Source organism: Candidatus Electrothrix sp., assembly GCF_052785085.1.
The window spans coordinates 1-57,671 of record NZ_JALAAI010000002.1 but is presented as its reverse complement, the minus strand read 5'-3'; the positions used below and the strand labels follow the sequence as shown (position 1 = coordinate 57,671).

Below are 57,671 nucleotides of genomic sequence, written 5' to 3'. Positions count from 1 at the left end.
TGAAAAATACGCTGGATGCACAACAGCTCTATCAGCAGTCGGAAATTGATGCCTTTGCCCGTGTCTACTTCAGGCCGACCAGTAACATAACCGCCCAAGTACAGAAAGAGCTGAACGCCTTTCTTGATCCGGCGGTTGACCGCTTTAACGCCCTTGCAACCTTGGAAGAGCAGGACGCATTCAAGAAAGGACTGCGCACCTGGACCAATCTGTATGCCTTTCTGGCCCAGATTATGCCCTTGCCTGACCCGGATCTGGAAAAATTCTTTGCCTATACCAGGTTACTGCACAGTAAATTACCCAGGACTGACATTGCAGACCAGCTGCGGGTGACCGATGAAGTGGCTCTGGAATACTACCGGTTGCAGAAGATGAAAGAGGGGGCCATTGCCCTGGAAAAAAACCGGGACGGCGAGCTTGACGGCATAAGCGAGGCCGGGATAAAAAGGCCCAAGGATGAAGAGGCGGCCCTGTCTGAAATCATTGATCTGCTCAACGAGCGTTTTGGCACAGAGTTTGAGCAGGCAGATAAGCTCTTTTTTGATCAGATAGCAACCGAGCTGATGGAAGATCAGACCTTACAGAACCAGGCAAGAGTCAATAGCCTGGACACCTTCAAGTTTCCCTTTGAAGAGCTTTTTATGAACAAGCTGATTGAGCGCATGGAGCAGAACCAGGATATCTTTGAACGGATTGTGGAAAACAAAGAGAACTTTGGTTCAGTGGTCATGGCCTTGATGATGAAAAGCGTTTATGAGCAGCTGAATGAAACAAGGATGCCCTGAAGTTGCCAGTCCATCATAAAAAAACCAGTTAAACGAAAGACGTTTAACTGGTTGATTGTATGTAATGTCGAGCTGGATTCTTCTGAGGTCATGAGCAGGAGGCAGCTCGTTGTCTACGATTTCCTTAAGGACACCAGTTGTTGCTTCAAGTCATCCAGATACATTAAGTTTGTTTGATAAAGATAATTGTTTTTTTCCTGATAGGCATCGCATGCAGATTTAGCATAATTGATCTTTTTTAATAATTCGTAGATACGATTCTGCATGTGAGGTTTGCTGGCGGTTGCTGTAGTTTTCATAATATACTCCTGTAGTCAGAGGGGTAAAAGCAGGCGGCCCGGCTATCTCCTTTTGGGAGACCCGCAGCTTTCCGACACCGCCTCACGACGGCTGTGGCTTTATCAACTTTCTAGCTTGCTAACTCCAGAAAGTGGGTTCTGTACCAGAACCTTCTATGAAAATATAGAAATAAAATAACTTATTCTTAATTATTTATATCACCCTGAAAAGGAAGGTGTCAATAACTTTTCAGGGTATTTTTGAAGGGATTATGGAAGACAAGGCCTTTGGTTTTTTGGGCATGGTGCGAGGGTGAAAAATCATGGCTGGATGAACTGGAAAGCGGCCCTGTGCAGGAGGATAACGACCCGAAAGTGTTTGACATAAATACCGTGAAGGACGTTTCAGGAACTTCCTACAGGGAACCGCACTGTATACCCTCTCCGGTTAGACAGGTGGAGAAGGAGTTTTGAAACCGGCAGCTTTTCTTGAACTTGCTGAACAGGTCGGGGTGTCCCTCTGTATCGGTTCGGCAGGTACGATCAAGGCAAAGGGTGAATCAGCCCTGCTTCAGGCCGCCTTGGGATCAACCTATGATGAAACAGCAGTCACTGAAGAGAACGGCGAAGAGGTGCGACGGGTAACAAAAAATAAGGTGATACCGGCGAATGTGGCGGCGGCTAAATACTGGCTGAACAACCGGAACCCGGAACGCTGGCAGGACAGCCCGGAGCCTTCGGATAACGACCGTGCAGGAGTTGAAATGTTTGCCGAGATGATACGGGAGATGCGGCAGGAGAAAGACCGAGAAATCAGCGACAAGTGCATGAAGGATATTGAAGACGCACCGAATCCGCAGGCCGCTTTTGTTCGGGCGGCTATTGACATTCAGCCGGGATAAGCCGATAACTATGGATTAAATTTTCCCCGGAGGAAATCGCGGAAGAATATTTGATTGCTGATAAAGGGCAGGAGGAAAGGGAAACAGGTTGAAGCCGTGGGTATGCGGTGGTAAGGTTCAGCATCTTGTTACTCTTACCATGAGCATGGATCAATGGCAAAGAAAGTATTATCTCACTATTCCCCCGTTCTTGCCAATAAATATTGGGCCGATGAGAAAGGTTATCTTTCATATTTTTATTGCCCTTATAAAAAACAGGTAAAAACGGATTTTAAAGGCAGGAAACAATGGGGGAGAAAAAAAGGGCTTTATTCACTGACTGTAGAGGATTCTTTGAGCAAAGACCTTGAAACTAAAGTTAGCCCAATATATGAAAAGATCATTTCGTTTAACGAAATTTCAACAGAAGAACGAATGATTTTTTCTCAGTTTCTTATGTCACAACTGATGCGAACTCCCACCTTTATGAGATATGAAGATGCTGTTCGCAATATATTGAATATAAAAGGAAGTCCATTAAATGAACGAGCAGGATGTACCAGCTGTGCAGATGTGTACTATTTTGCCAAGAGAGATTGGTTTTATTTATTAGCGCATGATGATGACTACTTTGTGAGGTCTGACAATCCTGTGCTTCTATCTGGATTTATCGAAAGAAACGAAACATGTTTATATTACCCATTGACCCCGCATATATGTTTTGTAGCCTGTTCAATGCCTGAAGATTGGTGCCCTTTTTGCGATGTTCCAAAAGAGACTGTCGGCTACTGCCTTGAAAAAGGAGATGCACAATTTATCAATTTTCATTTAGCTCGAACTGCATCAGAGTCTCTAATAATAAAACCAAGTCACGACAGTGAACGAGTAGATGCCATTATTACGGATATGTTAGGTCGGTACCCTCAACCGCCATTTTCCTTATTGCCCTTACACTTTCATTCTACTTCAATATCAGAAAAGTATATATCAGAAATCGGCATTTCATACGAAAACGTAAGAAAAATTATGGAATCAGTTGATGGGGTTATTTATCCTTCTTGGACTCCTTTTGAGTTAGAGCCATTTTATAGGGACAAATAAAATGAACATTTTTAGAAAGATATTTTGGTAAAGAGGGGGTAAAGAGGGAATCCAGCTTCCGGTTTCTCAAATCGAAAACATATCCAACGAATTTAAAAAAAACTTGAGCGATGAAGTATTATAGACCTGATATTACCCAAGCATTGATTCATCTAACTGGTGATCGAACGGCCTCAAATGGCTGTAGTGCAGAACAGGCATTGCAAAATATCTTAAAGGAAGGCAAGATTCGGGGAAGCAATTCAACAGGTTTTATAAAAGGGCCTAATAGAGCAACATGTTTTACCGAAATGCCACTTTCTTCAGTTAAATATTTTATAAAGGATCATTATGCTCAACATAAATACGAGAATTACGGAATCGCTATGCACAAATCACATGCTTGGAATCAAGGTGCGAGACCAGTAATTTATTTACCAGATAACGAGGGTGGCTGGATTCCTGATGAAGAAAAATGGCGGCTTGTTAGATTTGAATATGGTGATGTTGATTTCACACATGAAAGAGAGTGGCGTTGTAAAGGGGACGTTAATATGGCAGGAGGAGGAATCTATATAATTGTCCCGGACAATGCGGCAGAAAATAGGTTGCGGTCAAGTGAACAACATAGCTCTCTTTCAATAACCAGTTTTTTGCACATGGATTATCTAAACGAGCTAATGTAGATAAGTTAAAGATCGTAACACACGCAAACAGGACAACTCCTTTAATTTATATTCAATTAGCCGGATGTTATGTTACCGACAACTGACAACACACCATTACAATAGCCAACAGCGATGCAGGACGTTCCGGGAACGCCTCGTTATGAGGGGTTAATTCTCATTCCCTGAAGGTCAGAAGGTCAAAAAACATCAACCGGGTTCTGTCTTCAGCAACTTCAGGCCGAATGTCAAGAAACTGAAAGCCGTTCCGCTTGTAAAATTCCAGCGTCCTTTCATTATTTGCCGCGTCCACAATAATGAAACGGCAGCCTGTTTTATTGCCTTCCGTGAACCACACCTTGATAAGATCAAGAATCCGGGTTCCTATTCCCTGACTCTGAAAATCGGAATTCGTTGCAAGCCGCCCGATTTTCACCGCTGGCATATTTGCATATCTCTTGGCTGCCGGAATGCCGGAGCGTATCTTTTTGAATCTTGAGCGCATGGTATCTTCCGCCCGTATGGAGTCGTTGGAGACACAGAAAAAGGCGACTGTCGAACCGTTCATTTCCACGGCATAGGTCACGGCCACAAGCTCCCTGTCCGCCACCTTTGAATCTTTATGAAAGAATTCATTCAGGTCGTGACTGCCGCAACAAAAAAGGGGCCGATCTTCATCGGCCCCCATTCGTCTGAATATAATCTCTGAACTACCCACAGGGCGAACAGACTACTTTAAAATTTTTGTATGCCTCTTTTGCCCGGTCATAATCGGCTTTCGGCACCTTCTTCTGTTCATTTTCCCGGATAGTTTTAAGGAAACGGCGGGCCGCTTCTCCCTTCAGAACAGGAGTTTCTTTGATTGCTGTTGCCATAATGTTTCCTCCGTATACGTTCCTTTTTCTTCCCATACCTTCTTATACTTTAATTATATTGCCGGATAAAATCAACGATTATCCGCTTTGCTGATAAGATGCCGCATCCCCTGTTTCTTGCCCGTGGGGGCAGATTTTCACAAACCACAGGTAAAGCCACACCCTTGCAACCTCCCTGAGCAACCGGAAAGACAGAAAGAAATGCAGGTGCCGTGAAGACCTGCATGAAGGACAACCCCTTGAAAGTGTTTAAAATGAATACCGTGAACACCTTTGCATTAACTTCTATAGGGGAACTCGCTCTATATCCACTCGGTTTTCAGGTTTGAAGCGAGAGGGAATCATTCTGCAATGGCGGGTACTTTTGCGGCTCACCGGTGAGCAACAAAACTATTTGCAGATAACGAAAGGTCGTTTGATGATCCACAATCGTTTTTGTGGCTCATCTATGATACGCTATAGAACCGCCCGACCCTCTGCGATGTTGATGAGTTTAGTGAAGGCATAAACAGCCGGGCGGCCCTATCCAGTTCGGCACTTTCCGGTATTCTCCGGGGGCTTTGCCGTGGCCTCGAACTCCATGCAACAGAATGCTGTGTGTTGCTTTTAGCACACGCTGACCACATGGCCTCCCGATAATTCAGCACCTCGTTTATATCGGCTTTTCTGGCCTGTAAAATGTCCTTTGTTTCCCCTTCGGCCTCAAATTCAAGAACCTCCCCTATTGTTGCCTGAGTCCCTTCTATACGTGAAGAAAGAACAGCTTCCTGTGTAGTCAACGGCGACAGAAGAACAGAAGCATTCGGGATAGCTGCAAGCGTTCCGTCATATCGGGCAAGCGCGGCATTGGCCGGGCCGATCAAAGGAACAAGGCGCATCCAGTCTATATTTTTCGGTGGGAACTTGCCGTAATGGTATTGAACCGGTAAACTCATTCTGTTCTGTCAGTAAAAATTACAGGCTCAATTCGGCAGGGTGTTTTTTTGCCCCCATAACCGAAAAAGTGGGGGCAGCGTGGGGGCTAGATCAAAAGGTAATAAAAAAAGAGGTTAGCTTAAAAGTGAGCTAACCTCTTGCATATACTTGGTACGCCCGGAGGGATTCGAACCCCCGACCCTCGGATTCGAAGTCCGATGCTCTATCCAGCTGAGCTACGGGCGCATGGGATAGTCGCTGGCAAGATACATCATTTTGTTCAAAGAGGAAAGAATTTTTTAGCAAAGGAGAAAAACTATGCAATGCAATCAATGCGGTGCTGATATCCCTGTATATAAAAATCCGACCCCAACTGTGGATATTATTATTGAAGTGGAACAAGGAATAGTCCTTATTGAACGGAAAAATCCACCCTTGGGCTGGGCCTTGCCAGGTGGTTTTGTTGACTATGGAGAAAGCTTTGAAGAGGCTGCTGTCCGTGAGGCAAAAGAGGAAACCGGCTTAGACGTAACTTTGGTTCGCCAGTTTCATACCTATTCCCATCCTGACCGGGATAAACGACAGCATACTGCTTCAACAGTATTTATTGCCACAGCCTCTGGCATTCCTGTGGGGGCAGATGATGCCAGGCAGGCCCGGATCTTTACACGGGATACACTGCCAGAGCTGGCCTTTGATCATGCTCTTATTTTGCATGATTATTTTGAAAAAATATACTGATTGTCCCGCCATGCACACCTTTCCTCTCTTTTTTTTTCTTCAATAGTTATTGCCTGTTCGTTTTACCTGAGACTTTTATTCTGAAATCTACCCCGAATGTGGTCAATATGGTATAAGGTGGCGTATACTATAATCGTATTTGCTACATCAACAAGGGAGCAAGAATGAGTGAACTCGGTAAAGTAAAGTGGCTGAAGGTAGGCCTGGAATGTCCTGAAATTACCCTGGAGGCAGTAGTGGATCTGGTCGGTGTGTTGAGTGGTTCCGGGGTGGAGCAGGCACCGGTTAAGAACGGTCAGAGTGTGATACATGGCTTTTTTCGCCTTGAAGGTGAGAATATTGAAGCAGAACAGCAAACGGCTCTGCAACGGCTTGAGCAGGAGTTGGCAGATCTGTTTGGGCTTTACGGGCTTACTCCGCCGCAACCAGAGTACTCACTCATGGCAGATGAGGATTGGGCAACCTCGTGGCAGCATTTTTTCACGCCCTTTGCCATTATCCCCGGCTTGGTGATTAAGCCCTCCTGGGAGGAGTATACCCCGGCAGAAGATGAACAGGTGATTGAGATGGACCCTGGTATGGCCTTTGGCACCGGCCAACATGCCTCCACTCAACTGGCTCTCGGTCTTATTCGTTCCTGCTTTGACGGTGGGATACTGACAAGGGTATTGGATGTGGGCACAGGAACCGGTATTTTGGCTATGAGTGCGGCCCTTTTCGGAGCAGAACAGATTGTTGCTCTTGATAATGATCCTGAAGCGGTCCGGGTGGCGCAAGAAAATATAGCTCATAATCAGCTTGCTGACAAAATTACGGTTTCTGGTGATGACCTGCTCCGGATCAGCGGCCAATATGATCTTATCTGCGCCAATATTATCCATGATGTGCTGGTGGATATGGCCTCGAATATGGTTCAGCTCCTTGCTGATAAGGGGTCTGTGGTGCTGGCCGGTATCCTGCAAGGAGAACAGGAAGAGAATATTATTCGCATCTATCAGGAGTTGGGGCTTAAGATGGGACAAACCCTGTATGAAGATGAATGGGTTTCTTTGCTTTTGACAACATGATTTTGTCTTTTTTGAGAAAATAATTTTTTGAACAGATTGTGTTCATGAGGAACTCTGTGGTATATAGAGATTCAGGAGAACAAAAGGCAAAGAATGTAAACCTCTGAGCCCTTTTTACAAAAACTTTCCGTTTAATGCCAAACCGGGAGAAAATTGATGGAAAATTACCAGGAAATTTTTGACAAAAGTCTTGCCGCGCCCGAAGAATTTTGGGCGGAAGCCGCCGAGTCCATTGACTGGTACAAGAAATGGGATGCCGTGCTGGATAGCTCGAATCCGCCGTTTTACCGCTGGTTTCAGGGTGGTGAGATGAACACCTGTTATAATGCTGTGGATCGGCATGTGGAACAAGGACGAGGTGAGCAGAACGCTATTATTTATGACTCTCCGGTGACCGATACGGTGCGTAAGATTTCCTGGGCAGAGTTGCAGGAGCAGGTTGCAAAGCTGGCTGGAGCATTGAAGGCACAGGGTGCAGAAAAAGGCGACACCATTATTATTTATATGCCTATGATCCCAGAGGCCCTGGTCGCCATGCTGGCCTGCGCACGCTTAGGTGTGATTCATTCAGTGGTATTTGGCGGTTTTGCAGCCAATGAGCTGGCGATTCGTATTGATCATGCCCAGCCTAAGATGATTATCTGTGCTTCCGGGGCCATTGAGGGCAAGAAACAGCTGGCGTACAAACCTCTTGTTGAAGCAGCTATTGAGCAATCTGAGCATAAACCGGAAAAGACCATTGTTTTTCAGCGGGATTTTCTCCAGGCCGACCTGGGGCAACCCGGTGATCTGGATTGGGAGAAGATTGTTAAGGATGCCGAGCCTGCTGATTGTGTTCCCGTAGCAGCCACTGATCCCCTCTATATTCTTTATACCTCTGGCACAACAGGCATGCCCAAGGGCGTTATGCGGGATAACGGAGGTCATGCCGTGGCCCTGCACTGGTCTATGAAAAATATTTATGCTATGGAACCAGGTGATGTTTTTTGGGCAGCCTCAGATGTGGGGTGGGTTGTTGGCCATTCGTACATTGTCTATGGCCCGCTTTTGTACGGTTGCACCACTGTGGTGTATGAAGGCAAACCTATTGGCACACCTGATGCCGGGGCTTTTTGGCGAGTCATTTCAGAGCATAAGGTCAAGGCTCTGTTTACCGCGCCAACCGCCTTTCGGGCGATCAAGAAGGAAGATCCAACGGGCTCATATTTACAACAATACGATCTTTCGGCATACAAGACCTTATTCCTGGCTGGCGAACGGTTGGACCCGGATACCTATCATTGGGCAAAAGATCTGTTAAATGTACCTGTGATTGATCATTGGTGGCAGACTGAAACAGGCTGGGCCATTGTGGCTGATCCCATGGGCATTGAGCAGTTCCCGGTCAAACCTGGCTCTGCAACCAAAGCGGTTCCAGGGTATGATGTACAGATCCTTGACGCTGAGGGCAATGAGCTTGGGCCAGGCGAAGAAGGCAATATCGTGGTTAAGCTTCCTCTGCCCCCAGGTACCCTGGCAAACCTGTGGCGCAATGAAGAACGATTTATTTCTTCGTATATGTCCAGATATCCTGGCTATTATGAAACCGGTGATGGTGGCTATATTGATGAAGACGGGTATGTGTTCGTCATGGGCCGGATTGACGATGTCATTAATATTGCCGGTCATCGTTTGTCCACCGGAGCTATGGAAGAGATTGTTGCCAGTCATTCCCAGGTAGCAGAATGCGCTGTTATCGGGCTTAATGATTCCCTGAAAGGACAGAAGCCTCTGGGCTTAGTGGTGCTAAAAGCAGGGGCGGATTCTGATGAAGAGGCGTTGAAAAACGAACTCACTCAGATGGTACGCAACGGCATCGGCCCCATTGCCTGTTATCGGGAAACCGTGGTGGTCAGCCGTCTGCCCAAGACCCGTTCCGGCAAGATTCTGCGCGGTACCATGCGTGCCATTGCTGATGGCAAGGAATATCGAATGCCGTCCACCATTGATGATCCCACCTGTTTGGAGGAAATTTCTTCAGCGTTACAGGAAGTGGGGTATCCTGTGAAATAGGCGTAATAAGTGAGCAAGGTACTGCTCAATAAGGGAAAAAAACAAGATATTTCTTTTACTGCCTTGAGTATTTCCCTTCTTGAGTACCACTATGCGCCTCCTTTGCATGGAGAAAAGCAACCCCTGATAGAATTCGATCTACTCAATAGATCAATCTCAACAATAAACCGCGAGTGATTCAGGTGAAATAGAAATATCCAGATCTTCTGATGGATATACTTCACCGTCTATAACATAGTTCCTTGGAGGCTCGACTGTTATCTGGACGTGCTGCGCCCGCACATGATTGACAGAGGGACCGGGATTGACACTCAGCATCCCGGCAATTGACAGCTCCAACAGGCCCATGATCCCGCCTCCTGACTCTGTATTAATCCATGTTATATCAAGGAGTCCATCAAGAAAATCAGGTTCTCCATTTCCCTGTGCAAGTATTGTGGTTAAAGGAGCCGCGTTTGCCACGACCAGACTCGTGGTCTCCAGGGTAAAAGGCTTCCCTCCATCAACAGTAATGGTCATTTTCAGGAGTTCATTCTGCTGCACTGCCTGCCAAAGCCCCATCAAATAGGCAAGCTGTCCATACTCGTTTTTTTCCTGGCGTCCAGCTGATGATATCATTTTCTGCTCAAATCCTAACCCGACAAGCAAGAGTACCAAACGGCCATTGCATTCTGCCGTGTCAATCACCCGTGTATGCCCGGCAGTGATATAGGAACATGCTACCTCAACAGGAAGAAACTTGACCTTTATCCCCATAAGTACATGGCAGAGCGCATTGGTTGTCCCCAGAGGAATGATGCCCAGTTTGTTATCCGTATTAACCACGGCGGCAGCAACCTCAGAGACCGTACCATCTCCGCCACAGGCAATGATAGTACCCGGATCAGCAGCCACTGCTTCCTCAGCAAGACTTGTAGCAGATTCCGTCTCGGACGATTCTTTAATGGTCAGCAGATAATGCGAGGAGAGTTCTTCAATAATCTGCTCCTTGTACTCGCGCCATTTACCTTTTCCTGCGACAGGATTGGCAATAATCCATGCCTTGGGTAATGCAGAGAACTGCTCGTGCTTAATCACTTTCATCAGCAATTTTCGTTGCCGTTTATTAAGCCGTATGGTTTTCCTCAAAATCTTTAAGTGCTCAAGGACATCTGTTACGTCGTTATTCCTTGTTTGGCTGAGAAGAAAAGCCGCAATGACCAGTGCTGAACGACCGCGACCAAGTGCGCAGTTGACCAGTACTGGTCCCTTATAGGTCTGTTGATTTTTGATCCAGATAATTGACTGAATAAGCTCTTCTTCACTGGGGATGGCGTGGTCAAGAACAGGGATATTGAGATAGGAGATGTTTTCAAATGAGGCAGCCCAGTTCAGTGGTTCAAACTCAGCAGTAACATCCAGCATCGCTAGAATCTTTTTTTCTCTCAGAACCGGGGCATCGCTTGGTGTGACCCTGTCACCAATAAACAGGTTATCGCTGATGCGCTGAATAGAGGGCACTTTATCAAGGTCACGAGCTATTTTGTTATAGCTATGAATTATGAGAAGAAAAGGTATAAATGCAAATTTAATACAAAAGGGTATCCTGCCATTGCTTTTTTTTCTGAATATTCCTGGATTGTTAGTGAAATAGGCAATACTCACACAGAGCAGAGACAAGGCCGTCCAGAGGCACAGGACAGAGCACAATCCTGGCCAAAAGGAATAGGCTGAGAGAATCGCAAGGATTCCTGTCAAAAAATAAATAATACCAAATTTCATAAGCGTACCAAGAAAAAATCCCGGCCTAAGGGGCGGGTATTGCTTAAACAAGATTGTGGTTATATTTCAACTTGCCATTATAGCATATTTCTGAAGAGAAGTGATTTCCTACTGATTTTTTTTGCGTGTGATTATTTTTTTGAGATATGGCTTCAGTTCCTTGAGTATTTTATTTTCAGGGTGTACACTCTGTAATAAACAAAGCTAATAAACGAAGCCGTTCTACGGAGTTTCCGCAGATAAGCGTCCACGGGGATGCTGAACCGCACTGAGACATCAGAAAAATGTCAGGGTGGGAGGGCTTCAGATTTTTTTGAAAGGAGGATCATGTGGATCGGGTAGATTTTCCCTTTTTGGGTAACACTATTATTATGGCGGTGGTGATTCTGACCCACGTTTTTTTTGCTTTTTTTGCAGTTGGTGGGTCAGTGCTGGCTGTGTTTTCTGAGTGGTGGGGAGGCAGAAAAAACGACAACGATTATCATAGGCTTGCGAGAGGACTGTCAAAGTTCCTTTCCGACATGATGAAGATTAATGGTGTACTTGGTGTTGCCATTGTGGTCTTGACCATAGGCCTTTGGAGTAAATTTGGTGCTTTTCTGTATTCAACGCAGTTCTGGCCGTTTTTAGCTGAGGGTGCTGTTTTCCTCCTTTTGATGATTTTTTCTGTAATCTATCATAATACCTGGGATACAACATCTCGCGCAATGCACATTTTTTACGGGTTATTGACAGGATTTTTCGCCATAATGGCCGGAGTCTTGATTAATGGTATTTGGGCATTCATGATGGTTCCAGGTAAGTGGATGGAGACACAGTCTCGGTGGGATGCTTTTTTTACCCCCATTCTCACCGAGTCCACCACCCATATTATTATCCCCTGTTTTATTAATGCTGCTTTGATCCTGTTTGTCTGGAGCTACTGGAAGTCCAGGAAGCCGAGTGAGGATCAAGCGTATTATGCAAAGGTCAACAAATTTACAGGGGTTATCGGTGCTTCCCTGCTTATTCTGCAGCCGATCTCAGGTATTTTCTTTTTACTCAAAGTAAAATCATCAACTGAAGAACTGCCAGTTCCTAATCCTTGGGCCCAGCTTTCTGGTGGTGCTGCTCAGCCTTTTCTGTGGATGATGATCGGTCTGGCAACAGTTGCTGTTATTCTTACGATTATTTATTGGGTTCGTAAACATGATAAAGGAAGAGTCTTTCTTTTATTCGCCTCTTTCTGTATGTTTTTTGCATTTTTTATGGGGGCATATACCCGTGAAAAAGCCCGTAAGCCGTACTTGGTCTGGAATGTTATGAGTATGGATCAGACGTTTACCAAAACAATGAAGGAAAAGGGCGTTGGTGATGAACCAAAGTCAGCAGTCGGAGCTATTATTGACGGGAAGCAGGTTTTTCAGGGGTGTAAAGGTTGTCATGTCTATAAAGGAGAGGGCGGATCAATAGGGCCTGATCTGACCAATATCGCCGAAAAATATGCGGGCAATAAGACTGTGCTCATGGATTTTATCCGTACTCCTCCCAGCCCTGCAAATATGGTTATGACGCCTTTTAGTGGCTCAGAAGCTGAACTTGAGGCAGTGACGGATTATTTGCTGCAAAAGGGTGTTGGTGATGAAGCAAAGCCAGCAGCCGGAGATGCTGTAGATGATGTGCAAAAGGATGTTGGTGATGAAGCAAAAACAGCAGCCGGAGATGCTGTAGACGATGTACAAAAGGACGTTGGTGATGAAGCAAAGCCAGCAGCCGGAGATGCTGTAGACGATGTGCAAAAGGACGTTGGTGATGAAGCAAAGCCAGCAGCCGGAGATGTTGTAGAAGGTGAGCATGTGTTCCAGCTGACTTGTAAGGGCTGTCATGCCTATAAAGGGGAGGGCGGATCAATGGGGCCTGAGCTGACCAATATGGCCCAAAAATATGCGGGTAACAAGGCAGAACTCATGGATTTTATCCGTACTCCTCCCAGCCCCGCAAATAAGATTATGGCACCTTTTAGTGGCTCAGAAGCTGAACTTGAGGCAGTGACGGATTATTTGCTGCAAAACTGATCCATTTTTTGCTTACAGTTATAAAGCCGTTCTTAATAAAGAGCGGCTTTTTTTATTGATGTGAAGGAGCATCGCATGGACTCTCAAATTAAAGTGTTGTTTGCCGGTCAGATTCAGGATGGCTATGATCCGCAGCAAGTGCGAAAAAATTTAGCCAAACTGCATCAGGTATCTCTGGACAAAATCGAGGCACTTTTTTCCGGGAAACGCAAGGTGGTGAAAACTGTTAGTGATTATGCAGCAGCACAGAAAATCCAGCAGGTGTACAGCAATGCCGGGGCCGTTTGTACCATTGAGCCTCCACCAACAGAAGAAGAACAAAACGTAGCCGTTACTGGCAGCAGTCCTGTTCATGATTCAACTCCTGAAGATGATGCTGGGCAATCAGGAAGGGCAGCGGAAGGCAAGGAACAGGAACAGCAAGAGCCTGCTGCTTCAGATGCTCGCTTATCTAATACGTTTGTCTCAGATTCTCTTGAGGCCCCATCAATAAAATTTGAGGTACTGACGTATCAATCCCTGGCTGGGAGCGATAATCTTGCTGTTGCCAGTATGCTCTATCATGCTCAACATAGCGGTGTTCGCCTGAAGCAGGTCAGGATTACTCTCAAAGAGAGTGAGGTGATCCTGGAAGCAGGGGCACTGCATTTTCAACGGGGTGAGATCAGTATTGAAAGTAAGATTGGTGGAGCCGGGGGCTTTTTTAAGAAATTTGCTGCAAATAAGTTAACAGATGAGGCGACCTTTAAGCCAATCTACAGAGGAAGCGGTGAGATCTATCTTGAGCCAGGCTTTGGACATTATATCTTACTTTCCCTGAAAGATGAAGAAGTTGTTACTGACAAAGGAATGTTTCTTTCCTGTCAAAGCTCAGTGAATGTTGGGGTGGCCACCCAAAAAAAATTGACAACAGGTTTGCTCGGAGGAGAAGGCTTTTTTCAGACTAAGCTTTCTGGAAAAGGAATTTGTGTGCTCCAATCACCAGTCCCTTTAAAGGAAATTGTTAAGGTCAAACTGGATAATGAGACCTTGCAGGTGGATGGTAATTTTGCACTTCTTCGTAAAGGGAATGTAGAATTCAGTGTCAAAGGAGCCACCAATTCGTTGGTTGGTTCTATGACAAGCGGTGAAGGGCTGTTGCAGACTTTTTACGGCACAGGTGAGGTATGGCTTGCTCCTACCCAGTCAGTGTATCAGCAGTTGGCCCTCAGTGGGCTGGGGGGAGGCAATGTGAAAGGAGCTGGGGCCCGAATCAAATAATACCCTCATAGGAACCACCGACTTCTCTACCTGGTGTGGTACAAGAAATCGGTGGTTTTAAAAGTTTTATTGCTTAGGCGGTGAGTCGTTCCTGAGCCTCTTTATAGCGGGCAGCAGTTTTTTCTGTGATCTCCGCTGGCAGCGGCGGGGGAGGTGGTTGTTTATCCCAATCCAGAGAAGAGAGATAATCCCGCAGAAATTGTTTGTCAAAGCTGGGCTGTCCCTGGCCTGGTTTATACACATCCATGGGCCAGAATCGAGAAGAATCAGGAGTCAATACCTCATCAATAAGAAGTAACTCGCCATCTACCATGCCAAGCTCAAACTTGGTGTCTGCAATAATGATCCCTTTGCTGCGGGCATACTCTGAAGCCTTTTCGTACAAACGGACGCTGATGTCTGCCATTTTATCCGCAATATCCTTGCCAATGATTTCTTCCATCTGGGCGACAGAGATATTCTCATCGTGCAAACCCTGTTCTGCCTTGGTGGATGGCGTAAAGAGTGGTTGGGGAAATTGATCAGATTCCTGCATATTCTCGGGCAGGGCAAAACCACAGACTGTGGTGTCTTTTTTATAGGCTGACCAAAAGGAGCCAGAGATATAGCCCCGAACAATGCATTCAATAGGCATAACCTTGGTGCGGCGCACCAGCATGGATCGGCCTTCCAGCTGATCCCGGTATTGGTGGCAGACTTCCGGATATTGATCAACATCAGCGGAAAGCAGGTGGTTGGGCACAATATCAGCCAACAGGTCAAACCAAAAAAGGGAAATCTGGGTCAGTACTTTGCCTTTGTCGATAATGGGATCATCCATCACCACATCATAGGCAGAGATTCTGTCTGTTGCGATCATGAGCAATTTATCTTCATAACCGGGGATTTCATACATGTCGCGAACCTTGCCCCGATGAAGCAGGTTCAGTTCCGGCAAGTCGGTCCGGATAACAGGGTTACTCATGGTGTGTTATCTCTCAGATGGATTTGGTGATTGTAGGGGCAGGCCCCTGTGCCTGCCCGGTGTGAAAAAGGGCGGACACAGGGGTTTCGCCCCTACAGGATGGGGGTCAGCTTTACAGACTCAATTTTTTGACGGCCTCAATAACAGCATCGCTGGAAGTGGCCTCAACAGAGAGCAGCAATCCTTCTTTCTCATAAAAGCCGATTAGCGGAGCAGTTTTCTCATTATAGGTGGCTAAACGGTGGCTGATGGCCTGTTCGGTTTCATCTTCGCGCTGTATAACCTTGGAACCGCATTTGTCACAAATGCCTTCCTGTTTGGGCGGATTGGATTTAACATTATAGATAGCCTGGCAATCACTGTTTTCGCAGGTGCGGCGGGTGCAGAGACGATCCAGAATGATGTCCTTGGGTACGTCAATGTTGACAGCCTTGTCCAGAGTTATGTCCAGTTTGGCAAGCAACTCTTTCAGGGCTTCAGCCTGGGGAATAGTACGGGGAAAGCCATCCAGCAGAAAACCCTTGGCGCAGTCGTCTTCCTGGAGGCGTTTTTCCATAATCCCCATGATTAGAGAATCAGGTACCAGGTCACCGCGTTTCATATAGCCTTCAGCCTCTTTTCCCAGGTCGGTTCCGGCCTGAACAGCACCGCGCAGGATGTCGCCAGTGGAAATCTGGACAGAACCGTCAATAGCGGTCAATAATTTGGCAACAGTTCCTTTACCTGCACCGGGCGCACCAAGAAGGATAAGCTTCATGGGTATTCTCCTTAAAATATTCGTAATGTTTTCTTATGATTACTGATAAAGCAGAGCTGGCCTGGAGAAAGCATCATCTGGAGCTTCTCGTTATGGTGTGCTGCTTTTCTGTTGAAGTTCTGTTGAAGATGAGGGATTAACTCTCCTCAAGGAAGAATTGATCACCTTACACTATCTTTGCCCTTGATGGTAGGAAAAATATGCAAGGGATGATGAAATTTCAGGATAAGCAGGGGAAGAAAGCCCTATTGGGGCAATAAGTCTGAACGAAAAGGAAAATGAAGAGGACAATCAAGAGGAGAGGATATTTGCATTTGTCGTGCTCCAGAACTTTTCCTCTTCATAGCACAAGGGGGATTTTTACATGATACCACGGCTTTTTATAAAGAATATGAACGCTGCTGCGAGAAAATTCCAAATATAGTTGAGATGTCCCTGGAGAGTATTTTCAAGAGATGGGCTGGCAGCCGCAACAAAGGTCGGAGTTAAAGTAATGAGGATGATGAGTATCAGAGTTTTTCTGTTCATTTAGCTGCTCCTTCACCGGTCAACAGTGCATTTAAAGAGATGGTGTTGTATAGATCTGTTGGCGTTATGTGTTTTGTTTAGCAATGAATGTGCCATTCTTCTTGGAGGTAAACGAATTTTGACTATTATCTTGTTTTTGTTGAAATTTCTAAGGAATATAGAAGTGCAAAGAGGGATGACTTTTCTTGGTGGGAAAGATATTTTGTTTAATAATTGGTCAATATGGTTTGCTGTAGTCTACTAATGTATGGTTTGTTACTTTTATGTAAACATTGAGGGGAGGGAAGGCGTGAGTATTTTGCAAAAAGAAGGGGCAAGACCAACAAAAGGTTCGTCTTGCCCTCAAGGATTCAGCAGTTTAACAATGCATCTGCTCAAGAAAAGAATCAGTCGATTTCATAGGTAAACTGTTCCTTTTCTGTAAAGATTACATCACCTTTTCCACCGCTTATGTAATACAACAGCTTCACTTCGATTTCAACCTCTTCGGTATCAGAATCAAAATGCATCAGGTGTTCGACCTTCTGCGTCTGCATCGGAGGCAAGGTCAGATCAATGATTTCTTTAATCTGCCAGGCACCGTAGCGCATATCCCGGTCCATATCCAGGCCGATTTCAAACCAGGTTTTCTGCGCAGAGTAGAGTACTTGTTTCTTGGGGTCTTTTTCATACAGATCTCGTGCGGTCACTTCCAGGACCACTTTGCCTGACCACAGTCAGCCGTCCGGGATACGATGCCCTGCCTTGTTTTCCACAAAGGCGGTAACCACAGCACTGGGTACCCAGGCTTTATCATTTTTTACGCCCTTTATTTTGCCGGGAAGATGACGATATTGTGCAAAGTTGACCTTGAGTCCGAGCCCTTTTTTCACCATGTCCAGATCATGACCGCCAGGCATAAGATGGCTCTTTTTGCCAGTCTTGCTATTTTTTTCCATGTGGCAGTCCTGACAGGTTTCAGTACCGCCGTTACTTTGGTAGGCGTTCTGGAAACTGCCGGATAGGGTATTACACTGGATGGTCTCTCCGTCTGGTGCTTTGTACTTGCCATGACATTGCATACACATGACCGAGCGAGTAATGTCAACGGTCTTGATGGTCTCATGAGCACCGTCGCTATCTGCACCGGTGGGGCCGTAAATGGCACCTTTTTTGGGGGCTCCGCGTAGGCCACGGGCAACAGAGGTGGCCTTCAGATTATGACAGGAAACACAGCCGACATTCAGCTTGGACAGCTCTTTTTCCGCTTTTTTCCCAGCTGGTTTGTCTTTCTCTTTATGGGCTGTAATGACTTTCTCAGCGATTTCAACGGCCAGTTTTTCAGAAGCGTACTGGATCACCGGGGCATGACAGTCGTAACATTTCATCACCTCGGCCTTGGTTATCGGTTTCTTCCATTCTTTAGGGAGACCGATGGCAAGGAAATTATGAATACCTTTTATAGAACCAGGAGATGTGACAGACTTGGCATGCCAGGACTCCTTCCACTCTTTATAGATTTCAGGGTGACATTCGGCACATTTCTTCTCGTCCAGAATATCGACGAGTTCGTCAATAGTGTTTGCCTCTTTTGTGACAACAGCATGGGGATTCTTGCTGACTTTCTTTTTGCCTTCTTGGGCCGCAAGGGGGTGTGCGAACAGCATAATACAGCTAAGTATCAAGCTTGTCCGAAACAGCATGGTAACTGCTTTCATACTTGTTTTCCTCCGTATTAAGAAAAAAAATAACTTCAATCCAACTTGATCATAGAGCCTGAATATCACCTCCTTTCAGCTGCTGCATTTTTGTCCTCCTTTCTTCTTGTTCGAAAGTTAAATAAAGTTGTTAAGTGATAATAATCTGATCTGAATATATATTTGACTATACATATATTACACTGTGGTACTAAAATGAAAAGTGAAAAATGTTTGAAAAGAAAAAAAATTGTTCTGAGCATTACGTATTAAAATAAATACGATGTTTTTTTAATATCTTGATGAAAAGTGGTTTTTTTCAAGTTTTGTTGCCCTTTGACACAGGGAGGGATGGGAGTTTATTGCAAAGGCATTGCTGTTGATAAGTTGTTCGATTTCAGTACAGGTCTGTTCCCAAGGCCCGGAATTATCAATCACATGATCTGCTGCTGTTGCTTTCTTCCTGAGAGATTGTTGGGCAGCAAGGGCATCTTGTGCTTCTTGTGCGCTAACATGATCTCGCTCTATGATACGTTGTATACGTACTTTGCTTTTTGCAAAGACAACAAGGATCAAGTCTACATCTTCTTGCCAACCTGCTTCAAAGAGCAAGGGGATCTCGACCAGGACCGACCCCTGAAAACGGGCTATTTGCTTGTTCATTTCCTGGCGTGCAAGAGGATGGAGAGTTGCATCAACCTGGGTCCGTAGATCAGGGGATCTAAAGAGTTGTTGACGAAAATACTGGCGGTCAAGTTCTCCTTTTGCAGTAAAATATGTCTTTGGTAAGAGGGTGCGGAGGGCCAGCCAGCCCACTTGCTGGGGTTGGAGAAGAACACGGCAGAGTTGATCAAGATTGATCAGCGGCAGTTTGTAGTGCTGGGCAAGAAAAGAAGAGACACTGCTTTTACCTGATCCAATCCCACCAGTAATCCCAATGACGTGCTGTGGCTTCTCATGCTGTTGAAGCATCTCGGAGTCGGGTAAGTATCTTGTGCATATCCGGCCATAACGGCGCTGTGAATTCGCATTCTTTGCCAGTTATGGGGTGGGTGAAGGAAAGCGTTGAGGCGTGGAGCAATTGTCGCTCTGCGTTTACGTTGAGTTTTTTTTCAAGCTTACCGCCGTAGAGGGTATCGCCTGCTACAGGGGCATTCAGCGAAGACATGTGAACCCTGATTTGATGGGTACGGCCAGTTTCAATGCCTATTTCTGCAAAGCAAAGGCTGTTTGGGAAGGTTTCCAGGATGTTCCAGACCGTTGCTGCATATCGTCCATCAGAGCGAATAGCCATTTTTTTACGATGAACCGGATGCCTGCCAACAGGGGCAACTATGCGCCCGGTACGTTGTCCATTGCTCTGTCCCTTTGGGACTGTGGGAAAACGCACCAGCAGGGCATGATAGGTTTTATAAACCCTGCGTTCCTTAAAAGCTGCTGAGAGCATGGCCTGTACTTTTTTGGTCCTGGCCACCAGCATGATCCCTGAGGTGTCCTTGTCGAGCCGGTGGACAATGCCTGGTCGGTCGCTTTCAAGGGGAGCCATATCAGCAATATCAGCATAGCGGTGAAGCAAACCATTAACCAGGGTCTGGTCAGCATGGCCAGCAGCCGGGTGGACCACTAATCCTGGTGGTTTGTTGATGACCAGGAGGTTTTGGTCTTCATAGAGGACATCAAAATCAACATGCTGGGCCTGCTGTTCGTTTTCCTGGCTCAGTTGCGGAAAATTTACTGCAATAAGATCGTTACGCTGCAGACGGTATCCTGGCTTTACGGTTTTATCGTTAACAAGGATATGGGAAGAACGGATGTATTTCCCCAGGCTGGAACGGGAATGATCAGGATAATGGAGGGCCAGATAATGATCAAGGCGTATTCCGTTTTCTCTGGATTGGATTCGGTGCTGTGAATGAGCCAGGGAGGAGGGCAACATGATCCTGCAAGCAAGAAAATCAGACAAAAATTTTATCGATTTGTTTTGCCACTTTTTCTTCTTCAATCTTTTTGGCAAGAGAAATCTCTTTGATTAAAAGACTCTTTGCCGTGTCCATCATCTTACGTTCACCGTAAGAAAGGTCTTTATCTCCTTTGAGCAGGAGCAGATCACGGAGCACCACTGCAACTTCAAAAACAGAACCGGTCTTTATTTTTTCCATATAATCGCGGTATCGCCTGTTCCAGGTCTGGGCACTGACCTTTATATCGCGATCTTTGAGGATATCAATGACCTTTTTGACCTCATTTTTGGAAATAATAGGTCGAAGTCCAACATTTTCACTGGTTGCTGTGGGGATCATGATCGTCATGTCATTATCAAGGATCTTGAGAATATAAAACGATTGATCAATACCGCCTATAGCTTGCACCTCAATATCTTCAATGTGGCCCACGCCATGTGAAGGGTATACTGCCATATCACCTGCTGCAAACATAGTTTTCCCCTTGCCTTTACTCATAACAACTCCGGCTGACTGCAAATTGAATACATATTGAAAATGACCATAATACCATAGTTTTTCTTTTTTAGCAAAGCAAGGAAGGTGTTGTTCAGATGTTGTTTATTTTTTGTTAAGAAAACATAGTGTCAGTGCTCCAACAACAGGATGTTGAGACGGTATTCAACGTCCGTTAATCATATTCATGCATTTATCCACTCCCTGTTGCAGGAAGAGATCAAGAGCCTCGTGAATCAGAGCAAGCCGTTCGTTAAACAGAGCAAGTTCTTCATCGTTCAGATTGCCCAGCACATAACGGTCCACAGGTATCCCGCGTCCTTGTTCGTCACGTTCCGGGCGTCCTATGCCTATTTTCAGGCGGGCAAAATCAGAGGAACCCAAATGCTGGATCAGAGAACGGATTCCATTATGTCCACCAGGGCCTCCTTTTGCTGCCACTTTTATTTTTCCTTTGGGAAGATCAAGATCATCATAGATAACCATGATATTTTCCAGGGGGATTTGATAAAAATCAGCAAAGCGGGCCGCACTTTCCCCGGATTTATTCATAAAGGTTTGGGGCTTGAGGAGGATGACCCGTTGACCGTTAATGCGTTGGGCAGTATAGAGCCCGTTCCATTTTTTATTATTCAGGGTGCAGCGTTGTTGATCAGCATAATCATCTACAGCTAGAAAGCCTGCATTATGACGAGTCAGCTCATATTTTATTCCTGGATTACCGAGCCCGATAAGAAGATAATGGGTATCAGCCATAACAGCCTGGTCCTTTGGTGCGAAAATGTTTGATACTCTGCTTTATGAGAGGGAAGAGAGGGAGAATGACGGTAAGAAAAAAGAAGGAGAACAGCCTTTTATAACCTTTTGCCAGGTTGTATAAAAAAACCGGAAGAAAGGAGGCTTTCTTCCGGTTCTGGTCTAATATTGATCAAATATTGATCAATTCGACGCCTGAAGTCCTCTTAATAAACAACAGCACAAACATCTGATGGATTGTCCAGCATCTTTACGTTTTCAGGAATTGGCAAGTCACCACAGTGGATCCCGTCGCCGCCACGCTCCAAAGAAGTAATGTCAGTGGTGATCTCATCTGGAATATCCAAAGGACGTCCCTGAAGGACTATACTCTGTTTGGGAACATTCAGATCACCACCCATATCAACACCTTTGGCAACGCCAGTCAAGCGCAGGGGAACGTTGAATTTTCTGGTGCTCTCAAGATCAATCTCCTGAAAGTCAACATGAAGTACCTTTTCCTGAACTGGATCTTTTTGGATTTCACGAATCAGAACATGGCGTTGTTCAGTAGTGTCCCCTTCAACCTTCAGGGTGACTACTGCATTACGCCCATGTATAAACAGCAGATCTTTATACAGGATTGTCTCGTCAAATTGCAAGGGAAGTGCTTCCTCTCCCTTGCTGTATACTACTGCTGGTGTCTTTTTATCCATACGAAGACGCCGTGATTCACCTTTTCCGAAAACTGTCCGAGCAGCAGCCGGAATATCAACCTGAATCATATCACTCCCCTTCCTTTTATAAGAGATAGAACAAAATTAGAGTTTGGAAAATTTATACCGGAACGGCAACCGAACAGCAGACAGGTTACACAAAGAGATAACTGACCGAGTCTTCCGAATGGATGCGACTGATAGCTTCACCAAGTAATTCACCGACAGATAGTACTTTGATTTTATTGCAACGTTCCCCTTTATCAGCAAGCGGTATGGAGTTAGTTACAACCAATGATTTTATCTGTGAGTCATTAATTCGCTCAATAGCTGGCCCGGAAAGGACAGCATGGGCGCAACAGGCATGAACTTCCTTGGCTCCGTTTTCTTTTAATTTCGCAGCAGCACTACATAAGGTGCCTGCTGTATCGACCATGTCATCAAGTAAAATAGCTGTCTTGCCGTTGACATCACCGATAACATTCATGGCCTGGCATTCGTTGGCCCGTTTGCGGCGTTTATCAATAATAGCAAGGTGCGCATTAAGGCGTTTGGCAAAGGCTCTGGTTCGTTCCACTCCGCCAGCATCTGGAGAAACCATAACCACATCTTCAAAATTCCGCCGGATATGCTTCAGTAAAATAGGAGCAGAGTAAAGATGATCCACCGGGATATTGAAAAACCCCTGAATCTGTCCTGCGTGAAGATCCATACACAGCACCCGTCTGGTTCCCACTGCCATTAACATCTCAGCCACAGCTTTCGCTGTAATGGGCACACGAGGGCGAACTTTCCGATCCTGGCGAGCATAGCCGTAATAGGGCAGAACAGCAGTAATACGTCTGGCAGATGCCCTGCGCAATGCATCCACCATAATCAGCAATTCCATGAGATGATCATTAACCGGCGTACAGGTCGGCTGGATGACAAAAACATCAGTACCCCGTACGTTTTCCCCTATCTCGACAGAAACCTCGCCATCACTGAACTGTTTGACTTCCGCCTTTGACAGCGGCATGTCGAGATAATTGCAGATTTCCTGAGCAATTTCGGGATTGGCGTTTCCGGTGAATACCTTCATTATATTTGGCATTTATTCAGAACCTCTATGTCATGCCTCTATGAAAGCTGGCTGGGGCGGAGGGATTCGAACCCCCGAATGCAAGGATCAAAACCTTGTGTCTTACCGCTTGACGACGCCCCATCCTGTTTTTTCAAAGTATTTTTTGACCTTACTGTATTATCTTTTTTTTCTGTCTTCTGAAAGAGGAGAAGCAAGATATACCTGATCATATTTTTGTTGGAGCAGGCTATAGCATTGTTCAGCCTTTTTCACATCGTCTTGGTGAAAAAGGCCAAAGACGGTTGAGCCTGAGCCAGACATCATAGCCCCTGTTGCTCCATTGGCAAGCAACTGGTTTTTGAGATCCTGAAGAGCAGGGTGACGTTGTATTGTCACGCGTTCAAGATCATTATGCAGATCCTCTGGGACACGAAACTTCTGCCCACCCCCTGAAACAGCTTGCTGTCTGCATTTTTCAGAGCAAAAGAAAATAGACGTTTTTTGCTCTTCTGTCAATGTATTTTTTCTCTCTGGTGCGGAAAAAGTTGCATAGGCCCATTTGGTCGAGACAGGAATGCCTGGATTAACCAGTAGGATACGGTAGTCAGCCAACGGCGGTGCCTGGACAAGATGTTCCCCTCTGCCTGTGGCATGAGCTGCTGAAAAATTATATATAAATAAGGGGACATCAGAACCTATGCGTCCGCCGAGTTCTGCCAGTTGTTCTGTTGAACATGTTGTGCTGAGTAGTTGATCAAGCCCGTTCAAGACAGCAGCGGCATCACTGGAGCCACCACCCAGACCAGCTGCTATGGGGATATTTTTTTTGAGGACAATATGGATCCCCTGGTCTTCCTTGCCGGTTTCCTTGAGAAAAAGTTGGGCAGCCCGGACAGCAATATTATCTGTATCATCAGGAAGGTCTGCATTGGGACACTGGATGCGGATGCCAGGTTCTGCTGTAAGGCGCAGTTTAAGGTCATCGTACAGGGAAATCTTTTGCATCAGGGTCTCAAGCTCATGATAACCATCCTTTCGTTTCCCAAGGATTTTTAGGGAAAGGTTGATCTTGGCAGGAGCCCGGAGTTTGATGTGAGTGGTTTGTTGTTCCATGGCAATCACCGTTGCAACGCATGAAGAAATCTGTTTTTCAGGGATGTTGCCTTTGCGATTGCAATACGCTTCCATCTGGATTGGGCCAGCTCGTTATTAAGTGACGTATCAGGGAAAGAAAGCTGATGTGTCCTCAAAAATTGTTGTATTCCGGTTTCTTTTATTGTGACACTGAGTGCAAGAGTTTCGCCTGGAGCCATTTGATCTTCTGTTATAACAGGTAAAAGGAGTATGGGGTCATCTCCGTATGAAAAGATAATATTTTTTTTGTCCGGGAAAAGCCATTTGGCGTCACCAGTCAGGAAAAGGGTTTGAAAGTCATCGGGTTCCTGAAAGGTCATTACTTCGATATCCTGTGTCCTGTTATGCACTGTGATACATTCAATCTCAAGAATACCGATCTGTACGCTGGGGTCTATCCTGAGCCAGAGTGGGACCTCTTTGACCTCAAGTTCAAAGGTAACAGCTGTCTGTTTTTCGCTGGGGTAATATTGACATTGACTGTTTTCCGGGGTAAAGTTTCCCTGGCTGTCCCAATAAAACTCCATGAAATTGTTTTTATCTGCCTGTTTGCCTTTCCAGACAGCCTTTTCCCGGTCAACAAAAAGAGTATATGCCTTGGCGTGTTGAAGAGATTTTTTCGTCGCAAACAGCTCTTCTGTATATCGTTTAAGATACTCTCTGCTTGTTGGGTGTTTGGCGGCTATTTTGAGTAATGCTTGTTCAAAAAAATCAGCAGCAGCCTCCCAGCCCAACCACTCAGAGGCTGTCTGTGCAGCTCCTTGTTTGAGCCGTGCCAGCTCATCTGGATTTTCTTTCAGATGTCGGAGCAGGCGCACCACCTCTTCCTCATTATCCTGTTCCACAACATAACTGTTCTGGTTATGAATAATGTATTCGTCATGTCCAGTGACATCATAGACCAGAGCTGTGCCGCCGCAGTGAAACATTTCCAGGGGTGGGCCAAACATCCCTTCCACATAACTGAGTTTAAGAACCAGGTCGCAAGAACGATAGATTGCCGGGGTTTGGTGAATAGGGATCTGTGAAAAAATCCTGTCAACATGATCGTATTGATCAATATTCGATGAAGTAAGGAGCCAGATTTCATCGGCTCGGGCCTTTTTTGCCAGCCTGATAGAAGCAGGAACATTTTTATAGGTAACATCAACCGGACCTTCCACTAAGACCCGCAAGCGGCCAGGCTTTCTGGGGGCCACAGTCTTGCCCTGTTCTGTATAGATATCCTTACGAATACCATTACGCACCAGTTGAGGATAATTGTTATATTTCGTATAGATATACTCCTGAATCCAGGTTGCCTCGGTAATGATCGGCAGGGCGTAGGAGTAGGTATTTTCGCAGAGATCCTGCTTGATGGTGTTTCCCAGCGGATCAGGGGGGATAAAACGGGTTTCAATGGACTGAACAAAATAGGCATAGTGGGTAGCCTGAAGCTCATGAAGGAGAAAAGGACTTTGCCACCAGGTTGCCAGAACCATGTCAAAGGATTTTTTTTTTGCCTGTTCCAACCTCAGCCATTCCAGCCCATGGGCAGATGAATGCCAAGCATACTCTTCCGCCTGGACCTGCTCTCTGGTCACCAGAGTAACCTGATGACCTTTTTTTTGCAGCCGGGAGGCATGTTCGTAAATAACATAGGTCCCTCCACTGATAGCAGGGGATCCCAGAAATAGAGCTATCTTCATCAGAACGGGAACAGGGGAAATATGTCAGGAATCAGAGCTTGGTGTAATAGTCAACGACTCCAGTTTGTTATTAAACATGCCGTGGATACAGCGTCCCGGAGCTATTGCGGTCAATGAAATAATATTATGGGCCCAGCACTGGATAACGTGATGGAAAGGATCAGTTCCCTGGCCAATACCCAAGGTGATTGTATAATTATCAGGAAAAATTTCCGGCCAGTACAATGTATATTTGATGCGATTATATCCTGCTGCAAGATGTTGAGCAGGATTATCAAGACAAAGACTGTTTTCGCCGAAAATAGCATTACCAACCCTGTCTTTGACAGTATAGCCAAAAATAATTTCATCCATATCCAAGGCAGCATGAACAAGGAGCTGGACAGTTATCTGATCCCCTTGTTGCACGACATCAAGGGGATTCCCTTTATTGGTTATGTGTACTTTTTCTATAACAGCCTGTCTGGCACCTGAGCGTTTATCAGCAGGGACTGCAATCCATTCTTTGGTAACCTCATCTTCCGGTTCTGAACATTCCCTGACAGCATTTGAAGAGCAGATGATGTTCGCAGTTTCAGACGGAGTATCAGACGGAGTTTCGGCGGTAATTTCAGGTGTATCTACTTTGAAATTTTCATCATGCATTATTTTGCTGTACTGGCTCACCCCTTCTCTGGGATCCCCATCAAAGGAAAGATGCCCATTTTCCAGGAGCAGAACCCTGTCGCAAAGATTGACAATAGAGTGCATATCATGGCTTACCAGCACGATAGTACAATCTTCCATCATTTTTTTCATATGGGTCATGCATTTTTGCTGAAAAAAGATATCACCAACCGAGAGGGCCTCGTCAATAATCAGGATCTCCGGATGTACGTTCACCGCAGCAGCAAAGGCCAGGCGGATATACATACCACTGGAATAGGTTTTCACAGGGCGGTCAATAAATTTTCCAATATCAGCAAATTCAGCAATCCTTTGAAAACGCTCATCCGTATCTTCGTCAGAAATACCTTGAATGGTTGTGTTAAGGTAGACATTCTCTCTGCCTGTAAATTCCGGATTAAAGCCCGCACCAAGTTCAAGCAGGGCAGAGATGCGACCGTTGACTTTCACGGTTCCGGCGCTTGGTTGCTGAATACCAGTGATGAGCTGGAGCAAAGAGGATTTTCCGCTGCCGTTTCTGCCAATAACACCAAGGGACTCTCCTTTTTTTATATCGAAATTGATAGTATCAAGAGCGCAAAACGGTGTATTGTACTGTTTGCCAAAGGGATGGAATATTTCCAAAAGCCGATGGATTGGTTTTTGGTACAACGAATATGTTTTGGTTACATTATGAACCGATATGGCTGAATCAGACATAGGCTTACAGCACGTCAGGAAATTGGGGCTTGAGTTTCTTGAAAATATACGCACCACTGGCCAGCATTCCAAGTGTGACCAGCCAGTAATACACCGTGTACGAGGGGTGGCTCCAAAAGGGCTGGAAGTTGATAAATGAATCCCGGTAGCCCTGGATAATATAGTACACAGGATTCAGTTTGAGAAACCACTGCACTTTAGGGGGCATCATATTAATATCCCAAAAAATAGGAGTTACCCAAAAACCAACCTGCAGCAGTACAGTAACCAGCTGGGCCACATCACGAATAAAAACATTCAGCGCAGAGAGCATCCAGGCAATACCCAGAGCAAGCATGAGCATGCAAAAGAGGTAATACCCTGCCTGCAAGTAATAGATACTCAACGGCATCTGCTGAAAGAGTAATAAGGCAAGCAGTACAAGTATAAAAATGGCATGGGTAACCAGACTGGACAGTATTTTAACCAGGGGCAGAATCTGGGAGGAAAAAATGGTTTTTTTCACCAAATGGCTGTGGGCAAGAATAATATTTGTCGAGCCACTGATAATATCAGAAAAAATATACCAGGGGGCCAGGCCAGCGGTGAGCCAGACAACAAACGGTACATCGCTGAGAGGTTTTGCTTTAAACCCGATACTGAACACAAACCAGAACACGGTGATCATCACAAGGGGGTGAATCAGGGTCCAGAGGAGTCCCAGTGAGGATCCCACATACTGTGCCCGTATTTCTCTGGTTGCCATTGCAATGATCAGACGGCGGCGCTCATAGAGTAGGCGAAGAAAAGATAAAAGACTGTTCATATTACAAGAGACAGGCGGATAGGTATTATACAATTTTATGCGGTTAGCCCGCCATATTACTGTCATAGCGTATCGCTCTCTCTGAGGAGGGGTGGAACCATGAGGCCCTTATCCCTCATCGGCTTTGATAGCTGAGACAGGTTACGGATAATTACAGGAACAGGAAAGAAAAAGCAACTTTTTTGTCAGACGATGAGCCCGGTAGGCTGGTTAATGTGGGCATGTTATCATTATTGGGCGTTTTACGATTTGACCTACGAGTGTACTTTGATCCGACCTACGGGTGTATTTCGATCCGACCTACGAGTGTACTTCGATCTGACCTACGAGTGCACTTTGATCCCTTCTACGAGTGTACTTCGATCTATCCTACGAGTATGGCCCGATCCATTCATCGGTCGTAAAAAAAGTTTGGAACCCGCGTATCATTTTAAGCATCAGCGGTTACTGGTGCCCAAACCGTAGGAGTTAACCCCTGTGTTCGCCCTTTCCTGCTCCCCCTTGAAAACCTGAAAATGGGGAGTTCATTGAACATCTGTTTTCTAATATAGATTTTCCTATCTCCCTCGGATACCCTCTTTCCTCTCCGGGCAAATATTAATCTTATTGCCAGAAGGGGAGATTATAGGTAAAAAGAGCAGGAACAAGTGCAAATAAATTGTTTTATCAAGTTATTGACCAAACGGTGAGACAGTAACCATATATGTTGTACTTCCATCGTGGAAATATCGTTTTCCTGAATACTTATCCCTTGGACAGTTGAAGCAATGACACAGCTACTTTTTGAAATCGGAACAGAAGAAATACCTGCCAGCTATATACAACCCGCCCTGAGTTTTATGGAAAAGGCGTCACAGGCCAAACTACTCGAATTGGGCTTGGGTTTTGGCGCAGTTCGTACAGTGGGGACTCCCCGGCGTTTAACGTTGGTGATTGATGAACTTCAGGAGCGTCAGGAAGATCGGAGACAAAAGCATGTTGGACCTGCCAGGATGGCTGCCTTTGATGGAGATGGTCAACCGACCAAGGCTGCTCAGGGCTTTGCCCGCTCCCGTGGCGTTGCTGTGGAGGATCTCCAGATTATTGAGACCAGGAAAGGCGAATACCTGATGGCTGTTGAGGAGATTAAGGGGCAGGAGACCGGTGCATTGCTCCCTGATCTGCTGGAGGATCTTCTGCGTTCTATTCCCTTTCCAAAATCCATGCGCTGGGCAGACAGCTCGCTGGCCTTTGCCCGTCCTCTCCAGTGGCTGCTTGCCCTCTATGATGCCAATGTGATCAACTTGACTGTTGAAGGGGTGCAATCTGAAGCAACCACCTATGGGCATCGCTTTATGAGTCCTGAACCAGTGGCGGTGCAGGATTTTGGTCAATATCAACAGGCTTTGGCAGCAAAGTATGTGATGGTTGATCCTGGAGCACGACGTGAGGCTGTTATTGCATCCGTGAAAAAGGCTGTTCAGGATCGGGTAGGGGAGAAAGGGCAACCTGTTTTGGATGAAGGCTTAATTGATACAGTGACCAATTTGGTGGAAACCCCTTGGGGGGTCTGCGGCAGCTTTGATGAAAAGTTTTTGGCCCTGCCTGATGAGGCCCTTATTACCTCCATGCGTGAGCATCAGAAGTATTTCCCTGTGATAGACAGTGGCGGAGCTTTGCTGCCCTTTTTTGTTGCAGTGAATAACACTGACGTGAAAGATCGGGCTATGGCAGCCAATGGTCATGAGCGGGTTCTCCGGGCTCGTCTTGAGGATGGCTTGTTTTTCTTTCATGAAGATAAAAAGCGGACTTTGGCAGAGCGGGTGGATGATCTTTCCGGGATTATTTTTCAGCGTAAACTGGGAACAATGGCTGAAAAGAGTGAACGCCTGACCAGGCTTGCTGCCTATCTTGCCGGGCAACTGGCCCCGGACATGCAAGAGGAGGCCAAGAGGGCAGCCCAGCTTGCCAAGGCAGACCTGTTGACTGAAATGGTTGGAGAGTTTCCTTCATTACAGGGAATCATCGGGCGTGATTATGCCCTGCTGGATGGGGAAAAAACAGCAGTTGCTGATGCTGTGCAGGAGCATTACCAACCGGTGCGGGCAGGAGGACAGCTTCCCGCCTCCTTGCTGGGTGCTTTGGTTGGGCTTGCTGACCGTATGGATACCATGATTGGCTGTTTTGCCATCAATGAGCGTCCCACCGGGAATAAGGATGCCTTTGGTCAGCGGCGGCTTGCCTTAGGCCTGATTCATATCATTCGTCATCATAAGCTCCACCTTTCTTTACAGGAGTTGGCTGAGCAGGCCATGCAGGGCTATGCAGATACGGTGGCTCTGGCAGAAGATACCTTAGAGCAGCTCATCGCCTTTATCCGTTTCCGTTTTGAGAATGACTTGATTGCCTCTGGAGTAAAACAGGAAGTGGTTGAAGCGGCGACTTCAGCAGGTTTTGATGACTTAACCGATTGTTTGGCCAGGGTGGAGGCCCTGGACAGTATACGGAATCAGGAACAGTTTGCTGTGTTAGCAGGTTCTTTTAAGCGAATCCGCAATATAACCAAAGGAAATCAGGAAACAGTGGTTGATCCTGCTCTTTTTGCAGAAGAGGCGGAAAAGGAGCTTTTTGCAACCTGTACAGCTGTTCAGGAACAGGTCAGGCCAATGATTGAGAATCGGGCCTATAGCGAAGCCTTGGCTGCGATGCTGACTATGAAAGAGCCTGTGGATCGCTTTTTTGATGATGTAATGGTGATGGATGAGGATCTGGCTGTGCGGGCCAATCGGTTAAATCTGTTAACCGGGTTAGGAAACCTGGTTCGTCAGGTGGGTGACATCTCCCGGATGCATGTTGAATAAAGCGGTCACCTTGACGAAATAGATCCCACCGTGTTAACGGTGGGTGAAAAACTTATTTGTCTTTCTCTTTCTCTTTTACTTTGTCTTTGTACATGTTATGGCAGGTTGTACACATCATCAGGTTGGTGCCTTTTGAGCTTTTCTGATCCTTATGACAGTTTGCACAGCGACCGTGACCGGCACGCTGGATAGGTGATGCCAAAGGAAGGGGGACACCTGTTATTTTTCCTTCAAGAGTGATGCCGTCGTCGTTGTGACAGGTGTGGCATTTTCTGCTCTTTGGCGCCTCGGCCTCAGCATATTCAACTTGTTTGCCGTCAGCGTCTTTTCCGTGATGGCAGATAGCGCAGCTTTTTCGTCCCTTTTCGTCCTCAAAATCCATCAGACGTGTTTGATGGTCGCGATGCGGGAAGTAGGCAGGATTGACCGAGGTCTCTGTTCCGTTGATGATTTTAATAAATTCAGGCCCGTTATCCACTTCTTCTGCGGTGTCTTCTGCGCTGCTCATTGATATACATCCTGCACTGCAAACCAAAGCAAGAGCAACTCCAGAAATTAACGCCTTTTTCATGCTACATCCTCCTGTAAAAAATAAAAAGATCAACAAAATGTTGTCTGATAAATGTTGCCTGATGGACTCCTTGTGTCGCTATAGAGCTTGTCCTTTCTGTTCTTAGCTGGCACCGTAGCTATGGAGTCCTGCTAAGAGAAAATTCACGCCAAAATAGGTAAAGAAGACAGAGATAAAACCTATGATAGCAAGCCATGCTATCCGGGTTCCGTTCCAGCCCCGGGTGAATCGGGCATGGAGAGCCAGCGCATAGACAAACCAGGTAATAATAGACCAGGTTTCCTTGGGATCCCAACTCCAATAAGTACCCCAGGCCTCGTTGGCCCAGACAGCACCGGTGATAATGCCAGCTGTCAGCCACATAAAGCCAAAGATGATGGTTTTATGGGTCAGATCATCAAGCACGGAAAGTTCAGGAAGGGTGGAGAGCATGTTTGTCTCGGAAAAGTTGCGTTTAATGGCAAGATGTTTGAGAAGATAGAGAACGCCAATGGCGGCAGCAACAGAAAAGGCACCATAGCCGATAAAGCAGGTAATCACATGTGCTATCAACCAGTTTGACTGTAATGCCGGAACCAACGGGCTGATCTGTCGATCAATATCTGTTGAGAATGAGGCGTAGGCCATCGTGGTGACAGCCAGAGGCATAACCAGGGCCCCCAGCACACTTGCGTTGTCTTTGAATTTTAACTCCAGCAAAATGTAGAAAAGGGTGATACACCAGGCAAAGACGACCAAGGATTCGTACATATTGGTTAACGGAGCATGACCAATACCAATTTGGTAGGACTCATGCCAGCGTAAACCAAGAGCCCCGGTATGGACCAGAACACCAATACTGGCAAGGATCAGGCCAACCAATCCAACCTTTTTATTACGGAAAACAAGCAGTCCAATATAAAAAGCTGCTGACAAGAGGTATAGTATGGTTGTATAGCCAAAGAGTTGCGAGCTGTTCATCATGTAATATTTCCGATAAAGGTAGTGAGTTATGCGCGATTGTTTTGTGGTTTCTTAAAGCCTTGGGTCAGTGAAGAAAAGGTTTTACTGAATCCCAGGGTGTTTTTATTGGCATGACCAGCAAAAAGAACCATAGGTTGCCCGTCTCTTTCATAAACATGGGCCCATACTTTGCGATGCGACATGAAAAAGGCCATATAGAGACCAATGAGCATCAGAGCGCACCCTGTGTATACCCACCAGACACCGGGATCTTTTGCAACCTGAAGCCCGGTAGCAAAATGGGGTCCAATGGTGAGTTCATATTTTGCATTTGGTCGTTCAACAATGACCGGGCTACCATACATCAAAGGAAACATGGATGGCGGTCCGTCAGAATCCATCAGCCATATTTTCATCTCAGTGCTTGCTTGTCCGTTAGGCATCTGAGTCTGGCGAGCAGATTGAATACGGATCATAGCATCGGTTTCGCCTTCCTGCCAGGTATTGGTGACTGAATAGTTTTGCGGGTCAACAGGAAAGACGTGAACATTGCCACTATTTGTTTCCCGGAGTTTGATAATGGCTGCGCCTATTTGATTATAGCTTGATTGGTAAAAGGTGATGCCTTTATAGATAAGAGGTTTATTCACCTCAATAGTTGTGGTGAGCACCTCCTTACCGTCTTCGATAACGGTCAGGCTGGAAAGGTAGTCCTTGGGCATGGAAGTGCCTGGATAGTAATGTATGTCAAAGTAGTTACAGCGAACAGTAAAGTCGAGCGGTATTTTTTTCTCATCAGCATACGAAAAAATAAAGTCACTTTGTGCAGTCTCTGGTAGGGAAATCCCTCCTTTAAAGGCAAACTCCCGGTTGTCCAGAATTTTGGTGGCAACAGTTGGGGAGCCAATAACTGCTCCCAGGAGAATAATCAGAATTGAGAGATGAACCACGTAGACACCATAGCGGGTCCATGGCCCTTTTTGGGAAAAAAACAGGGTGCCGTATTCCTTATCCCGGCTGTCTGTTTTCCAGCCCTTCTCATGAAGGTACTGCATGACCTCTTTTTTAGCCGTTTCAAGGGTACCAGGGATTTTTTCTTCCTTGCTGAGTTTCATCTTAGCCAATCGGTCTGGATTTGTGGCCAGATTATCCTTGCGCACAATTTTAATTACAGTGGGGATGCGATCCAGGCTACAAACAATAAGGTTCAGGCTAAAGGCCCCAAGCAGGCAGAGGAACCAGGTTGAATTATACATGTCACCAAGGTTGAGAGCCTGAATCACGCTGGCAACAGCTTCTCCCCTATGTTGCACATAATGTTCTGGTGTTTGATTTTGCTCAATAACCGTGCCGATAATTGAAGTTGAAGCAAGAAGGGCTATGAGGAGCAGGGCAAGTTTGACTGAGGCCAGAAATGCCCAGATTGGATTCTTCGATTTTGATGCCATGTGAGATGAGTAATCTATTCGTAAAATTAAAGAAAATATCAAATGGTGCTTGAATGAAGATATCAATATTTATTGAAAGGTATTGAAGCATGGTAGGGGAGGGCTGTCAATCTTTTTTCTGTTGCGCTGATTTGTTGCAGAAGAGTCTCATGAAAAAGGGGAAAAACGGAGCTGTTGTCCTTGTGTGACAGGACGGGAAATGACGATGACGATGATGTTGTTGCTGAGTTTGACGAAATGAAGTAAGTTTTTTTTTGTAGGGACAGGTTTCTCCGCCTGCCCGATAATGTGTTTAAGAAAAAGGGCGAGTGGGGGATATAGGAGAATTTCTCAGAGGAAAACACAGTAGTTAATGCATGGTTCGCAATCTCAACTTGGTTTTCACGGCACATGGTCCATGGCGGTTGGCGGCATGATCGGCGGGGGTATTTTTTCAACCCTGGGCGTGGTTGTGGAAATAGCCGGTGTCTGGACATGGCTGAGTTTCGTTGTCGCCGGTCTCATTGCCCTGGCCACAGGATACAGTTATGTCAAGCTTGCCGAGCATTACGGCGAAGGAGGCGGGGCATTCACCTTTCTTCGCGAGATCAATGCACTGGGCATTGCAGGCAGCCTCTCATGGGTACTCATCACCGGCTATGTCCTGACAAATGCCGTTTATGCCTTCACCTTTGGACAATATCTCGGTCATGTGACAGGATTCGGCCCCTGGTTTCCCCGTGCAACCGGTATAGCGATCATGGCCCTGTTTATCGGTTTGAATCTCCGGGGAGTTGGTGAAGCTGGCAGTGTTGAGATGTTTCTTGTCTGGTTCAAACTGATTATTCTTGTGGGCCTGGCGGGCTGGGGACTTGCAGAATGGAATCCGGCCATGCTTTCCCGGGGAGTGCCGGACACGGGCTTTACTGCGGCCCTTTTCGGTGCGGCTTCAGTCTTTATGGCCTATGAAGGATTTCAATTATTAACCTATGATTATGAGGATATTGATACACCGCAAAAGACCCTCCCCCGTGCGGTTCTGTCAGCCATTGTCGTGGTGATCCTGGTCTATGTACTTGTCGCCCTTGGCACCGCCATGCTGATCGGAGCAGACCGGCTTGTAGAACACAAGGAAGTGGCGCTGGCGATTGCCGGACGCCAGGCCTTTGGAACAGTTGGTCTTATCATTGTTACTGTGGCAGCAGCCTTTTCAACAGGATCAGCCATTAACGCAACTCTGTTTGCCACAGCCCGCCTTGCCTGCAAGGTCTCGCAAGCCGGTGAGTTACCCGCAACACTGAATCACAAAAACCAAGCAGGGATACCGGATCATGCTGTTATCGGATTAGGAGCAGCCGCAGCTGTCCTTGCAGCCATAGGCTCGCTCACTGGCCTTGTCGAGGCTGCCAGTCTGACCTTTCTCTTTACCTTTGCAGTCGTATGCGGACTCGCCTTTATTCAGAAAACAGGTAGCCGGATCGTGACCGGGTTCGGTGCCGCAGCCGGAACACTTGCCACACTTGCTCTTATTTTTCGCTTGATGCAAAACGACCTGCCCGCCCTGCTCTTTCTTATTTTACTGGTGGTTATTACCCTGTTTGGACGGCCGCTTTTACTTGGTTACGCAGCAACAAAGAATCGTCGCAAATGACAAAGAAATAATTCAACGAACTATGGACTGAAAGTCCCTGTTTTGGCTAAAGTATTATCTCTCTGAATCGAATGCTATATTTTCACTTAACACCTTGTAAATAAATATGAATATTCTTATTTCCGGCGCATCCGGTTTAATTGGCACTGAGGTCGCTCGTTCGCTGGACGAACAAGGGCATAGAGTTCTTGCTTTGAACCGCAATGTCGAGCATGTTCCGTATTGGGATATTGAGCGAAAAATTGTTCAGCTGGGTGAAGACGACAGGATTGATGTGGTTATCCATCTTGCTGGTGAAAATGTGGCTCAGGGACGCTGGACAGCAGAGAAAAAAGAGCGGATTTTACGGAGCAGGGTCGAGGGGACCCGTCTGCTTGCGGATTTTTTTGCAGCAGCTGCTCATAAACCTCGCCTCATGATTTCAGCCTCTGCCATAGGGTTTTACGGAGAGCGAGGGGAAGAGAAACTGGATGAGCAGAGCAGGAAAGGAACTGGTTTTCTTGCTGATGTGAGTAATGCCTGGGAAGAAGCTGCGCAGCCTGCCCGAGAGGCTGGTATTCGAGTGGTGCATCCCCGTTTTGGCATGGTGCTCAGCCCGGAAGGAGGTGCCTTGGCCAGGATGCTTCCTCTTTTTAAGCTGGGCCTTGGTGGGCCTCTTGGCAATGGCAGGCAGTATATGAGCTGGATCAGTATCCATGATCTGGTGCAGGCCATTGCTCATATTATGGAGCAGGAGGAGCTGGATGGCGCAGTAAATTTTGTTACTCCTCATCCTGTCACCAATCGACAGTTCACCCGTGCTTTAGGCCGTGCCCTCTATCGACCAGCTTTTCTCCCTGTACCGAAATTCTTTTTATCCTTGTTCTTAGGGGAAATGGCGCACGAGTTGCTCTTTACCAGTGCTCGGGTGTTTCCGTGCAAGCTCCAGGAGTCAGGATATGTCTTTGCTGCCCCTGAGCTTTGCCTGGCTCTGCGAAGGCTGCTGGGCTAAATTCCGTCGGGGCAAATCTCTGTGTTTGCCCTATGCTATCGTTTTATATCGGACAGGCACGGGGACCTGTTCCTGCCTGTAATATCGGCCTATTCGAATTCAACCCCAGGACCATCGTCGGCAAAACTGGGGCGTTGTTCCGGGCTATAGACCAACCGACCTTTTTCCTGGAGGATTTCTTCAAAACGGATCACATCCTGTTCTGTTGTCAGTTCCTCCTGGTCAAGTTGCGTGAAGCGACATTCACAATGGATCAGTTGACCACCGCACCAGGGGCAGATTTCTACCGGGCAACCCAGCTCATGTTCTTCGTGAGTGATGGCATGGCAGGCCGGACAGGTATTGATGTCTGTCTGGACAGGCTCGTATAAGGGAAAATGAGCAATATTAATGGCCTGTTCACTGAAGTGTTCAGCAGAGGAAAAACCGAAAAAGTTCAGGAGATCTTTATCCAGATAACCTTCCTGCAAACTTCCGTGGAATTCAATGCCTTCACTGGAAATCAGGTAGAGGTACGCATCAACCGAGGCCACAGCAGCTAGGAGGAGGACACCTTCTTTTCTGCTTACAAGGCGTAATTCCTTTACCCAGTCCTCCTGGGCATCAGGTAAAAATTGGTAAAATTCATCAAGCACAGTGAGAGCAAAATGATCGTCACGAAAAATAACGAGAAGGTCTTGAGCCTCTGCTGTCTGGCTATCAGGTACAGCATATTGCATCAGTTCCCGGATACGCCTGCGTTTCTCTTGTAATTCATCCATAATAGTTTTCCTGTCAGCGTGTCCTGCTTATCTTCTTAATATCATACGAAAAAGTGTTCCGGGTGCGGTATACAGCTTGATTCTTTTCAGGAAGTGCTGTAAAATCTGTTCTATGCGACAGAGTAAACAGGTAACTGGCAAGCAGGATCTGGATATATACGTATGATGGTCCTCTCTGCTAACATAAAGAAAATATTTTTTTACATCTCTGTGCCAGATAACTCAAACCCTTTCGTGTTACCTGTTCGGCTCTCACAGTAATAGGTTCTTTTTTGATCGCCCGGATTACCCCCTCTTTGATTGTTCCGGATAGAGTTGTTCGGGATTTTGTTCCATATTATGTCACATATCAGTCACGTCTCAAGCGAGACAGGATTGTAACCGAACAAGGGGAAACTCGCATTATGTTTTCAATCTCCGACCGTGAATTGCATCCGCTGCTGTTGAGGTTGCGCACCAAACGGTGCATAACAAGGTAAACTACAACATAGAGGTATTTTATATTATGAATAACGAAAAGAGCGGCTCTGAAGCCATCCTTACTGTAGAGGGAAAAACATATTCCCTGCCAGTGGTTACTGGGACAGAGAATGATAAAGCTATAGATATTGGAACGCTGTTGCAGAAAACCGGTTATACAACTCTGGATACTGGCTACAAAAACACCGCTTCCTGTACCAGCGATATCACCTTTCTTAATGGATCAGAGGGGATTTTATCCTACCGGGGATATGGCATAGAGGAGCTTGCAGAAAAATGCGTTTTTATAGAGGTTGCCTATCTCTTGGTTCATGGCCATTTGCCAAATCCAGCAGAATATGAGAATTTTCGCCAGTTACTGAAACGTTTTGCTCTGATTCACGAGGATATGATCCATTTTTTTGATCATTTCCCACCTAATGCACCCCCTATGGCTATTCTCTCCGTGATGGTGAACAGCTTAAGCAGCTACTATCCAGAAATGAGCCTTGATCCGCTGAAAACCCTTGATACAGCAGCGGCTCGTCTGATTTCAAAGATACGCACTATTGCCGCTTTTACCTATAAGAAAAGTATGGGGCACCCTCTGGTCTACCCCCGGTCAGATTTGAATTATTGCGGTAATTTTTTGAACATGATGTTTGATAAGCCTGTCTATCCCTATACGGTTCGTCCAGAGGCTGTTGCGGCTTTGAATAAACTGCTTATTCTCCATGCTGATCATGAGCAGAACTGTTCGACATCAACTGTCCGTCTGGTGGGAAGTGCTGGCGTGAACCTGTATTCCTCCATTTCTGCTGGAATTAACGCTCTCTGGGGGCCCTTGCACGGTGGTGCCAATGAGGCCGTGGTTACCATGCTGGAAACCATCCATCAAGATAATGATAATTTTAAAAAGTATATTGAAAAGGCCAAGGATAAATCTGATCCGTTTCGCTTATCCGGTTTTGGTCATCGGGTTTACAAGACCTTTGATCCACGCGGAAAGATTATCAAAGAGGCCTGTGATGATCTTCTGGTGGCCCTTAATGTTTCTGATCCTCTGCTTGATATTGCCCGGCGTTTGGAAGAGATCGCTTTGAATGATGAGTATTTTATTGAGCGGAACCTCTTTCCAAATGTTGATTTTTACTCTGGTATTATCTACCGAGCCTTGGGCATTCCTACGAATATGTTTACGGTGATGTTTGCTCTGGGGCGTTTGCCTGGCTGGATTGCCCAATGGAAAGAACAGCAGGAAGACCCTGATAGCAAAATCGGTCGTCCGCGACAGGTATATATTGGGGAACCCTCACGTCCCTTTGTCCCTATGTCCAAACGATAAGATAGGGGAGCGAGAAAAAGTATGCGTCTTTTTGTAGCTCTTGATATGCCGGAATCAATACAGGAACGATTGAGGATGATTGCCTGTGGTCTTCCCGGAGCACACTGGGTCGCTCTGGAACAACTGCATTTGACCCTGCATTTTATTGGCGAGGTTGATGGGGCAATGATGCGGAATATCCAGGATGCCTTGGGAAAGTTATCCTGCCCTGCCTTGCAGCTTTGCCTGCAGGGCGTTGGATTGTTTCCGCTGCGTGGGAAAAGCCCCCATACGCTTTGGGTCGGTGTTGAAAAATCAGAGCAGCTGCTGACCCTTCACCGTCAGATAGGTTCTGCGCTGGTTCGTCAAGGATGTGCATTGGAGCAACGGAAATATGCCCCTCATATTACCTTGGCACGCCTGAAAAATACACCGAAAAAGCGATTAAATGAGTTTGTTGCCCGGCATATGTCGATGTATTTCCCAGATGTTCAGGTAAATCAATTTTCCTTGTACAGGAGTGTGCTTGGCCCCAAAGGGGCGAAACATTATGTTGAACAGGAATACATGCTGAGCCCTGCTTGATGTGTATGATGATGCGTAGCAGACTGATCATAAAAAAGGCCGGAAAAGAAAATATCTTTTCCGGCCTTGAATTGTTTTATTGGAGGCGACGAGCGGATTTGAACCGCTGAATAAAGGTTTTGCAGACCTCTGCCTTACCGCTTGGCTACGTCGCCTCATCTGCACTTTATGTGCAATGCGAACTTTTATACTATTACTGGATGATTTTGACAAGGGAAAAATGTTCTCTTTTGACCTTATCAGGCAGATCGTGTTCACACAGTAATGGTCGGATATGTTTTTTTTATTTGAAATAACGATAAGGTCAGCACTGAATTATTATTCAAAGAATCCAAAGAAAAAATGGCAACCACAATTGAAGTATTGCTTCTGGATCAGGCAGAACAGCTTGCAGAACTCCAGGAAAGATTGGGCTACACTTTTAGTAAAAAAGAATTATTGCTTTTGTCCATGACCCATAGCTCATTTGCCTTTGAGCGGTTAGAGAACAGTCAACATAATGAAACATTAGAGTTTCTTGGTGACGCAGTGCTGGACCTGACCATAGGTCATATGCTTTTTACCCGTTTTCCACAAAAACGTGAAGGCCAGCTGACCCGGATACGATCTGCTTTGGTGAATGAAACAGGGTTGGCTGGGGTTGCCCGGAGTTTTGAGCTGGGAAAATACCTACTTCTTGGACGCGGCGAGGACAGTTCTGGAGGCAGGGAGAAAAGTTCGATTCTTTCCTGTGCCTATGAGGCATTAATCGGAGCCATGTTTATGGATGCAGGTTATGAGGTGGTGTCGCAACACGTGGAGAAAGTTTTTACCCCCCTGATTGAGCAACAAGGGGAAAAGCTCATTCATGCAGATGCAAAGAGTCGTTTGCAGGAGCATCTTCAGGAAATGCATAATCAGGGGCCGCAATATTTCCTTGATCATGAGAAAGGGCCGGCACATGCCCGGATTTTTTCCGTATCAGCTCGGTTTCAGGAAAAAATTCTTGGCACTGGCCAGGCAGGCAGCAAAAAAGAGGCAGAACAGCGCGCAGCCCATGCAGCTTTGAAATTCCTCTTGGAAAAACAGAAAGCTACAAAAAAATAAATCGTTACTATATCGGGGGAATTTTATGAAATTGTATGTGATGTTCTGCTGGTTTGTGTTCTCAATAGTACTGTGGTGCGGAACCTCCCTTGGCGGTAATAATATCGAATTTTTGGATAAAGCGCTGATCCAAAAACTGAATCACGGTATTTATGAGGTTGTGACGCCAAAGCTGGAAGATGAGAAGATAACCTATGCCAGAAAGCTTCCCTTTGAAAAGCTTGATTATGTAGAAAGAGAGGAAAAATATCACAGCATAGGAACGGCATTTTTCATCAATGAAAAAGAATTGATGACAGCAGAGCATGTTTTTGATCTCAAGAGTTTTTCTTTGAAGAAAGAGTATTTTATCCGTGATGCGGAAGGAAAGGTGTATCCGGTCGGCAAAGTACATAAATGCTCGACCCGCCGCGACCTGCTGGTCCTGGATCTGCAGAAATATCCTGAGCACGTCATCCCGCTCAACATTAACCGGAAAGTTGAGATTGGTGATACCGTGTTTTCCGCAGGCAATGCGCTGGGAGAAGGGATATCGTATCGGGCCGGACAGGTGGCGTCATTCACACCTGAACGGATTTACGGAGAATGGCAGGATATCCGGTTCACCTCACCGGCATCTCCGGGCAACAGTGGTGGACCTTTGCTGAATACAGAAGGCGAAGTTGTTGGTGTGGTTGTCCAAAGAAGAAACTCAAGTGAAAATTACAATGTTGCTGTTCCGATCAGTGAGTTGGACAAGCTGGGGACTCAGGCTGAATTTCATGCCCGCAATGTCAGTGTTGTTATTGAAGGCACGTCGGAATCTCTTATCCGGGATTGGGCATATCAGGTGCCTTTGCCAGCAACCCTTGAGGAATTGACGCAGAAGGCGCAGAAATCTCTGGGTGAATTTTATCGGGAACTGAGAAAGCAACTCACTGAAAAAGTAAAGGAGAAAAACTTTCCTCGTAGCCAACGGTTTCGTTTCTATTTGAGGAATCAACCGGTTATTCAGGGGTTTGCTTCAATTCAGCCTGATGTTACTTTTCGGAAATGGACAGCTCGTTCTCAGCATCTGACAAAAGAGCCTCTGGCTGAAAAGCAGAGCGTTTTTCATGCTCAGACGCAATATTTTGATATGCAGGCTATTATTGAAAAACCGGTGAATGTTGAGCTGAAGTCCTTTTTGGACTCCCCAAGAATGATTCTGGAAACCTTATTGGCCGCAACTCCCTATTTTCGCCAGATGGGAACGGATAAGGTACGCCTGACCGGTCTGGGTGAACCTGTGGAAACAGAGGCATGGCAGGATAATTTAGGCCGGAAATGGAGGTCCTCGCTTTGGTATGTTCCGTATATTGATTATTTTATCTACATGCATTGTCTTCCTTACCCCAACGGAGCGATCTGTAATCTTCTGGACGACTCCACAAGCCTTCTTGGGCTGGATCATTTTGCCAGTGTTCAGGAAGGCGCTGATGAGTTGGTTGTTGGCTATGAAGGTAGTCTTGGGGATTGGGAAGAATTCCTTTCTTTGGGAGAGAAATATCTGCCGTCCTTTTTTGATCAGGCTGAAATCATCGGAAAGAAAAGGCGGGCTGAGATTCGTCTGAAAGATTTCCAAATGAATTTTGACCATCCTGAAATAGCAGAAGATACAAGTTTACGTCTTCATCTTGGCTATGCCAATAACCAACTCCTTAGTGAAGATTTGGTTATGCTTACCTTGTTTCCGGTAAAGGGACGTCCGCTTTCTTATACTGTGCGACCATATTATGAGCCAAGTCCATTCAGCTCTGATGCTTACAGAGGAATATGGGAAGAAGTTATTTCTGGAACAGGTGATTTTTCCGGGGAAAAAACAGCTCAGGGAAACCGGCTTGTTGTGCAGCGGTCAGCTTTACAGACGGAGAAAACAATTACAGATCCAGATGGTGAAAAGATACAAAAGATTTTCACGGTCGGTTGTACCTATAAGGCTTCCATAGCTGAAGAAAAAGATGTGGAACAGGATTGTGAACGGTTTTTTCAAAGTATTCAGTTCACAGATACATAATTCAGAAGGAGGAGCATTATGAAGTTTTTTGCAACATTTTGTTGTACAATACTTTCCCTGCTGTTGTTCTGCAGGGAAGGGGCTGTTGCTAATAATATTGAGTTTCTGGAGAAAGATCTTCTTCAGGAACTTAATCACGGTATTTATGAGGTGGTGACGCCGAAACTGGAAGATGACAGGATAACCTATGCCAGAAAACTTCCTTTTGAGAAGTTGCCTTATGCAAGAAGGACTGAAAAGTATCATAGTATAGGAACGGCATTTTTCATCAGTGAAAAGGAGTTGATGACCGCAGAGCACGTTTTTGACCTGACTCATTTCTCTCTGCACAAAGACTTTTTTATCCGTGATAACAAGGGTGAAATCTATCCGGTCAATAAAATCCTGAAGTGCTCCTCCAAAAGGGATATGGTGGTGTTTGACCTGAAAGAATACCCGGAAAAGGTCACTCCACTCCATTTTAATCGTCAGGTTGAGGTCGGCGATACTGTCTTTTCCGCAGGCAATACGCTGGGAGAAGGCATAGCCTATCGGGCAGGTCAGGTGGCCTCGTTCACCCCTGAATGGTTTTATGGAGAATGGGAAGATATTCGTTTTTCATCCCCGTCATCTCCGGGAAACAGCGGCGGACCGTTGCTGAATACGACAGGAGAGGTCATTGGAGTGATAGTTAAAGGTAACCTGAGTGAAAATTATAATGTCGCGGTACCGATCAGTGAAGCGGATAATCTTGGTGACAAGGGGGAATTTCACCAACGCAATGTCATGCTGGGGATTTCGGGGAGTTCCGCTACAATCAGCAAAGATTGGTCCTATACAGCCTCTTTGCCTGCAACAATTCCCGAGCTTGCCGGGCAGGCCCATGATGCTTTGCGATCTTTTTACAGGACGCTGCGCAAGGATCTGAAAGAGCAGGTCAAAGAGAAGAATTTTCCTGCCGGAGAACGGTTTCGCTATTACCTGAGAAGGCAACCCATTATTGACGGCCTTGCTCAAGTACGCCCTGATATTAATTTTCGAAAATGGACAGCAGAGCAAGTGAACCTGGAAAAAGAACCGCTTAAGGAAGGGCAGAATGTGTATCATGGTCCCTTAGATCCTTCAATGGATCGTTTTCGTCGCGCTGATTATTTTGATATGCTGGTGGTCGCAGAGAAACCTCCAGAAAGCGATCTCAAGACCTTTCTGGATTCTCCGACCATGCTTCTTGAGACCGTGTTCAGTGCGGTTCCCTATTTTCGCTATGTCGGCAGAGAGAGGGTACAGGTTAACGGCTTGGGTGAGCCGGAAAAAACAGAGCATTGGCGTGATGGACTGGGCAGGCAATGGACTTCTTCGCTCTGGTATATTCCTTATAATGATGACTTGCTGTATAGCAGCTGTCTTCCTTCACCCAAAGGGGCTGTCTGTATTATTACGAGCAGGCGCGCGAGTCTTCTTACACGCGATTATATTGCTGCTTCCCATGAATCATGTAACGAATTAGTTGTTGGTTATGAAGGGAGCATTGATGATTGGGAAGAGTATCTCGCCCTTGGAGAAAAGTATCTGCCAGCTTATTTTCAGGGGGCTGAGATCAGCCATAAACAAGGGCGAACAAAAATTCACCTGCAAGATTTTCAGATTGATTTAAAGCAGCCTGATATTACCGGCGAATCTAATATGCGTCTGCATCTTGGATATGCCAATGATCAGCTCCTTGCCGAGGATCTGATTATGTTTTCCTTGTTTCCTGAAAAAGGAAGTTCATCGTATTATAGTATTGAATCGTTTTTTGAACCTGGCCCCTTTGATTCTGAGCACTATATCAGAACATGGAAAGAGAGTATCACTGGTACGGGTGAGTTTTCCGGGAAGAAGATTGCCCAAGGAAACCGATTCGTTGTGCAGCGGCCAGCGTTGCAAACGAAAAAAACAATTACAGCTCCTGGGGGTGAAAATATACAAAATATCTTCACAGTGGGCTGCACTTATAAAGCTTCCACAGCTGAAGAAAAAGATGTGGAACAGGATTGTACACGGTTTTTTCAGAGTGTGGAATTCACTGAGCAGGGATCCTGATATGAACGCCTATTCCTTGCTCCCGGATGTGAATGAAATTCTTGCCGTGCTGATCAGGATCCTGGAACGCAATGAATCCGATTCTGAACAGCTTGGCTGAGATGGGATCTCTTCTGGTCATTCCGATTTTTATTCCCCATGAGGGTTGCCCGCATTGTTGTGTCTTTTGTAATCAACGCAGGATTAGTGGGGTTACTGAAAAGCAGGTAAGCGGTGCAGATGTTCAGGATACTGTCCAGACATGGCTTGAAAGAAAGGGGCCAAAGAAACGCAAGGTCCAGGTTGCTTTCTATGGTGGCAGTTTTACCGGTTTACCCCAGACCCGCCAGCAGGAACTGCTGGGTGCGGTTGCGCCTTTTCTTGAGCAGGGCAGGGTACACAGTCTTCGTTTATCCACCCGGCCTGACTATATTGATCAGCAACGAGTGGCCTTGCTCCGCCAATACCAGGTCTCTACGGTAGAGCTGGGTGTGCAGTCCATGAATGATCAAGTGTTGGATCTGGCCCGGCGTGGACATACAGCTGCTGATGTAGAGCGGGCAATTCCTCTGCTCAGACAGGCAAGTATGGAAATCGGTGTCCAGTTGCTGCTGGGCTTGCCAGCTGATACTCGCACATCTTTGCGCAGGACCGTTGAACGCGTCATTGTGCTACAACCTGATTTTGTCCGTATCTATCCTCTCCTGGTGGTGCGGAACAGTGAGCTGGCTGATCAATACAGCCGGGGAGAATATACGCCACTCAGTTTAGATAAGGCTGTGGTTTTAGCGGCCTGGATGAAGGCACGTTTTGACAGGGCTGGTATCCGGGTGGTGCGCATGGGCTTACAGGCCGGGCCTGAACTTGAATCTTCGTTGCTGGCTGGTCCCTGGCATCCTGCCTTTGGTGAATTGGTGGCCTCCCGCCTGATGCTGCGTAAAACAAGACATCTCCTTGCTCAAGCCCCTTCTGAAGGATTGATTCAGGTCTGTATCAACCAACGGGACCAATCGGTCTTTCGTGGAATGAAGTCTGCCAATGTCAAACGACTGCAAGAGCTTGGGCTTTGGCAGCGTATTCAGCTGAGTACGGAATCTGGTTTAGAGCGTGGTACAGTGAGTTTGTTTTCTCTGACATAGTATCCAACCGGCATGGGGAACCTCCTGATAAGGAATGATTATTCTTTATGGAAAGAGATGAATATAGACATTGATCAATTCGAGTTTTTGGAGAATCAAAAGGGTACCCTTCTATATACTAAAAGGTCTCCCTTTTGAGATGTAAAACCCTCCCTTCTATATATCAAAAGGGAGGGTTTTTGATAGGGAAAACCTATGCCTTTTGATAGACAAAACCCAGGCCTTTTGAATGGCAAAGCCTATGCCTTTTGATAGGCAAAACCTACGCCTTTTGGAAGGCAAAACCTCTGCTGTTTGTTAGTTCACAGGTTGCGGGCGTGCAGAACGAACCCCGACATGTCCGACTCGCCTCTTGATTGTTGGGGTTCGTGCCTCAGCCCAATCTACCGGGCTACAACAACAGCATCTTCAGGATCATGACGATATACGGCCTACCGTACTCATAGGCACCGATATCGACCTGTTTATCCCGTATATAACCGCGCTGATCCGTTGTCAGGGCACCTGCACTTGATCCCGCATTGATGGCAGGGCTTCCCTGGGCAAGAGCGACCGTCATGGTGGGGCCGCCGTTGTCTGCCAGAGCCTGTACCAGGGGATCGGCGATGAGCACTGAGGGTGTGACCTTACAGTCATCAGGACTGTTGCTCTGATTGAAGCGCTCCTGTGGATATTGCAGATTGCCGCCCATGTCCAGGTCAGCTGCCCGGTTCATCTGATAGCAGGCCCAGTCCCGTTCTGATGCGTTATGGTCAAACAGGTTGTTCTGCAGGGCCACCGTGGCATTGTTGCTTGCTTGAATGCCTGCTCCATGAAACCAGGCATAATTCTCCACAAAGGTCGAATTGGTGACGCTCGCTTCCCCCTGTGCGAGCACGAGGCCGCCGCCCATGCCAAGGGAGCTATGGCTCGTCCGGTTCCCGGAAAAGGTGGAGTTCGTCACCTTGATCTGTCCCAGGGCCGAGACCCAGACGCCTCCCCCCCTGCCTCCAAGCGGTATTCTGGCTGAATGTACATTCCAGGATCTCTGCGTTCAGCTCGTTCGCGCCCCCGTCCAGGTCATCTTCAATATGATAGATGGCCCCGCCATGCCCCTCTGTTGCGCTGGCCCCTGATACACTGTTCTTCACGAACTGCGACTTCTCGTAGCTGGCCTTTATTCCCTTGTTGTCTGAGACCGTCACCTTAAGCGCGCCGCCGCCACGGACTGCGGTGTTGCCCTCAAAAACAGAGCCGCAGACGGAGACCCGTTTATTGGAATCAGGGTTGTACGTGTTGGTCACGCCGTCCAGGTGAACGGCACCTCCATGGCCCCTGACAACGCCGCCTGTCGATGTATCCACTGCGTCGTTGCCAGTAAAGCTGGAATTGAACACCAAGAGCCCGGTGGCGATGCCGCCGAAAGCCCCGCCGTTTCCGGCCTGATTGTTTGCAAAGGTTGATCCTGTTATGATCGTCTCGTAGCAGTTGGCGGCAAAGATTGCTCCGCCCTGGTTATCTGCGGTGTCGGTGTCAGTGGTGGCGTTATTTGCAAAGGTGGAATTGATGATGTAGAGGCTCGTTCCCGGATGCCCCACGTTGACTGCTCCTCCTGAATGCACCCCGGTACTGCCGCCGCTCGGAGCTTTGCCGTTGATCAGACGGATGTTTTGTAGGGTGATCGATATCGTGGAAGCAGGATCGTGCCAATCTTTTTTCAGGATGCGCGTCTGTCCCTGGCCGTCCAGGGTGACCAGACCCTTTCCGTCCAGCACGGTATCATGCGCTGTGCTGAGGACAAGCTCTGTACTGATCGGGATGGTGACAGGTTTGGTAGCAGCAAAGGTGATATGTCCGCCCGTATTGAGTGCTGCCTGCAGGGCTGTCTGGGTGAATTCGCTGACAACGGTGGGGTTGGAAAGGCTGACCGGATCGACAGGTGCAGGGCAGACTTCCAGCCCACTGCCGAAGCCGAGTACCTGAACCGGTGCCGTGAGCAGCAGGAGCAGTGTAAGGATAATCGTCTGTTCTGTCTTCATGTACTGGTTCCTCCTCATTGAGCAAGTGATCAATCGTGGTCACGATGAATTCGCCTTCTTACCTGTTTTTGCCATAATCCGTCGGCGTATACCGTACCGTGCCCATGCAATGCCTCATTATACCTGCAAGCTGTACATTCCCTCAACCTGTAGGTGCAAAAAATCTTTCGGCCGTACCATATCTCCTCGTTCATCCGACCCGGAAAAGGAGCATCGCCAAAGGAATAAAAGAGTACACGAGCATCTTTCCCCTTGATTTTCACAGCCTGACTTTCTAAGGTGATGCTCTGGATACAAGAGCATTTGCACACCTGAGAGAGCATACCATGATCATAAGCTTTTCGCTTGAAAACTGGATGTCCTTCCGCGACCCGGTCTCCTTTTCGATGCTTGCAACAGAGGAGCGTCGGCATGGCGGACGTCTTGCCAGACTCAACACGTACCGGACAAAGGTTCTGCCCATTGCAGCAATCTATGGCGGTAATGCCTCCGGCAAGAGCAACTTATTTAAGGCCCTGAACTTTGCCAAATCCTTGGTTGTCAATATTACGCAGCTTGACGAAGCCATTCCGGTTGAGACCTTTTGTCTGGATGCGGACAGAACAGCGCAACCTGCCCGATTCGCCTTTGAATTGCTGATTGATGAGGTCATCTATGATTTCAGCTTTGCTGTGACCAGAACTGCTGTTGTGGAAGAGCAGCTTGTGAAGATTACAGGCGAGCAGGAGGAAGTTCTTTACAGCAGACCGGGAAGACCACCCGAAGACCCGTCGCTTCAGGTCGTGTTTGACGGCACCAGAGATAACCAGCTCTTTCTCACCAACTCTGTTTCACAGAAGGTCAACGCCTTCAGGCCGGTGTATGATTGGTTTAAGGATACGCTCAAACTCGTCTCGCCTGATTCTTCTCCCGACCTCTTTCCCGTTGTTGAGGATGGTTCCTTATCCCAAACTATGAATGAGCTGCTGCAACAGCTGGACACGGGTATAGTGCATATGTCAGGAGAAGAAGTCCCACTCGAACATATCTCATTCTCATTACCGGAGACACTGAAGCGCGAGATACAAAAAAATCTGAAAGAAGGTGCAACTGCTACTGTTCGGGATCCATTGAGCCAGACGGGTGGCTTGACAATACTTTTCGTTACCCGGAAAGGAGAAAAGCTGATTGCGAAGAAACTGATGACCTCTCATCGAAAAACAGACGGCACAGAGGCAAAGTTTGAGATGCATCAGGAGTCGGATGGTACTTTGCGGGTTATCGAACTCTTGCCTGTCTTTCTTGATCTTTCCGGTAAGACTTCAAACCGGGTATATGTGATAGATGAAATTGACCGCAGCCTGCATACCCTGCTGACCCGAAGACTGCTTGAAGGCTATCTTGCTGGCTGCTCGGCAAAGACCCGCTCACAGCTCTTGCTGACCACCCATGATCTGCTGCTCATGGAGAAAGAACTTCTGCGACATGATGAAATGTGGGTGACGGAACGGGATGCTACAGGTGCGTCAACACTCTTTTCTTTTAGTGAGTATAAGGATGCTGCTCAAGATAAAGATATTCGGAAAAGCTATCTTCAGGGACGGCTGGGCGGTATACCGCATATTCTGCTGAACAGTCCTTTGCAGCACTCCGAGACTGAGGAGGGGGAGTAATGGCCCGCAAAGTGCGCAGGTTTGTCCGGCGGACCGGGCGGCGGTCGTATCGTAAACTGTTCCTCATTGCTGCGGAAGGAGCAAAGACGGAACCGCAGTATTTCTCTCTGTTCAACAGCCGGGATGCAACGGTTCGGGTAAACTGCCTGAAATGCGGCCATGACAGTGCGCCGCCTCAAGTTCTGAAGCGTATGACCACCTGGCTGAAAAAGAACAGCTTAAAGGATTCAGACGAGGCATGGCTGGTTGTTGATAAAGATCAGTGGACGGATGCGCAACTGAGGGAGCTGCTCACTTGGTCGCAGACTAAAAAGAATTACGGTTTCGCTCTCAGTAATCCCAAGTTTGAATACTGGCTGCTCCTGCATTTTGAAGACGGTAAAAGTATAGATACCTCGCGTAAATGTTCAGAGCGGTTGAGACAGTATCTCAAGAACTACGACAAAGGGATTGATCTGCGAAAATTTACCTGGGACAGTATCAGCAAGGCTGTCCACCAAGCCAAACTGCGTGATACTCCACCATGCAAAGATTGGCCCAAGAATACCGGTACAACAGTGTACAGATTGGTTGAGAAATTCATCTTATCGGAAGCCGGTTGCCGCTGAGGCCCCAGCCTCCCTTGCCTCCTCAATCAACCGCGCCCCCTTTCTCCATCTTCACCCACGGCAGCACCGAGACCTTGTGTGCTTTCAGCTCATCCAGCGAATAAAAGGTACCACGCCAGTCAATACCGCCCTCAATCAGGGTGGACAGCACAGCGTGCCAGATAATATAGAGCTTGATATACGGCGTAACAGGAAACCAGGGCAGGCAGCGAAGATCTGTCTGAAAGGCTCGTGCTCCCAAGGCCAGGGCCAGGAGGTTTGCACCAACAATGGTACCGCAGAGGAGGCGAGCAAGGCCGTCCGCCAGCAGCAGGCCCCAGAGCGGCAGGATATGCACAGAGACAAGTGCCGCAGTTGCTGCAAGCAGCAAAGAGAAACGGTAGTCCAGCAGGGCAAAGGCGTTCTTGCGCAGGCCGCGCACCATCTCCCCAACAGAACCATACCATTCCACACTGACAAAGCTACTTCCATTGAGACAGTCGCATCGGCCTCTGCTTTCTTTGGCCAGACGTCCCAGCAGCACATCATCCACCGGGCAGAGCCGAATAGGACGGTGACCGCCAAAGCTGTGATAAAAGCTCTTCCGTATCATGTTAAAACCGCCTGCCCCGATAAAGGAGCGGGAGTCTGGCTTGCTGACCAGCCAAGGTTTAAGCATGGTGAAACCACCGGAAAGGCTGTCTGCAATCAACAGAGAGAGCAAACGGCTCGGAGCAGTCATACGGAAAAGAAGACAGAGATGATCCAACTTATGGGTCTCCATCTTTGCCACGGCACGGTGGATGGTTTCTGGAGCAAAGTGGACATCAGCATCTGTAAAGAGCAGGAACTCGCCCCTGGCCTGGGCAGCCCCCTGGTGCAAGGCATGGTTCTTGCCCAGCCAGCCTGCAGGTAGCTCCGTAATATGAACCACCCGCAGGCGGGGATGCTTGCCTGCCATGCGGTCAAGGATCTGCGGTGTGGCATCAATGGACCGGTCGTTGAGAACAATGATTTCCAGATTGGGGTAATTAAGGGACAAGAGAGAAGTTAAGGCAGCCTCAATGCCCTGCTCCTCATTACAGGCCGGGATAATAACAGAGACTAAAGGCAATGCAGCTGTTTCCAGAGGTGGGACATGATCCAGTTGCTCTATGTGGTGATGGGCATGAAAGTAGTCCCGCAGTGTAAACAGGGCAATAACAAGGATACAGAACAGGAACAGGGTAAATAATGACATGGTTTTTCTCTTGGGTTGCTTTTCAATAGTGTCACGGCACAGAACCTCACAGTCTTCATAGCTCATGCAGGGATCGTTCAGTGCCTCCAGCCGCACCTTGGGCCCTGTAATCCCCCATCATACCCCTAATCTGCACATTCCCGCAATCCGTAGAAACGAAATTCTTTCGCCCTTACCATGTCTCCTCGGTCATCCGATACGGAAAGGGAGCATCGCTCGAAGGAAAGAAAAAGCATCGGGCGAGGGAATCGGAAAGCATCGCTCGAAGGAAAGAAAAAGCATCGGGCGAGGGAATCAGAAAGCATCGCTCGAAGGAAAGGAAAAGCATCGGGCGAGGGAATCAGAAAACATCGCTCGAAGGAAAGGAAGAACATCGGGCGAGGGAATCAGAAAGTGATCCTGTGTGAACTGTGTCTTGCTCCTTGCCCCTGAACACCTCGCAATAAATCACGGGGCTATTATCGGTTGTCCTTCCGGGACAAGAAGCAAGCCATCAAAGAGGGCGCGCATACAGATACCGATGTTTCAACATCGGAAAGAGTGGCCTACCGACACGCCAACATCTGCTCATTCAGCCGTTCCGCCTGAAGACAAAAGGCCTCCATCCGGGCCTCAATGAGCTGAGGAAAGGGATTCCCATCCGTCTCAATACAGATAAAAGGCAGTTTACGATCCTTCTCCAGAAGAGGTCCCCAGTGGGTTTCCCCGCCCTTGAGTTGGGCAAGCTTCTCCGTGGTAGTGAACTTTTCGTTCAGCACTGCTTCTGCCACACGGGAAGGCATGCAGCCAAAAGGCCCGATAGAGATAATCCCGCAGGAGGGATGGAGGATCTCGTGTATGGCTGAGCCTACCGTGACAATGGTTTCCACGGTGAAATAGGGTGAAACATATTTGCCACCTGCCTCCATGACCGGCTCAATGGGCGCATTGCCATCATAAAAGAATAACCCGGACGGACCAAGCCGCTTACGGATAGCATGATTAAAGTAGCGCTTCACCTGCTCCCGGATTGCAAAACCCTTGGTCCGTTCGCCTTCAATATCATGTTTGATCAGCCAGTCAATGAACTTGATGTATTCGCTGATCATGGCAGTACGGACAATGAAGCCCCGGTCTGCCAGCCGTTCAATCATGTTCTGCAAGGAGATAGGGTCATGACGTACATACATTTCCCCCACCAGAGAGATCTTGGGAATCTGCTCATAGGGCATCTTTAAAGGAATCCGGGCTAAGCGGGCCGCAGATTTGGAGAGCTGGGGAGCAATGATGGGCCAGCGTCGGTGCATGAGCGCTCTGATCTTTTCGAATTCCTCATGAAAGACCTGCAAGCCAGCCTCGCGATCCTTGGCCCCGGCCAGCACGGTGGACCACATTTCATCAAAAAGATCACCGATTACCACAGCCCGCCAGGCAGCCCGCAGGAAGTTGTCCCCCAGGTTACAATAGCCGTTCATGGAGGTTGGGGTGAGTATAGCCACATCCTTAATCTTCTGCCGTTCAAGCATCCGCTTGGTGTAGACATGGTACTGACCCAGGCGGCAAGGACCGTCAGAGCTGGCCATATAATAGACCAGGATCTCCCCATCCTTGCGTTGTTTAATCCTGTTGAGCAGCGATCCCAAGGTGGTTTGCAAGGGCAGGCATTCCTTACACGAGGCATTGCCCCGTCCGAGTTTGAGGACTTCCTCGTCAGCAGGCTGAAGGATTTCAGTACGAATACCGATCCTGCCAAAGGCCGCTGCCAACAAGGGGGTGACATAACGACTCATGGCAGGAATGAGCAGGCATACTTTGGAATCAGTAAGGGGAACCCAGTTATTATCCGACGTCCGCACTCCAGTCACCCTGTTGTGTTCCTCAAGTTGGGCAGAATGAAAGAGCTCTTTGTTTTGTGGAAGAGTGGGATCTTTTTTCTGAATCTCCCGATAATAGTGGATAATGTCGAGGAAGGCCTCAATTCGGGTCTCCAGGCCGGCATCCGCAGTATGGCTGTCCAGTTCCAGGGTCAGTGAGGGCTTGCGACCCATGACATCCCGGAAAAAGCTGACCAGAAAGGAGTCTGGCCCACAGGAAAAATTGGTAATATAAGTACTAAAGAGCTGGGGATGGCGCTCAGCAAAGCGTGCACCTTTGAGGATGATCTGGCCCATTGCCCAGTACATGTTTTCGTCATCAGCCAGTTGTTCCTCCCAGTAGGGGAGCATGTCAAAGGGGATCACAGCAATGCCACGACTGGCAAACTTGGCAGGAATCCCTTTATTCGCCACAGAGGCAAAGGCATTATAGGGGCGGCCAAAAACCACGGTGCCGAATTTTTCCGGGTCTGCTTCAAGCTCTGTTAAGGCCTGTTTCCCCATTTCCCGAATGTCCTGAGTAAAGGATTTCTGGGCCGCATCAGCAGCCTTCAGTGCCGCTGCGACCTTGTTTGAATCAACACCCAGCTTTTGGGCCAGTTTCTGGAATGCCGCAGTGTCTGCTGTATTGCCCTTGGAAAAATCAATGACCTGGGAGATTACCTGCTGCTCATCAGCCAGGGCAGGAAAGGCGGTGCGGAGATAATAGGGCTCGCCCTGAACCAGCACGCAGGTGCAGGAGGTTATATCTGGTTCCCCCATATCCAGCCCCCGAAGATGGGGCAAAAAGATATAATCTGGTTTTTCTGCCACCATGGTTGCGGCGTAATTATGAGCGATCTCTACAGGGTAACAAAAGGCTGCCCCCTGTTGATCCATACCCTTGGGATCTTCCTTGGAAGGCAGGGTGAGACGAAACCCCAGGTCTGCAAAAAAGGCATTGAAAAAGGGAAAGTAGGTGTTCAGGAGAAAAGAGCGGTTCATGCCCACAGTGGGCCGGGTATCCTCTGGATCATTGGGTGCCAGATCCCGAAAGACCCGCTGCTCTCTCTTGATGACCAGATTCAGATCTTCAGTCTTGACCTTGCGGTTATGGATCAGGTTGTCGTAGCGATTGCAGATGCCGCCAAAGGGGTAGACCTTGTCCTTGATCTTGATCCGGGAGATCTCACAGCCCCGGTCGCAGTCCTTGCCACCGCCGCATATAAAGGGTTTGCCGTATTCCACCTGCCGGGCAATCAGTTCCTGGAGATCGTATTCCTGGACCTTGAGCAGGTCCTGCTCCATACGTCGTTCCACCTCTAATGCTACCCCAAAGGCCCCCATGAGTCCGGCTTCCGCAGGGACCACCACTTGTTTGCCAGTCAGCCCGGCCATAGCCGCTGGCACGGCCTTATTATAGCAGACTCCGCCCTGGACAAAGACTTTCTTGCCCACTGGTCGGTTGCCCTTGACCCGGTTATTATAATTCATACCAATGGAGTAGACCAGGCCAGCAACGATGTCCTCTAAGGGCACGTTTTCCTGGACCGAACGTTTGATGTCTGAGCCAATAAAGGCGGCGCATTGATCGCTGAAGTTAGGCGGAGCCGTGGCCCGAAAAGCAGTCTCACCGATTTCGGTCACGTCAAGGCCCAGGCTCTCCTTGGCCGCCTCTTCAAGAAAGGAGCCAGTGCCAGCACTACAGGCCTCGTTCATCGCATAATCGCTGGGCACACCATTGGTGATATAGGTATACTTGGCATCCTGGCCCCCGATCTCGAAGATGGTATCCACTTCCGGGTCAAAATGCACTGCCGCAGTGGCATGGGCCACGATTTCGTTGATCACGCCGTCAGTCAGGGCATGGAGACCAGCGATCTGGCGGCCGGACCCGGTGACGCCCAGGCCCTCAATGCTGATCGGCACTTTGACCTGATCTGCCAGACTTTGGTAGACATTTTTTGAGGCCCCAATGGGATCGCCGTTGGTACGCAGGTATTCAGCAGCGATAATGGCCTTATCACTGCGTCGCATGAGTACGCCCTTGGTGGTGGTGGAGCCGACATCCAGACCAAGGATCACCTTATCGCCTTCTTCAGCTGCACTGCGTTCCTGATGCTTATAATCCACCAGATGCTGACATTCAGAGAGTGGTGGCAGGGTGGCCAGACCAGCCTGTTGGTCAGTAAAAATGGCGTCCAGGGAGGTAAATGGTTGGGTTTGATTGCTCAGTGCCCAGAGGGCTGCGCCCACGGCCTCAAAGGCGGCAGCCTCTTTAGGGATATAGAGATCGGGGATGGCCTCTTGCAGGTAGTGGACCATTGCCTGATTGCCCACACAGCCGCCCACCAGCATGACAGCATCCTTGGGCAGCTTCTTAAGCAACTCCATGACCTTGCCGGACATCATCCGGGACAGACCCGCAACCACTTGCTCCTTGGGAATCCCTTTATTCAGGGCATGTGTGCAGTCACTTTTGCAAAAGACCGAACAGCGGCCTGAGACCTTATAGGGTTTTTCCGGCATCTCCATCTTTCCGGCCTCGTCCAAATTCATTGACATCCTGCCCAGCTGCTGGAGAAAGAATTCACCGGTTCCAGAGGCGCATTTATTGCCGGTATGGATTTCATTGACCTTGCCGTCCTCGTCCAGATGATAAACCATGGTGGTCTCTCCACCGGCACTGATCACCACCCGGTAGGGATGATCCGGCGGCAGAAGAAACGAAGTCGCCAACTCCACAGCTTCGGGTTCAGCAATACCGGAGAAGTTGAGCATATTTCTGAATTTACGTCCAGTGGCTGCGATCTTGTATCCCTGGAGATCGTCGATCTGCTCCAACATCTCCCGCAACACCTTTCTCGGGTTGCCGTCATGGGCCTGGGATTGAGAAAAGAGAAGTTTCCTGTCCAAAGACTGTTGTTCAATTCCTGTTAAAGAGATGCTGGAGGCGCCCGCACAAATACCAAGAGATTTCATAATTTTTTTTGTATGTAAGCTTTGTTTTTTGAGTGATGGCTTGTTAATTTTTCCAGATAGACAGGGCGTGGCCATAGACCTGGGATCGAGGCAAATCCAGATCCTTGGCAATGATCCGGGCCGCATCTTTGAGAGAGGTTTTTTCTGTATCCCGGTACCAGAGAATCAATTCGTCCAGATTATCCGGTTGTTCTTCCTTGCGCTCTGGTTGGCCGCTGATAATCAAAACCAATTCACCCCGTACCTTGCCTTGAGTATGTTCAATAAGGATGGAAAGGGGACCGGAAAGATGTTCTTCGTGAAGTTTGGTCAGTTCCCGAAAGAGCTGAGCCTGCCGGTCGCCGAAAACTTCAAGGCAATCCTGCAAGGTTGCCTGGACACGATGGGGAGCCTCGTAAAAAATTAAAGGACAGTTGAGACCCTTGAGTGCTTTGAGCTGTTTCACCCGTTCTCCTGTTTTGGCTGCTGGAAATCCACCAAAATAAAAGCCTGCACCTTGGTGGCCGGAAGCAGAAAGGGCGGTTGCCAGGGCTGAGGGGCCAGGCACCGGGATAACCGAAAGCCCTTGTTCACGCGCCCCACGAACCAGAACCGCTCCAGGGTCAGAGATCCCTGGAGTACCTGCATCAGAGACCAGAGCAATATCCAGCCCTTCAGAGAGTTTTTTGAGCAAATAGACGGTTTTTTGCTGTTCATTTTCTTTATGACAGCTGGTAAGGTCAGCTTTAATACCCAGATGGGCCAGTAACCTGCCTGTATGGCGGGTATCTTCGCAGGCAATGAGATCTACAGTCGCAAGGACATCCTGCATGCGTTGACTGATATCAGTAAGATTGCCAATAGGGGTTGCCACTATATAGAGCGAGCCTGTATTGTCTGTATTTTTTGGGGTGTGCATAATAAATAACAGGTGGGGGTGCAGAATAGGTAATGTCTTTTCAGAATAATAAAATTACTTGTACCTTATTCAGCGTATTCTTTCAGCCCCTTTCAGGGAAGATGAGAAAAAAGTTCATTTTGGCGGGCGGAAATGGTACTCTAAAGGTGTACTTCTTATAATCATATATATTACTATATGAAACAGGCCCCTGACAGCCTTTTTCTGCTAGCTGGTTAATCTTTTAATTTTACACCAGAAAAAAATGGACATTTGAGATTTTTCTGGTATTAATGTAATAAAAAACGATTTGTCATTGGTAACCAAGGGA

47 protein-coding genes, 3 tRNA genes, 1 pseudogene and 1 riboswitch (1 of these 52 running past the window's edge) are annotated in these 57,671 nt (G+C 47.4%); of the genes and pseudogenes, 20 read left to right on the top strand and 31 right to left on the bottom strand.

Translation table 11 applies throughout. From position 1 onward, the window contains the following. A protein-coding gene (locus L2082_RS00675; protein ID WP_446009369.1) for a type I restriction endonuclease subunit R crosses the window boundary here: on the top strand, nt 1-785 show its end. 2,293 nt of this gene lie to the left of the window's left edge; only the last 785 of its 3,078 coding nucleotides appear in the window; its start codon lies beyond the left edge, outside the window; the stop codon is at nt 783-785. Between the two features lie 113 nt (nt 786-898). Here L2082_RS00675 and L2082_RS00670 read toward each other — a convergent pair whose 3' ends face one another. After that, entirely contained in the window at nt 899-1,084 is a 186-nt protein-coding gene (locus L2082_RS00670; RefSeq protein ID WP_446011348.1) for a hypothetical protein, read from the bottom strand. Nucleotides 1,085-1,113: 29 nt separating this feature from the next. Beyond that, nucleotides 1,114-1,192: riboswitch (cyclic di-GMP riboswitch) on the bottom strand. A gap of 341 nt (nt 1,193-1,533) precedes the next feature. Between L2082_RS00670 and L2082_RS00665 the strand changes: the two genes are divergently transcribed. The 3 genes from L2082_RS00665 to L2082_RS00655 all read left to right on the top strand — a co-directional run bounded on the left by L2082_RS00665 (nt 1,534) and on the right by L2082_RS00655 (nt 3,710). Further along, a complete protein-coding gene (locus tag L2082_RS00665) occupies nt 1,534-1,965 on the top strand; it encodes a hypothetical protein (RefSeq protein ID WP_446011347.1) in 432 nt (143 codons plus the stop codon). A gap of 153 nt (nt 1,966-2,118) precedes the next feature. Next, entirely contained in the window at nt 2,119-3,045 is a 927-nt protein-coding gene (locus L2082_RS00660; protein WP_446010410.1) for a DUF4238 domain-containing protein, read from the top strand. Nucleotides 3,046-3,155: 110 nt separating this feature from the next. Then, nucleotides 3,156-3,710 carry a hypothetical protein gene (locus L2082_RS00655; protein ID WP_446010411.1) on the top strand — a complete coding sequence of 185 codons (555 nt, stop codon included), beginning with the start codon at nt 3,156-3,158 and terminating at the stop codon, nt 3,708-3,710. 157 nt (nt 3,711-3,867) lie between these two features. Here the strand turns inward: L2082_RS00655 and L2082_RS00650 are convergent, their stop codons facing one another. From L2082_RS00650 to L2082_RS00635, 4 genes and pseudogenes are all read right to left on the bottom strand, one after another. Continuing rightward, the gene (locus L2082_RS00650) at nt 3,868-4,377 is read right to left on the bottom strand and encodes a GNAT family N-acetyltransferase (protein WP_446011346.1); all 510 of its coding nucleotides are present in this window, start codon (nt 4,375-4,377) and stop codon (nt 3,868-3,870) included. Nucleotides 4,378-4,399: 22 nt separating this feature from the next. Further along, a complete protein-coding gene (locus L2082_RS00645; protein WP_446010413.1) occupies nt 4,400-4,564 on the bottom strand; it encodes a hypothetical protein in 165 nt (54 codons plus the stop codon). A gap of 508 nt (nt 4,565-5,072) precedes the next feature. Then, nucleotides 5,073-5,499: pseudogene (locus L2082_RS00640) on the bottom strand (Fic/DOC family N-terminal domain-containing protein); the annotation flags it as partial. A gap of 149 nt (nt 5,500-5,648) precedes the next feature. Next, nucleotides 5,649-5,725: transfer RNA gene (locus L2082_RS00635), tRNA-Arg, on the bottom strand. Nucleotides 5,726-5,797: 72 nt separating this feature from the next. Here L2082_RS00635 and L2082_RS00630 point away from each other — a divergent pair. From L2082_RS00630 to L2082_RS00620, 3 genes are all read left to right on the top strand, one after another. Beyond that, nucleotides 5,798-6,220 (top strand): NUDIX domain-containing protein, encoded by a 423-nt coding sequence (locus L2082_RS00630; RefSeq protein ID WP_446010414.1) that lies wholly within the window; start codon nt 5,798-5,800, stop codon nt 6,218-6,220. A 164-nt stretch (nt 6,221-6,384) separates the two neighbouring features. Then, the gene (locus L2082_RS00625; protein ID WP_446010415.1) at nt 6,385-7,287 is read left to right on the top strand and encodes a 50S ribosomal protein L11 methyltransferase; all 903 of its coding nucleotides are present in this window, start codon (nt 6,385-6,387) and stop codon (nt 7,285-7,287) included. 156 nt (nt 7,288-7,443) lie between these two features. After that, entirely contained in the window at nt 7,444-9,339 is a 1,896-nt protein-coding gene (locus tag L2082_RS00620) for a propionyl-CoA synthetase (protein WP_446011345.1), read from the top strand. Nucleotides 9,340-9,495: 156 nt separating this feature from the next. Here the strand turns inward: L2082_RS00620 and L2082_RS00615 are convergent, their stop codons facing one another. After that, nucleotides 9,496-11,100 carry a diacylglycerol kinase family protein gene (locus L2082_RS00615; RefSeq protein ID WP_446010583.1) on the bottom strand — a complete coding sequence of 535 codons (1,605 nt, stop codon included), beginning with the start codon at nt 11,098-11,100 and terminating at the stop codon, nt 9,496-9,498. 329 nt (nt 11,101-11,429) lie between these two features. Between L2082_RS00615 and L2082_RS00610 the strand changes: the two genes are divergently transcribed. Together L2082_RS00610 and L2082_RS00605 are read left to right on the top strand one after the other, a co-directional pair. Then, nucleotides 11,430-13,154: a cytochrome ubiquinol oxidase subunit I gene (locus L2082_RS00610; RefSeq protein WP_446010584.1), complete on the top strand. Its 1,725-nt coding sequence runs from the start codon at nt 11,430-11,432 to the stop codon at nt 13,152-13,154. A 75-nt stretch (nt 13,155-13,229) separates the two neighbouring features. Continuing rightward, nucleotides 13,230-14,414, top strand: a complete 1,185-nt coding sequence (locus L2082_RS00605; RefSeq protein ID WP_446011344.1) for an AIM24 family protein — start codon at nt 13,230-13,232, stop codon at nt 14,412-14,414. A 73-nt stretch (nt 14,415-14,487) separates the two neighbouring features. Here L2082_RS00605 and L2082_RS00600 read toward each other — a convergent pair whose 3' ends face one another. The 15 genes from L2082_RS00600 to L2082_RS00530 form a co-directional block, all read right to left on the bottom strand. Then, entirely contained in the window at nt 14,488-15,378 is an 891-nt protein-coding gene (locus tag L2082_RS00600) for a phosphoribosylaminoimidazolesuccinocarboxamide synthase (RefSeq protein ID WP_446011298.1), read from the bottom strand. A gap of 112 nt (nt 15,379-15,490) precedes the next feature. Next, a complete protein-coding gene (locus L2082_RS00595) occupies nt 15,491-16,135 on the bottom strand; it encodes an adenylate kinase (RefSeq protein ID WP_446011297.1) in 645 nt (214 codons plus the stop codon). A gap of 360 nt (nt 16,136-16,495) precedes the next feature. Continuing rightward, nucleotides 16,496-16,663, bottom strand: a complete 168-nt coding sequence (locus tag L2082_RS00590) for a hypothetical protein (protein WP_446009670.1) — start codon at nt 16,661-16,663, stop codon at nt 16,496-16,498. Nucleotides 16,664-17,049: 386 nt separating this feature from the next. Next, nucleotides 17,050-18,345 (bottom strand): multiheme c-type cytochrome (seleno)protein ExtKL, encoded by a 1,296-nt coding sequence (extKL, locus tag L2082_RS00585; RefSeq protein ID WP_446009672.1) that lies wholly within the window; start codon nt 18,343-18,345, stop codon nt 17,050-17,052. 285 nt (nt 18,346-18,630) lie between these two features. Next, nucleotides 18,631-19,311: a dephospho-CoA kinase gene (coaE, locus tag L2082_RS00580; protein WP_446009669.1), complete on the bottom strand. Its 681-nt coding sequence runs from the start codon at nt 19,309-19,311 to the stop codon at nt 18,631-18,633. After that, nucleotides 19,295-20,275 (bottom strand): RluA family pseudouridine synthase, encoded by a 981-nt coding sequence (locus L2082_RS00575; RefSeq protein WP_446009668.1) that lies wholly within the window; start codon nt 20,273-20,275, stop codon nt 19,295-19,297. The genes coaE and L2082_RS00575 overlap by 17 nt, the downstream gene beginning before the upstream one ends. A 19-nt stretch (nt 20,276-20,294) precedes the next feature. Continuing rightward, a complete protein-coding gene (locus L2082_RS00570; RefSeq protein ID WP_446009671.1) occupies nt 20,295-20,774 on the bottom strand; it encodes a CarD family transcriptional regulator in 480 nt (159 codons plus the stop codon). A gap of 186 nt (nt 20,775-20,960) precedes the next feature. Beyond that, entirely contained in the window at nt 20,961-21,551 is a 591-nt protein-coding gene (gene pth, locus L2082_RS00565) for an aminoacyl-tRNA hydrolase (RefSeq protein ID WP_446009667.1), read from the bottom strand. 206 nt (nt 21,552-21,757) lie between these two features. Further along, nucleotides 21,758-22,315 carry a 50S ribosomal protein L25 gene (locus tag L2082_RS00560; RefSeq protein ID WP_446009666.1) on the bottom strand — a complete coding sequence of 186 codons (558 nt, stop codon included), beginning with the start codon at nt 22,313-22,315 and terminating at the stop codon, nt 21,758-21,760. A gap of 85 nt (nt 22,316-22,400) precedes the next feature. Then, nucleotides 22,401-23,339 carry a ribose-phosphate pyrophosphokinase gene (locus L2082_RS00555; RefSeq protein ID WP_446009665.1) on the bottom strand — a complete coding sequence of 313 codons (939 nt, stop codon included), beginning with the start codon at nt 23,337-23,339 and terminating at the stop codon, nt 22,401-22,403. Between the two features lie 36 nt (nt 23,340-23,375). Beyond that, nucleotides 23,376-23,450 (bottom strand) — tRNA-Gln (locus tag L2082_RS00550). A 36-nt stretch (nt 23,451-23,486) separates the two neighbouring features. Next, on the bottom strand, nt 23,487-24,422 hold the full coding sequence (ispE, locus tag L2082_RS00545; RefSeq protein WP_446009664.1) for a 4-(cytidine 5'-diphospho)-2-C-methyl-D-erythritol kinase: 936 nt from the start codon (nt 24,420-24,422) through the stop codon (nt 23,487-23,489). 5 nt (nt 24,423-24,427) lie between these two features. Continuing rightward, nucleotides 24,428-26,131 carry a glycosyltransferase family 4 protein gene (locus tag L2082_RS00540; protein ID WP_446009663.1) on the bottom strand — a complete coding sequence of 568 codons (1,704 nt, stop codon included), beginning with the start codon at nt 26,129-26,131 and terminating at the stop codon, nt 24,428-24,430. A 24-nt stretch (nt 26,132-26,155) separates the two neighbouring features. Beyond that, nucleotides 26,156-27,496, bottom strand: a complete 1,341-nt coding sequence (locus L2082_RS00535; RefSeq protein WP_446011343.1) for an ABC transporter ATP-binding protein — start codon at nt 27,494-27,496, stop codon at nt 26,156-26,158. A gap of 4 nt (nt 27,497-27,500) precedes the next feature. Beyond that, nucleotides 27,501-28,367 (bottom strand): ABC transporter permease, encoded by an 867-nt coding sequence (locus L2082_RS00530; RefSeq protein WP_446009166.1) that lies wholly within the window; start codon nt 28,365-28,367, stop codon nt 27,501-27,503. Between the two features lie 701 nt (nt 28,368-29,068). On the opposite strand from L2082_RS00530, the gene glyS reads away from it, so the two are divergent. After that, entirely contained in the window at nt 29,069-31,141 is a 2,073-nt protein-coding gene (gene glyS, locus L2082_RS00525; protein ID WP_446009165.1) for a glycine--tRNA ligase subunit beta, read from the top strand. A gap of 52 nt (nt 31,142-31,193) precedes the next feature. Here glyS and L2082_RS00520 read toward each other — a convergent pair whose 3' ends face one another. From L2082_RS00520 to L2082_RS00510, 3 genes are all read right to left on the bottom strand, one after another. After that, nucleotides 31,194-31,712, bottom strand: coding sequence for a cytochrome c3 family protein (locus L2082_RS00520; protein ID WP_446009164.1), 519 nt, complete (start codon nt 31,710-31,712; stop codon nt 31,194-31,196). 102 nt (nt 31,713-31,814) lie between these two features. Next, nucleotides 31,815-32,675 (bottom strand): c-type cytochrome biogenesis protein CcsB, encoded by an 861-nt coding sequence (ccsB, locus tag L2082_RS00515; protein ID WP_446009163.1) that lies wholly within the window; start codon nt 32,673-32,675, stop codon nt 31,815-31,817. Nucleotides 32,676-32,701: 26 nt separating this feature from the next. Then, a complete protein-coding gene (locus L2082_RS00510) occupies nt 32,702-34,102 on the bottom strand; it encodes a cytochrome c biogenesis protein ResB (protein WP_446009162.1) in 1,401 nt (466 codons plus the stop codon). A gap of 352 nt (nt 34,103-34,454) precedes the next feature. Between L2082_RS00510 and L2082_RS00505 the strand changes: the two genes are divergently transcribed. Both L2082_RS00505 and L2082_RS00500 read left to right on the top strand, forming a co-directional pair. Further along, nucleotides 34,455-35,732 carry an APC family permease gene (locus L2082_RS00505; RefSeq protein ID WP_446009161.1) on the top strand — a complete coding sequence of 426 codons (1,278 nt, stop codon included), beginning with the start codon at nt 34,455-34,457 and terminating at the stop codon, nt 35,730-35,732. Between the two features lie 106 nt (nt 35,733-35,838). Continuing rightward, the gene (locus tag L2082_RS00500; RefSeq protein WP_446009160.1) at nt 35,839-36,723 is read left to right on the top strand and encodes a TIGR01777 family oxidoreductase; all 885 of its coding nucleotides are present in this window, start codon (nt 35,839-35,841) and stop codon (nt 36,721-36,723) included. Nucleotides 36,724-36,812: 89 nt separating this feature from the next. Here L2082_RS00500 and L2082_RS00495 read toward each other — a convergent pair whose 3' ends face one another. Continuing rightward, nucleotides 36,813-37,484, bottom strand: a complete 672-nt coding sequence (locus tag L2082_RS00495; protein WP_446009159.1) for a hypothetical protein — start codon at nt 37,482-37,484, stop codon at nt 36,813-36,815. 505 nt (nt 37,485-37,989) lie between these two features. Here L2082_RS00495 and L2082_RS00490 point away from each other — a divergent pair. Further along, a complete protein-coding gene (locus tag L2082_RS00490; RefSeq protein ID WP_446009158.1) occupies nt 37,990-39,288 on the top strand; it encodes a citrate synthase in 1,299 nt (432 codons plus the stop codon). A 21-nt stretch (nt 39,289-39,309) separates the two neighbouring features. Then, complete coding sequence (gene thpR, locus L2082_RS00485; protein WP_446009157.1) at nt 39,310-39,852, top strand: RNA 2',3'-cyclic phosphodiesterase; 543 nt, start codon at nt 39,310-39,312, stop codon at nt 39,850-39,852. A gap of 80 nt (nt 39,853-39,932) precedes the next feature. Here thpR and L2082_RS00480 read toward each other — a convergent pair. Next, nucleotides 39,933-40,007: transfer RNA gene (locus L2082_RS00480), tRNA-Cys, on the bottom strand. A gap of 187 nt (nt 40,008-40,194) precedes the next feature. On the opposite strand from L2082_RS00480, the gene rnc reads away from it, so the two are divergent. The 4 genes from rnc (at nt 40,195) to L2082_RS00460 (ending at nt 46,152) form a co-directional block, all read left to right on the top strand. Beyond that, complete coding sequence (gene rnc / locus L2082_RS00475) at nt 40,195-40,938, top strand: ribonuclease III (RefSeq protein WP_446011342.1); 744 nt, start codon at nt 40,195-40,197, stop codon at nt 40,936-40,938. Between the two features lie 25 nt (nt 40,939-40,963). Continuing rightward, on the top strand, nt 40,964-42,973 hold the full coding sequence (locus tag L2082_RS00470) for a S1 family peptidase (RefSeq protein WP_446008798.1): 2,010 nt from the start codon (nt 40,964-40,966) through the stop codon (nt 42,971-42,973). A gap of 18 nt (nt 42,974-42,991) precedes the next feature. Further along, a complete protein-coding gene (locus tag L2082_RS00465; protein ID WP_446008797.1) occupies nt 42,992-45,034 on the top strand; it encodes a S1 family peptidase in 2,043 nt (680 codons plus the stop codon). A 71-nt stretch (nt 45,035-45,105) separates the two neighbouring features. Further along, on the top strand, nt 45,106-46,152 hold the full coding sequence (locus tag L2082_RS00460; RefSeq protein ID WP_446008796.1) for an elongator complex protein 3: 1,047 nt from the start codon (nt 45,106-45,108) through the stop codon (nt 46,150-46,152). 391 nt (nt 46,153-46,543) lie between these two features. On the opposite strand, the gene L2082_RS00455 is transcribed toward L2082_RS00460, so the two are convergent. Both L2082_RS00455 and L2082_RS00450 read right to left on the bottom strand, forming a co-directional pair. Beyond that, nucleotides 46,544-47,095, bottom strand: coding sequence for a choice-of-anchor Q domain-containing protein (locus L2082_RS00455; RefSeq protein ID WP_446008795.1), 552 nt, complete (start codon nt 47,093-47,095; stop codon nt 46,544-46,546). Continuing rightward, nucleotides 47,055-48,188: a hypothetical protein gene (locus L2082_RS00450; protein WP_446008794.1), complete on the bottom strand. Its 1,134-nt coding sequence runs from the start codon at nt 48,186-48,188 to the stop codon at nt 47,055-47,057. Before L2082_RS00450 ends, L2082_RS00455 begins: the two co-directional genes overlap by 41 nt. Nucleotides 48,189-48,496: 308 nt before the next feature. Here L2082_RS00450 and L2082_RS00445 point away from each other — a divergent pair, with 308 nt between their 5' ends. Both L2082_RS00445 and L2082_RS00440 read left to right on the top strand, forming a co-directional pair. Further along, on the top strand, nt 48,497-49,822 hold the full coding sequence (locus L2082_RS00445; RefSeq protein WP_446008793.1) for an AAA family ATPase: 1,326 nt from the start codon (nt 48,497-48,499) through the stop codon (nt 49,820-49,822). After that, nucleotides 49,822-50,430 (top strand): RloB family protein, encoded by a 609-nt coding sequence (locus tag L2082_RS00440; RefSeq protein WP_446008792.1) that lies wholly within the window; start codon nt 49,822-49,824, stop codon nt 50,428-50,430. Before L2082_RS00445 ends, L2082_RS00440 begins: the two co-directional genes overlap by 1 nt. A gap of 22 nt (nt 50,431-50,452) precedes the next feature. Here the strand turns inward: L2082_RS00440 and L2082_RS00435 are convergent, their stop codons facing one another. The 3 genes from L2082_RS00435 to rsmI form a co-directional block, all read right to left on the bottom strand. After that, nucleotides 50,453-51,715 carry a glycosyltransferase gene (locus tag L2082_RS00435; RefSeq protein ID WP_446008791.1) on the bottom strand — a complete coding sequence of 421 codons (1,263 nt, stop codon included), beginning with the start codon at nt 51,713-51,715 and terminating at the stop codon, nt 50,453-50,455. 479 nt (nt 51,716-52,194) lie between these two features. Then, nucleotides 52,195-56,397: an acyl-CoA dehydratase activase gene (locus tag L2082_RS00430; protein ID WP_446008790.1), complete on the bottom strand. Its 4,203-nt coding sequence runs from the start codon at nt 56,395-56,397 to the stop codon at nt 52,195-52,197. A gap of 109 nt (nt 56,398-56,506) precedes the next feature. Next, nucleotides 56,507-57,361: a 16S rRNA (cytidine(1402)-2'-O)-methyltransferase gene (gene rsmI, locus L2082_RS00425; RefSeq protein WP_446008789.1), complete on the bottom strand. Its 855-nt coding sequence runs from the start codon at nt 57,359-57,361 to the stop codon at nt 56,507-56,509. Between the last annotated feature and the right edge of the window lie 310 nt (nt 57,362-57,671).

What these genes read in the sequence shown, in the direction of transcription:
- ccsB (WP_446009163.1), bottom strand. Translation starts at nt 32,675, where the DNA reads ATGATGAACAGCTCGCAACTCTTTGGCTATACAACCATACTATACCTC.
- rsmI (WP_446008789.1), bottom strand. Translation starts at nt 57,361, where the DNA reads ATGCACACCCCAAAAAATACAGACAATACAGGCTCGCTCTATATAGTG.
- L2082_RS00600 (WP_446011298.1), bottom strand. Translation starts at nt 15,378, where the DNA reads ATGAGTAACCCTGTTATCCGGACCGACTTGCCGGAACTGAACCTGCTT.
- L2082_RS00655 (WP_446010411.1), top strand. Translation starts at nt 3,156, where the DNA reads ATGAAGTATTATAGACCTGATATTACCCAAGCATTGATTCATCTAACT.
- L2082_RS00605 (WP_446011344.1), top strand. Translation starts at nt 13,230, where the DNA reads ATGGACTCTCAAATTAAAGTGTTGTTTGCCGGTCAGATTCAGGATGGC.
- L2082_RS00570 (WP_446009671.1), bottom strand. Translation starts at nt 20,774, where the DNA reads ATGTTTGCAGCAGGTGATATGGCAGTATACCCTTCACATGGCGTGGGC.
- L2082_RS00540 (WP_446009663.1), bottom strand. Translation starts at nt 26,131, where the DNA reads ATGAAGATAGCTCTATTTCTGGGATCCCCTGCTATCAGTGGAGGGACC.
- L2082_RS00535 (WP_446011343.1), bottom strand. Translation starts at nt 27,496, where the DNA reads ATGTCTGATTCAGCCATATCGGTTCATAATGTAACCAAAACATATTCG.
- thpR (WP_446009157.1), top strand. Translation starts at nt 39,310, where the DNA reads ATGCGTCTTTTTGTAGCTCTTGATATGCCGGAATCAATACAGGAACGA.
- L2082_RS00510 (WP_446009162.1), bottom strand. Translation starts at nt 34,102, where the DNA reads ATGGCATCAAAATCGAAGAATCCAATCTGGGCATTTCTGGCCTCAGTC.
- glyS (WP_446009165.1), top strand. Translation starts at nt 29,069, where the DNA reads ATGACACAGCTACTTTTTGAAATCGGAACAGAAGAAATACCTGCCAGC.
- L2082_RS00530 (WP_446009166.1), bottom strand. Translation starts at nt 28,367, where the DNA reads ATGACAGTAATATGGCGGGCTAACCGCATAAAATTGTATAATACCTAT.
- L2082_RS00590 (WP_446009670.1), bottom strand. Translation starts at nt 16,663, where the DNA reads ATGAACAGAAAAACTCTGATACTCATCATCCTCATTACTTTAACTCCG.
- L2082_RS00560 (WP_446009666.1), bottom strand. Translation starts at nt 22,315, where the DNA reads ATGATTCAGGTTGATATTCCGGCTGCTGCTCGGACAGTTTTCGGAAAA.
- L2082_RS00500 (WP_446009160.1), top strand. Translation starts at nt 35,839, where the DNA reads ATGAATATTCTTATTTCCGGCGCATCCGGTTTAATTGGCACTGAGGTC.
- L2082_RS00625 (WP_446010415.1), top strand. Translation starts at nt 6,385, where the DNA reads ATGAGTGAACTCGGTAAAGTAAAGTGGCTGAAGGTAGGCCTGGAATGT.
- L2082_RS00615 (WP_446010583.1), bottom strand. Translation starts at nt 11,100, where the DNA reads ATGAAATTTGGTATTATTTATTTTTTGACAGGAATCCTTGCGATTCTC.
- L2082_RS00465 (WP_446008797.1), top strand. Translation starts at nt 42,992, where the DNA reads ATGAAGTTTTTTGCAACATTTTGTTGTACAATACTTTCCCTGCTGTTG.
- L2082_RS00470 (WP_446008798.1), top strand. Translation starts at nt 40,964, where the DNA reads ATGAAATTGTATGTGATGTTCTGCTGGTTTGTGTTCTCAATAGTACTG.
- L2082_RS00575 (WP_446009668.1), bottom strand. Translation starts at nt 20,275, where the DNA reads ATGTTGCCCTCCTCCCTGGCTCATTCACAGCACCGAATCCAATCCAGA.
- L2082_RS00445 (WP_446008793.1), top strand. Translation starts at nt 48,497, where the DNA reads ATGATCATAAGCTTTTCGCTTGAAAACTGGATGTCCTTCCGCGACCCG.
- L2082_RS00555 (WP_446009665.1), bottom strand. Translation starts at nt 23,339, where the DNA reads ATGCCAAATATAATGAAGGTATTCACCGGAAACGCCAATCCCGAAATT.
- L2082_RS00620 (WP_446011345.1), top strand. Translation starts at nt 7,444, where the DNA reads ATGGAAAATTACCAGGAAATTTTTGACAAAAGTCTTGCCGCGCCCGAA.
- ispE (WP_446009664.1), bottom strand. Translation starts at nt 24,422, where the DNA reads ATGGAACAACAAACCACTCACATCAAACTCCGGGCTCCTGCCAAGATC.
- L2082_RS00650 (WP_446011346.1), bottom strand. Translation starts at nt 4,377, where the DNA reads ATGGGGGCCGATGAAGATCGGCCCCTTTTTTGTTGCGGCAGTCACGAC.
- L2082_RS00440 (WP_446008792.1), top strand. Translation starts at nt 49,822, where the DNA reads ATGGCCCGCAAAGTGCGCAGGTTTGTCCGGCGGACCGGGCGGCGGTCG.
- L2082_RS00505 (WP_446009161.1), top strand. Translation starts at nt 34,455, where the DNA reads ATGCATGGTTCGCAATCTCAACTTGGTTTTCACGGCACATGGTCCATG.
- coaE (WP_446009669.1), bottom strand. Translation starts at nt 19,311, where the DNA reads ATGCTTCAACAGCATGAGAAGCCACAGCACGTCATTGGGATTACTGGT.
- L2082_RS00670 (WP_446011348.1), bottom strand. Translation starts at nt 1,084, where the DNA reads ATGAAAACTACAGCAACCGCCAGCAAACCTCACATGCAGAATCGTATC.
- L2082_RS00495 (WP_446009159.1), bottom strand. Translation starts at nt 37,484, where the DNA reads ATGGATGAATTACAAGAGAAACGCAGGCGTATCCGGGAACTGATGCAA.
- L2082_RS00520 (WP_446009164.1), bottom strand. Translation starts at nt 31,712, where the DNA reads ATGAAAAAGGCGTTAATTTCTGGAGTTGCTCTTGCTTTGGTTTGCAGT.
- rnc (WP_446011342.1), top strand. Translation starts at nt 40,195, where the DNA reads ATGGCAACCACAATTGAAGTATTGCTTCTGGATCAGGCAGAACAGCTT.
- L2082_RS00490 (WP_446009158.1), top strand. Translation starts at nt 37,990, where the DNA reads ATGAATAACGAAAAGAGCGGCTCTGAAGCCATCCTTACTGTAGAGGGA.
- L2082_RS00630 (WP_446010414.1), top strand. Translation starts at nt 5,798, where the DNA reads ATGCAATGCAATCAATGCGGTGCTGATATCCCTGTATATAAAAATCCG.
- pth (WP_446009667.1), bottom strand. Translation starts at nt 21,551, where the DNA reads ATGGCTGATACCCATTATCTTCTTATCGGGCTCGGTAATCCAGGAATA.
- L2082_RS00435 (WP_446008791.1), bottom strand. Translation starts at nt 51,715, where the DNA reads ATGAGCTATGAAGACTGTGAGGTTCTGTGCCGTGACACTATTGAAAAG.
- L2082_RS00460 (WP_446008796.1), top strand. Translation starts at nt 45,106, where the DNA reads ATGAATCCGATTCTGAACAGCTTGGCTGAGATGGGATCTCTTCTGGTC.
- L2082_RS00660 (WP_446010410.1), top strand. Translation starts at nt 2,119, where the DNA reads ATGGCAAAGAAAGTATTATCTCACTATTCCCCCGTTCTTGCCAATAAA.
- L2082_RS00595 (WP_446011297.1), bottom strand. Translation starts at nt 16,135, where the DNA reads ATGAAGCTTATCCTTCTTGGTGCGCCCGGTGCAGGTAAAGGAACTGTT.
- L2082_RS00450 (WP_446008794.1), bottom strand. Translation starts at nt 48,188, where the DNA reads ATGAGGAGGAACCAGTACATGAAGACAGAACAGACGATTATCCTTACA.
- L2082_RS00645 (WP_446010413.1), bottom strand. Translation starts at nt 4,564, where the DNA reads ATGGCAACAGCAATCAAAGAAACTCCTGTTCTGAAGGGAGAAGCGGCC.